The sequence below is a fragment of the Micromonospora deserti genome (assembly GCF_003236335.1).
In the GTDB taxonomy this organism is placed as follows: Bacteria; Actinomycetota; Actinomycetes; order Mycobacteriales; family Micromonosporaceae; genus Micromonospora; species Micromonospora deserti.
This window is the reverse complement of the sequence record NZ_POUB01000003.1, coordinates 1-56317: the sequence shown is the minus strand read 5'-3', so window position 1 is coordinate 56317 and position 56317 is coordinate 1. Positions and strand designations below refer to the sequence as shown.

Annotated in this window: 53 protein-coding genes and 3 pseudogenes (1 of these 56 cut by a window edge); 33 read left to right on the top strand and 23 right to left on the bottom strand. The window is 69.5% G+C overall.

Going from position 1 to position 56317, the window contains the following annotated elements:
* The 4 genes in view from C1I99_RS00795 to C1I99_RS00780 are tightly spaced (each overlapping or abutting the next) and all read left to right on the top strand, a layout consistent with a single transcriptional unit that may run on beyond the window.
* A protein-coding gene (locus tag C1I99_RS00795) for a PD-(D/E)XK nuclease family protein (protein WP_146603852.1) crosses the window boundary here: on the top strand, window positions 1-684 show its final stretch. 1041 nt of this gene lie to the left of the window's left edge; only the last 684 of its 1725 coding nucleotides appear in the window; the start codon falls outside the window, past its left edge; it ends in the stop codon at window positions 682-684.
* Entirely contained in the window at window positions 684-1886 is a 1203-nt protein-coding gene (locus C1I99_RS00790; RefSeq protein ID WP_111132218.1) for a pPIWI_RE_Y domain-containing protein, read from the top strand. The genes C1I99_RS00795 and C1I99_RS00790 overlap by 1 nt, the downstream gene beginning before the upstream one ends.
* Entirely contained in the window at window positions 1879-5610 is a 3732-nt protein-coding gene (locus C1I99_RS00785) for a pPIWI_RE_Z domain-containing protein (RefSeq protein WP_111132217.1), read from the top strand. The genes C1I99_RS00790 and C1I99_RS00785 overlap by 8 nt, the downstream gene beginning before the upstream one ends.
* The gene (locus C1I99_RS00780) at window positions 5594-8749 is read left to right on the top strand and encodes a pPIWI_RE module domain-containing protein (RefSeq protein ID WP_111132216.1); all 3156 of its coding nucleotides are present in this window, start codon (window positions 5594-5596) and stop codon (window positions 8747-8749) included. The genes C1I99_RS00785 and C1I99_RS00780 overlap by 17 nt, the downstream gene beginning before the upstream one ends.
* Before the next feature lie 415 nt (window positions 8750-9164).
* Here C1I99_RS00780 and C1I99_RS00775 read toward each other — a convergent pair whose 3' ends face one another.
* A complete protein-coding gene (locus C1I99_RS00775; RefSeq protein WP_158553883.1) occupies window positions 9165-11873 on the bottom strand; it encodes a phosphorylase family protein in 2709 nt (902 codons plus the stop codon).
* A gap of 163 nt (window positions 11874-12036) precedes the next feature.
* Between C1I99_RS00775 and C1I99_RS32510 the strand changes: the two genes are divergently transcribed.
* Together C1I99_RS32510 and C1I99_RS00770 are read left to right on the top strand one after the other, a co-directional pair.
* Window positions 12037-12366, top strand: coding sequence for a hypothetical protein (locus C1I99_RS32510; RefSeq protein ID WP_158553881.1), 330 nt, complete (start codon window positions 12037-12039; stop codon window positions 12364-12366).
* A gap of 1 nt (window position 12367) precedes the next feature.
* Window positions 12368-13033 (top strand): hypothetical protein, encoded by a 666-nt coding sequence (locus C1I99_RS00770; RefSeq protein WP_111132214.1) that lies wholly within the window; start codon window positions 12368-12370, stop codon window positions 13031-13033.
* 183 nt (window positions 13034-13216) lie between these two features.
* Here C1I99_RS00770 and C1I99_RS00765 read toward each other — a convergent pair whose 3' ends face one another.
* On the bottom strand, window positions 13217-13405 hold the full coding sequence (locus C1I99_RS00765; protein WP_111132213.1) for a hypothetical protein: 189 nt from the start codon (window positions 13403-13405) through the stop codon (window positions 13217-13219).
* A gap of 123 nt (window positions 13406-13528) precedes the next feature.
* Here C1I99_RS00765 and C1I99_RS00760 point away from each other — a divergent pair, with 123 nt between their 5' ends.
* The 4 genes from C1I99_RS00760 (at window position 13529) to C1I99_RS00745 (ending at window position 16966) form a co-directional block, all read left to right on the top strand.
* Window positions 13529-14914 carry a hypothetical protein gene (locus C1I99_RS00760; RefSeq protein WP_146603851.1) on the top strand — a complete coding sequence of 462 codons (1386 nt, stop codon included), beginning with the start codon at window positions 13529-13531 and terminating at the stop codon, window positions 14912-14914.
* 188 nt (window positions 14915-15102) lie between these two features.
* Entirely contained in the window at window positions 15103-16170 is a 1068-nt protein-coding gene (locus tag C1I99_RS00755) for a DUF4238 domain-containing protein (protein ID WP_111132211.1), read from the top strand.
* Between the two features lie 8 nt (window positions 16171-16178).
* Window positions 16179-16559 (top strand): hypothetical protein, encoded by a 381-nt coding sequence (locus tag C1I99_RS00750; RefSeq protein ID WP_146603850.1) that lies wholly within the window; start codon window positions 16179-16181, stop codon window positions 16557-16559.
* Window positions 16538-16966, top strand: a complete 429-nt coding sequence (locus tag C1I99_RS00745) for a hypothetical protein (protein ID WP_111132209.1) — start codon at window positions 16538-16540, stop codon at window positions 16964-16966. The genes C1I99_RS00750 and C1I99_RS00745 overlap by 22 nt, the downstream gene beginning before the upstream one ends.
* A gap of 276 nt (window positions 16967-17242) precedes the next feature.
* On the opposite strand, the gene C1I99_RS00740 is transcribed toward C1I99_RS00745, so the two are convergent.
* Window positions 17243-17620 (bottom strand): hypothetical protein, encoded by a 378-nt coding sequence (locus C1I99_RS00740; RefSeq protein WP_111132208.1) that lies wholly within the window; start codon window positions 17618-17620, stop codon window positions 17243-17245.
* Window positions 17621-18575: 955 nt separating this feature from the next.
* A complete protein-coding gene (locus tag C1I99_RS00735) occupies window positions 18576-19037 on the bottom strand; it encodes a tyrosine-type recombinase/integrase (RefSeq protein WP_438941374.1) in 462 nt (153 codons plus the stop codon).
* A gap of 84 nt (window positions 19038-19121) precedes the next feature.
* On the opposite strand from C1I99_RS00735, the pseudogene C1I99_RS00730 reads away from it, so the two are divergent.
* From C1I99_RS00730 to C1I99_RS00715, 4 genes and pseudogenes are all read left to right on the top strand, one after another.
* Window positions 19122-19394, top strand: a pseudogene (locus C1I99_RS00730) (integrase core domain-containing protein); the annotation flags it as partial.
* Between the two features lie 371 nt (window positions 19395-19765).
* Complete coding sequence (locus C1I99_RS00725) at window positions 19766-20386, top strand: RNA polymerase sigma factor (protein WP_111132240.1); 621 nt, start codon at window positions 19766-19768, stop codon at window positions 20384-20386.
* Window positions 20387-20389: 3 nt separating this feature from the next.
* Window positions 20390-21550, top strand: a complete 1161-nt coding sequence (locus C1I99_RS00720; protein WP_111132206.1) for a CU044_5270 family protein — start codon at window positions 20390-20392, stop codon at window positions 21548-21550.
* Window positions 21551-22206: 656 nt separating this feature from the next.
* Window positions 22207-23808 (top strand): LamG domain-containing protein, encoded by a 1602-nt coding sequence (locus C1I99_RS00715; RefSeq protein ID WP_158553880.1) that lies wholly within the window; start codon window positions 22207-22209, stop codon window positions 23806-23808.
* 345 nt (window positions 23809-24153) lie between these two features.
* Here the strand turns inward: C1I99_RS00715 and C1I99_RS32175 are convergent, their stop codons facing one another.
* Window positions 24154-24435, bottom strand: a complete 282-nt coding sequence (locus tag C1I99_RS32175) for a hypothetical protein (protein WP_146603848.1) — start codon at window positions 24433-24435, stop codon at window positions 24154-24156.
* A gap of 304 nt (window positions 24436-24739) precedes the next feature.
* Complete coding sequence (locus tag C1I99_RS00710; RefSeq protein ID WP_111132204.1) at window positions 24740-25369, bottom strand: TetR/AcrR family transcriptional regulator; 630 nt, start codon at window positions 25367-25369, stop codon at window positions 24740-24742.
* An 84-nt stretch (window positions 25370-25453) separates the two neighbouring features.
* Between C1I99_RS00710 and C1I99_RS00705 the strand changes: the two genes are divergently transcribed.
* A complete protein-coding gene (locus tag C1I99_RS00705; RefSeq protein WP_111132203.1) occupies window positions 25454-25915 on the top strand; it encodes a nuclear transport factor 2 family protein in 462 nt (153 codons plus the stop codon).
* Window positions 25912-26127: a heavy-metal-associated domain-containing protein gene (locus C1I99_RS00700; RefSeq protein ID WP_111132202.1), complete on the top strand. Its 216-nt coding sequence runs from the start codon at window positions 25912-25914 to the stop codon at window positions 26125-26127. The genes C1I99_RS00705 and C1I99_RS00700 overlap by 4 nt, the downstream gene beginning before the upstream one ends.
* A gap of 51 nt (window positions 26128-26178) precedes the next feature.
* On the opposite strand, the gene C1I99_RS00695 is transcribed toward C1I99_RS00700, so the two are convergent.
* Window positions 26179-26796, bottom strand: a complete 618-nt coding sequence (locus tag C1I99_RS00695) for a pyridoxamine 5'-phosphate oxidase family protein (RefSeq protein WP_111132201.1) — start codon at window positions 26794-26796, stop codon at window positions 26179-26181.
* Between the two features lie 182 nt (window positions 26797-26978).
* Here C1I99_RS00695 and C1I99_RS00690 point away from each other — a divergent pair, with 182 nt between their 5' ends.
* The 3 genes from C1I99_RS00690 to C1I99_RS00680 are packed head-to-tail and all read left to right on the top strand — an operon-like array spanning window position 26979 to window position 29179.
* Window positions 26979-27482 (top strand): DUF2231 domain-containing protein, encoded by a 504-nt coding sequence (locus tag C1I99_RS00690; protein WP_111132200.1) that lies wholly within the window; start codon window positions 26979-26981, stop codon window positions 27480-27482.
* Window positions 27482-28012 carry an Hsp20/alpha crystallin family protein gene (locus tag C1I99_RS00685; protein WP_111132199.1) on the top strand — a complete coding sequence of 177 codons (531 nt, stop codon included), beginning with the start codon at window positions 27482-27484 and terminating at the stop codon, window positions 28010-28012. The genes C1I99_RS00690 and C1I99_RS00685 overlap by 1 nt, the downstream gene beginning before the upstream one ends.
* 9 nt (window positions 28013-28021) lie before the next feature.
* On the top strand, window positions 28022-29179 hold the full coding sequence (locus tag C1I99_RS00680) for a glycosyltransferase family 9 protein (RefSeq protein WP_111132198.1): 1158 nt from the start codon (window positions 28022-28024) through the stop codon (window positions 29177-29179).
* 37 nt (window positions 29180-29216) lie between these two features.
* On the opposite strand, the gene C1I99_RS00675 is transcribed toward C1I99_RS00680, so the two are convergent.
* Window positions 29217-30095, bottom strand: a complete 879-nt coding sequence (locus C1I99_RS00675) for a glycosyltransferase family 2 protein (protein ID WP_111132197.1) — start codon at window positions 30093-30095, stop codon at window positions 29217-29219.
* Window positions 30092-31888, bottom strand: a complete 1797-nt coding sequence (gene rfaE2, locus C1I99_RS00670; protein WP_111132196.1) for a D-glycero-beta-D-manno-heptose 1-phosphate adenylyltransferase — start codon at window positions 31886-31888, stop codon at window positions 30092-30094. The genes C1I99_RS00675 and rfaE2 overlap by 4 nt, the downstream gene beginning before the upstream one ends.
* Before the next feature lie 280 nt (window positions 31889-32168).
* Between rfaE2 and C1I99_RS00665 the strand changes: the two genes are divergently transcribed.
* Window positions 32169-33848: an MDR family MFS transporter gene (locus C1I99_RS00665; protein ID WP_233512234.1), complete on the top strand. Its 1680-nt coding sequence runs from the start codon at window positions 32169-32171 to the stop codon at window positions 33846-33848.
* 29 nt (window positions 33849-33877) lie between these two features.
* Here C1I99_RS00665 and C1I99_RS00660 read toward each other — a convergent pair whose 3' ends face one another.
* The gene (locus C1I99_RS00660) at window positions 33878-34369 is read right to left on the bottom strand and encodes an NUDIX domain-containing protein (RefSeq protein WP_111132195.1); all 492 of its coding nucleotides are present in this window, start codon (window positions 34367-34369) and stop codon (window positions 33878-33880) included.
* A gap of 98 nt (window positions 34370-34467) precedes the next feature.
* Here C1I99_RS00660 and C1I99_RS00655 point away from each other — a divergent pair, with 98 nt between their 5' ends.
* Window positions 34468-36102 (top strand): fatty acid--CoA ligase, encoded by a 1635-nt coding sequence (locus tag C1I99_RS00655; protein WP_199561852.1) that lies wholly within the window; start codon window positions 34468-34470, stop codon window positions 36100-36102.
* Window positions 36103-36333: 231 nt separating this feature from the next.
* On the opposite strand, the gene C1I99_RS00650 is transcribed toward C1I99_RS00655, so the two are convergent.
* The 5 genes from C1I99_RS00650 to C1I99_RS00630 all read right to left on the bottom strand — a co-directional run bounded on the left by C1I99_RS00650 (window position 36334) and on the right by C1I99_RS00630 (window position 40911).
* Window positions 36334-37347: an NADPH:quinone reductase gene (locus C1I99_RS00650; RefSeq protein ID WP_111132238.1), complete on the bottom strand. Its 1014-nt coding sequence runs from the start codon at window positions 37345-37347 to the stop codon at window positions 36334-36336.
* Between the two features lie 438 nt (window positions 37348-37785).
* On the bottom strand, window positions 37786-38439 hold the full coding sequence (locus C1I99_RS00645; RefSeq protein ID WP_111132193.1) for an HAD family hydrolase: 654 nt from the start codon (window positions 38437-38439) through the stop codon (window positions 37786-37788).
* Window positions 38440-38470: 31 nt separating this feature from the next.
* Complete coding sequence (locus tag C1I99_RS00640) at window positions 38471-39295, bottom strand: SCO6745 family protein (protein ID WP_111132237.1); 825 nt, start codon at window positions 39293-39295, stop codon at window positions 38471-38473.
* A gap of 189 nt (window positions 39296-39484) precedes the next feature.
* The gene (locus C1I99_RS00635) at window positions 39485-40168 is read right to left on the bottom strand and encodes an FKBP-type peptidyl-prolyl cis-trans isomerase (protein ID WP_111132236.1); all 684 of its coding nucleotides are present in this window, start codon (window positions 40166-40168) and stop codon (window positions 39485-39487) included.
* 98 nt (window positions 40169-40266) lie between these two features.
* Window positions 40267-40911, bottom strand: a complete 645-nt coding sequence (locus tag C1I99_RS00630) for a DUF4241 domain-containing protein (RefSeq protein WP_111132192.1) — start codon at window positions 40909-40911, stop codon at window positions 40267-40269.
* Between the two features lie 262 nt (window positions 40912-41173).
* Here C1I99_RS00630 and C1I99_RS00625 point away from each other — a divergent pair, with 262 nt between their 5' ends.
* Window positions 41174-41566, top strand: a complete 393-nt coding sequence (locus C1I99_RS00625) for a PPOX class F420-dependent oxidoreductase (protein WP_111132191.1) — start codon at window positions 41174-41176, stop codon at window positions 41564-41566.
* A gap of 63 nt (window positions 41567-41629) precedes the next feature.
* Here the strand turns inward: C1I99_RS00625 and ku are convergent, their stop codons facing one another.
* Window positions 41630-42652: a non-homologous end joining protein Ku gene (ku, locus tag C1I99_RS00620; RefSeq protein WP_111132190.1), complete on the bottom strand. Its 1023-nt coding sequence runs from the start codon at window positions 42650-42652 to the stop codon at window positions 41630-41632.
* An 85-nt stretch (window positions 42653-42737) separates the two neighbouring features.
* Between ku and ligD (C1I99_RS00615) the strand changes: the two genes are divergently transcribed.
* The 6 genes from ligD (C1I99_RS00615) to C1I99_RS00590 all read left to right on the top strand — a co-directional run bounded on the left by ligD (C1I99_RS00615) (window position 42738) and on the right by C1I99_RS00590 (window position 48650).
* Entirely contained in the window at window positions 42738-43679 is a 942-nt protein-coding gene (gene ligD / locus C1I99_RS00615) for a non-homologous end-joining DNA ligase (protein ID WP_111132235.1), read from the top strand.
* A complete protein-coding gene (ligD, locus tag C1I99_RS00610) occupies window positions 43669-44583 on the top strand; it encodes a non-homologous end-joining DNA ligase (protein WP_111132189.1) in 915 nt (304 codons plus the stop codon). Before ligD (C1I99_RS00615) ends, ligD (C1I99_RS00610) begins: the two co-directional genes overlap by 11 nt.
* 189 nt (window positions 44584-44772) lie before the next feature.
* Window positions 44773-45657: a GNAT family N-acetyltransferase gene (locus tag C1I99_RS00605; RefSeq protein WP_111132188.1), complete on the top strand. Its 885-nt coding sequence runs from the start codon at window positions 44773-44775 to the stop codon at window positions 45655-45657.
* A 246-nt stretch (window positions 45658-45903) separates the two neighbouring features.
* Window positions 45904-47037: a S1 family peptidase gene (locus C1I99_RS00600; protein WP_111132187.1), complete on the top strand. Its 1134-nt coding sequence runs from the start codon at window positions 45904-45906 to the stop codon at window positions 47035-47037.
* Window positions 47038-47240: 203 nt separating this feature from the next.
* Complete coding sequence (locus tag C1I99_RS00595; RefSeq protein ID WP_233512233.1) at window positions 47241-47756, top strand: SigE family RNA polymerase sigma factor; 516 nt, start codon at window positions 47241-47243, stop codon at window positions 47754-47756.
* A 6-nt stretch (window positions 47757-47762) separates the two neighbouring features.
* On the top strand, window positions 47763-48650 hold the full coding sequence (locus tag C1I99_RS00590; RefSeq protein ID WP_111132186.1) for a hypothetical protein: 888 nt from the start codon (window positions 47763-47765) through the stop codon (window positions 48648-48650).
* 160 nt (window positions 48651-48810) lie between these two features.
* Here C1I99_RS00590 and C1I99_RS00585 read toward each other — a convergent pair whose 3' ends face one another.
* Window positions 48811-49038: a hypothetical protein gene (locus tag C1I99_RS00585; RefSeq protein ID WP_111132185.1), complete on the bottom strand. Its 228-nt coding sequence runs from the start codon at window positions 49036-49038 to the stop codon at window positions 48811-48813.
* A 306-nt stretch (window positions 49039-49344) separates the two neighbouring features.
* Here C1I99_RS00585 and C1I99_RS00580 point away from each other — a divergent pair, with 306 nt between their 5' ends.
* Window positions 49345-50304 carry a zinc metalloprotease gene (locus C1I99_RS00580; protein WP_111132184.1) on the top strand — a complete coding sequence of 320 codons (960 nt, stop codon included), beginning with the start codon at window positions 49345-49347 and terminating at the stop codon, window positions 50302-50304.
* A gap of 102 nt (window positions 50305-50406) precedes the next feature.
* Here the strand turns inward: C1I99_RS00580 and C1I99_RS00575 are convergent, their stop codons facing one another.
* Window positions 50407-50673 carry a hypothetical protein gene (locus tag C1I99_RS00575; protein ID WP_111132183.1) on the bottom strand — a complete coding sequence of 89 codons (267 nt, stop codon included), beginning with the start codon at window positions 50671-50673 and terminating at the stop codon, window positions 50407-50409.
* Window positions 50670-50906 carry a DivIVA domain-containing protein gene (locus C1I99_RS00570; RefSeq protein ID WP_111132182.1) on the bottom strand — a complete coding sequence of 79 codons (237 nt, stop codon included), beginning with the start codon at window positions 50904-50906 and terminating at the stop codon, window positions 50670-50672. Before C1I99_RS00570 ends, C1I99_RS00575 begins: the two co-directional genes overlap by 4 nt.
* A gap of 423 nt (window positions 50907-51329) precedes the next feature.
* On the opposite strand from C1I99_RS00570, the gene C1I99_RS00565 reads away from it, so the two are divergent.
* Window positions 51330-51539, top strand: a complete 210-nt coding sequence (locus tag C1I99_RS00565; RefSeq protein WP_111132181.1) for a winged helix-turn-helix domain-containing protein — start codon at window positions 51330-51332, stop codon at window positions 51537-51539.
* Between the two features lie 82 nt (window positions 51540-51621).
* Here the strand turns inward: C1I99_RS00565 and C1I99_RS00560 are convergent.
* Window positions 51622-52284: pseudogene (locus tag C1I99_RS00560) on the bottom strand (helicase-related protein); the annotation flags it as partial.
* A gap of 31 nt (window positions 52285-52315) precedes the next feature.
* Between C1I99_RS00560 and C1I99_RS00555 the strand changes: the two are divergent.
* Complete coding sequence (locus tag C1I99_RS00555) at window positions 52316-52561, top strand: toxin HicA (RefSeq protein WP_233512232.1); 246 nt, start codon at window positions 52316-52318, stop codon at window positions 52559-52561.
* Window positions 52561-52905: a type II toxin-antitoxin system HicB family antitoxin gene (locus C1I99_RS00550; protein ID WP_111132233.1), complete on the top strand. Its 345-nt coding sequence runs from the start codon at window positions 52561-52563 to the stop codon at window positions 52903-52905. The genes C1I99_RS00555 and C1I99_RS00550 overlap by 1 nt, the downstream gene beginning before the upstream one ends.
* Here the strand turns inward: C1I99_RS00550 and C1I99_RS00545 are convergent.
* The 3 genes and pseudogenes from C1I99_RS00545 to C1I99_RS00535 all read right to left on the bottom strand — a co-directional run.
* Window positions 52892-53149, bottom strand: a pseudogene (locus C1I99_RS00545) (hypothetical protein); the annotation flags it as partial. The gene C1I99_RS00550 and the pseudogene C1I99_RS00545 overlap by 14 nt on opposite strands.
* The gene (locus C1I99_RS00540; RefSeq protein WP_111132179.1) at window positions 53101-53544 is read right to left on the bottom strand and encodes a type II toxin-antitoxin system HicB family antitoxin; all 444 of its coding nucleotides are present in this window, start codon (window positions 53542-53544) and stop codon (window positions 53101-53103) included. The pseudogene C1I99_RS00545 and the gene C1I99_RS00540, both read right to left, overlap by 49 nt.
* Before the next feature lie 48 nt (window positions 53545-53592).
* Complete coding sequence (locus C1I99_RS00535; protein ID WP_111132178.1) at window positions 53593-55272, bottom strand: DNA repair helicase XPB; 1680 nt, start codon at window positions 55270-55272, stop codon at window positions 53593-53595.
* Window positions 55273-55442: 170 nt separating this feature from the next.
* On the opposite strand from C1I99_RS00535, the gene C1I99_RS00530 reads away from it, so the two are divergent.
* Window positions 55443-56315, top strand: coding sequence for a L,D-transpeptidase family protein (locus C1I99_RS00530; protein WP_111132177.1), 873 nt, complete (start codon window positions 55443-55445; stop codon window positions 56313-56315).
* Window positions 56316-56317 lie beyond the last annotated feature (2 nt).

The window sequence follows — 56317 nt, the reverse complement described above, 5'->3', positions numbered from 1 at the left end:
GCAATCCGCCGTGGCCGCGCCGTGGACGCATGGCTCAATGACCGACACCGCGACCGGCCAGCCGGCGGATGCCGAACGGCGTTGGAGATCATCGACCGGTCTGCCTGGATGACCGGAACCTTCTCATTGTCTGCCGACGAAGCTGACCAGGGCGCGAAGATGTTGGCGCACCACGAGGCGGTATGCCCGCTCGCCGGGCTAGGTGATCATGAACAGGTTCTTGTCCAGCATCGGGTCAGCTTCTTTGAGCCGGTCGCGAACCTGGTGTGGATCGCGACCCCGGATCTGCTGCATACCCGGGCTGGTGGCTGGACCTGGCGCGAGACCAAGACTTCCACTGGGCGGCTGTACGAAGGCCAACCGTTGCTTCGGCAGTATCCACAGCTCGCTCTTGCCGTGTTGATACTCCACGCCGGTGTGCTTGGTGGAGACGTGACGCGGTCACGGGTTGAGCTGGAACTGCTGAACGCCGACGACGTGACCCTGGAGGAGCTGGACCCTTCTCAGCCACGCGTCGTCCGGGAGGCGCATGACGTCCTTGAAGACCTACTGCGCCCATGGTTGCAGGACGGTTCGTTCGAACCCACCCCGGGAAGGCACTGTGCGGACTGTGAAGTCCGTGCATGGTGCCGCCCAGGCCAAGCGCACCTGACCGCTACCGCTGCCAAGCCAGAGGATCGCTGATGCCTCCAACCGCCACCGCGACCCGGTTCTCCGACTGGGCCGCGTATTCCGATGTTCTGCTGCTGCATACCATCGCTAGCGCAGTGATCCGGCTGGCCGACATACGGGGATTGGACGCCTTCACGTTGCCGTATCCGGCCGAGGCTCAACGGGCCGTGGACCGGCTGGTCCTGTCTTGCCTTTTGCGCCGCATTGACGAAATGCCTCGCAGCGTGCCGGACCTGCTCGCCTGGTGCCATACACGGCCGTTGGAGGACTGGCCACTGGACCTGCCGCCCGATGCCTTTGGACCCGACGACCTACTCGTCGATCCCGTGGCGCTCGTACCCACACAGCTGTGCCACGAGTGGTGGGTTCATTCCCGCGACAGCGCCGCCGCCCAGTTCGACCGAGACGTCGTCCGTTCGGCAATGCGGCTTTGCCAGCAAGTCTCCTCACCGGAGTCCTACACCGCTTTCCGTCGTCTGCTAGTCGAAAAACCGGTGCTGAGCAGCGCGGAGAAGTTCGAGATCAGCACAGACCTTTACCTCGACCCGGTGACTGAGCTGCTCGATCGGTGCTACGAACCAGCTCCGGTCAGCCATCGGCGCGACGGCGTTTACACCACGTGCGGACGCTGCCGGACCCTGCTCCTTCCGCTTCCCGGCGGGGACTGGTGGTGCGAGCGTGATGCATGCCGTCGACGGGGACCTGCGCCAACGGGTCGGGCGCTCACGGAGGAGGCCGATGCGGACGTCGTCTATCAGCTCGTGAGGCCCTTACGCCAGTTCGTGACCGGCCCCGGTCGGGCCGAGGTCGATCTAGAAGGGCGGCTGACCGCATTGCGAGCCGGCGCAAAGCGGCTCGACGTTGCTATGTGGCCTGGATTCGATGCGTACGACGTGCGAATCACGTTCCCTGACGGACTCGTTTGGGCTGTCGACGTCAAGGACTGGAAACACCCCGGGCTCCTCGCCAAGGCGGCGAAGGCTGTACCCGCGCAGCCGCCGTACGACGAGTCGTGCTGGGTCGTCCCACAAGAGCAGGTGGACGCCCATGGCGACTACCTCGCCACGTACTACCGCAACCTTGCCCCCGCAGCGCAGGATCTGCCGCTTCTGACCGACCGGCACCTCGTGGACCTCGTCCGGACACGGCTGCGCGGCAACACCGACGTCCACCTGGTCGCGGCCTACGGCGGGAAGAAAGGTCCTAATGCGTAATAGCAGTGATTGGTACCAGCCCTTGGCCAAGAACCTTGCGAAGGCGTGGCCCATCGAATACGCCGACGTGAAACCGGCCCTACTTTGTCAGGTTGAGCTGGGCCTGCGGCTACTCGAACGCCTGGACCCGTCAGCCAGCGCCAGCGGTGTTTACACGCTGCTCGGTGGCTATCCCTTCGCCGCCGCCGCGGGAATCGCTGCGACGGCGGACGAGCAGGTGATGCTCAACGCAGCGCGTCACCTGCTGTGGAAGTTGCGGCGCCGCCGGACCTGGCTCCAAAGCCTGGAAACGTACAACCTGCTACCTGAGCGGCTGCGTGGCTACCGAATCGCTGCTGAAGATGTTTCCGTTCGCAGAGTGGAGCCCACTATCGCGGGTGACCGGTATGCGCTTTTCGACCAGGCACTGTCGGCACTACCGGATTTTGATCGGCGGGCGCTGCCCCTGGCTGGGGCGGGACCGAGCCGCTTCGTCGAGCGACGCCGGCCGGCCGCGGTCACGATTCCCCAAGAGCTCTGCTTGGAGCCGGCACTCGGCCACGACCTCACGGCGGTACCCAGTACCGCCGGGATCCCACTGGACATACCACTGGAAGAACTCGCTAATACCGCGCAATGGATGGATCAGGTCGAGCGGGATCTCGACCTCCGGCCAGGTTCCTGGGCTAAGCGGTTGGGCGACCTGCGACTGGACACGCTGTCGCCCGATGGCCGCTCATTCCAGGCCGCAACTGTCCTTCGCCTGGATCGGCTGCTACACATGGTCGGCATGGTCGGTGCTGGCAAGAGCACCATCATGACCCTGATTGCAGTATGGGGCGCGCGTAGAGGTCTGCGCACCACACTGATCGTTGGCGATGTCGCCGAGCAGCTCGCCCTGACCAGCCTCTTCCGCTGCCTCGGCTTGACCGCGGTGCCGATCCTGGGCGGAACAACTCGGGAACGGCACGCGGCACGCCTGCACCGGCGGCTGGCCGCCCGGGGCCATGGTTCCCTGCTCGCTCACAATGATTCGGGCTTCGACGACCTCAGCACCGTCTGCGTCGTCGACGCGTTGCGTGGGATGGAGGCCACCGAACCGCTTCGCTACGCCGATGCCCCCTGCGTCAATCTGCGTCCCGTCAACAAGCCGGCCCCGCTCGAGATCAACCGGATACAACTGCCCGACCGATATCCAACCGGAGCCCAAGCGGACACGCAGTCCACGCCAAATGGTGACGACGAGACGGTACCCGCACATGGCTGCCCGATGTGGAGTATCTGCCCGCGGCACAGCGCGGACCGCGACATGGTCAACGCACTGATCTGGGTAGCCAACCCAGCCAGCCTTGTACAGAGCGCCGTCCCGCAGCACCTCAACGAGGAACGTCTGCGCCGCCTCGAACTTGCCTGTCTGCGCAGCGACATCATCGTCGTTGATGAGGCAGACCGCGTCCAGATGCAGTTGGACACCGCGTTCGCACCTGCCGCGACGCTCGTTATCCGGGGTCCGGAGTCCTGGTTGGACCGACTGCATACTCACAAGATCGATGAGCTAGCGCGCCAAGGGCGATTGCCGCTGTCCGAGCGTGACGTCGAACGGTGGGGCGCAGCCCTGGACGTGGTCAGTTCGGCCACGAATCGTCTCTACGCCATGCTGATCAGCAACGCTGACCTCCGGAACTGGGCTGACATCGAGTACTTCAGTGCATGGACACTCCAGGAGAAGCTCATCGCTGATTGGTACCCACAACCTGGCAGTGCCGCATCGACGCCAGAAGGGGTGCGTGCCGACACCGATGTGTACGACGATGAGGAGGCCCTCGATCCTGACGCTGGCAGACCCACTCCAGCCAACACTGGTGCTGAGCCGTGGGCCGAGCGTCGTCGCGCCGTAGTCTCGACCTTCGACGACTTCCGCGACGATCCGCTCGGCGACCGCGGTCCCCATGACGACGACACCAACGCGCTCGTCGCCGGAGCTCGCGACCTGTTGCACACACTCAACGAACGGGGCACCCGTGAGCGTGTCCACGCTATCCTGGACTTGCTGCTTGCCGGATCCCCGATCATTGATGGATCTGTCTGCCAACCGGAACCCACCGACGGAGCGCGCCGCGACGAGGTCGACACTTGGGGAACGCGACCATGGCGTGAGCGCACCGCCACCCGCCTGGAATTCACCCTCCTCCTCGCCACCCTGCACCATCGGCTGGATCGAGTGTCGTTCATGTGGCCGCAGGTCGAAGCCGCCATGCATCTCGACACCGCCGACAACGAGCTCTCCCGCCGTCCACCCCTCGACTACGCTCCCGTCGTGCCGGAAGCCCCCATGGGAAACGTTCTCGGCTTCCAATACCTACCCGACGAGCCTGGACCGGGGGGCGATGACCGGCGAAGTGGCACCCTGCGCTTCTTCCGCTGCGCCGGCGTTGGCCGAGAGTTGCTGCTGAACCTACCGTCATTGGGCGCTGACCCGGCGAACGGCCGGCCCGGCCCGCATGTACTGCTGATGTCCGGGACCAGTTGGGCAGGCACCTCCACCCGTGCTCACATTCTGGTACCAGTGAAAGCGGTACTCAAACCCGACGAGGCTGCGCTCCAGGCAATCCGGGGAACCACTTTCCGGACCCACTTCCTCTACGACAGCACAGGGCCTCTGACCCTGTCCGGTACCCGCCTTGACGCACGCGCCGGTGTGCTCCGTCAAATTGTGACGCGACTTGGAAAATCCATTGCAGGGCAGCCCAGCCCACTCGATCAGGAACTGCGCCAGATCCAGGACGAAGGCCGCCGACGTGCTCTCTTGTTGGTGGGCAGCTACCGGGAAGCCACCACAGCGGCCAACCTCCTCCAAGAGATCCCACGCTGGTCCGGCAGGGTGCGGGTGGTCGTCGCCGACGACGCCGAGCTGGAAACTTCCAGTTCTTCGGGCGCTACCAGCCACGATGAACTCGCCCAGGCCACCGCGGTGCGTCGAGGCGACCTCGCTGCCTTCGCTGAAGACCCTGATGCCGAGCTGCTTGTCGCCCCACTGTTGGCTATCGAACGGGGCCACAACATCCTCAACGCACAACGAACCGCGGCATTCGGCGTTGTCTTCTTCCTCGCCCGACCACACCCCCGCCCCGACGATCTTTCCTTGGCAGTCTTTGCTATCAATGACTGGGTCACCCGCTTCGTCCGTGATCAGCCCGGCCTACTCACCGGCACCTTCAGCAAACTCGTTAGCGAGGCCGGACAACTCGACGCGGCCGGCCTTGCCTTCCGGCATCTAGCTCGCCGAGAGTGGCGTCGGCTGCTTTCACGCCGCTACGCCTACTCACGACTCAGCCCTACCGAACAGACCTCCTTCGCTTGGGACCAGATGGTCACGATCTGGCAGGTCATCGGCCGCCTAGTACGTGGCGGCGTCCCCGCCAGGGTCGTATTCGTCGACGCCGCCTTCGCCCCGGCCCTCGCTGAAGCGCGCAGCCCGACGCCTGACCCAACCACCGAAACGGCTGGGCGCCGTCGTCGTCGGACCGACGAAGGGCTGCTGGCCAAGCTGCACCAGGTTCTTGCTCCGTACTTCGACCCAACCAACGACCCGGAAACCTTTCCGAATCCAGCAGATCCGGCTCTTGTTCGCACTCTCTACGAGCCGTTGTACGACGCGCTCACCCAGCTGCGGTCCACGGCGAACCCGCCATCCGAACCGGCAGCCATCCACGACGCGGAAGGTATCCATGGCCCCCAGGTATGACGACATCAGCCGCGCCGCGTACATCCTTGACCCGCAGTACCCCCCACTGACCGGGCAGTATCGCGCGCTGGCATTCCCCGAGACCTGGAATCCCAGCGTCCTAGCCCTTTGCAACCTCGGCCGAGGTCCCGACCAGGAGCCCTACCGTGCCGTGCCGACTCGCCGGATGGACGGCGTGCTTCAATGCCTGGCGCCTGACCTGGTTGTGCGTGGCCGACCAACCGACCCCATCCAACGCGCGCAAGACGCGTGGCTCTATGTACCGACCGACGCCCCTGACCCGCTGCCTTCGAACACCCTCGATCGGTTGCTTGGCGTCTGGCTACGTGACCTACGACCAGAGGAAGAGTATCTGCGGGAAGTCCAATCTACGCATACTGAATTGCTCGCCGATCCGCCGCAATGGCAAGAGGTCACCGTCGACCTGCTCGGCTGTCCAACCACCGACGGTGGTACCGCCGCCCCATTAGCTCGCCAATACCAACTGGCCACTGACGCCTTGGCGCGGCGTATCCTCGCGCTCGACCCCTACGACAGTGGAGCAGGAACGTTACGGTTCCGAGCCGTCCCCCGCGGCCCTCGCCAACAGGGCGCAGAACTGGTTTCTCAGCCCCTTTGGCACGATGTCAAAGGCCGGAACTGGTGGTTCTCAATCTACATCGCCGTGTCTCTGCACACGGTTCCATTCGATCCGCGACCACGTCTCCACCTGCATACCGGCGTTCGGCGCTGGGTGACTCACGTGGATTCTCGAACCGACAGAGTCCGGCTGCCCTACCGCACCGCGACGTCGGTCTACCTGAGACCCACCATCCCTTGGCTCAGCGGAACTCCCACCAGCGACCGCTTTGCGGTCGTCCGCCTCGCCTACGACCGAAGCAGCCGTGAATATGTGTGGGGCGGCAACGGACCCGCGCGGATTCTTCGCCGCCTCAGCCTCAGTCAACCGTTCCCCGACCCCGATAGGCTCCTCACTGCACCAGCTGACTGGATCGGCGATGGGCAAGGAGTACGCGCCGCGATCGTGCACAGTACCCGGATGGGCGCGCACGAAATCGGCTCCGGCCTGATGTCGCACCAACGCTCCCAGATCACCGAGTGGGCTGAACAGGCACTGCCCGAAGGACTACGCCGGGTACCCAAGCTGACCCGCAGCCATGCCGGCCCCAGCGCCCCCTCCAACCAACGGGTCACCCCGTCCACCGACGTGGGGAAGAAGGCCGAGCAAGCCAGGGCTGCGCACGCTCGCCGGATCGCCCTAGCCGTAGCGATGAAAGTGAACATAAATCCGGTCCCAGTCCTACCCGCAGAGCTCGCCTCGGATGCGATGCCACCGACGGTGAAGGCCCGACTCTTGTGGCAAACCTCCTCCCTCCGTGACGCGGCGATCGGTGCCATTGCCGAGATCCTCGGATTGGAAGGGGACGGCCGCTGGCCGGAACCGGCCTACACTCAGGCGGCGTTCGACCGCGCCAAACCCGGAAGCCCCGCGCTCCTGGTGTGGCGTACCCCGGAGCTAACGCTCGAACTGCGCTGCCTACGGCTGGTCAACGGACTCGCCGAGACCCTTGGTATAGATCCCAAGGCACGCCCAAAGGGCAAAGCCCTCGCCGACGCCATCGACGCCCGCCGCCAGATGATTCGGTCGTTCCTCGAAGCCGACGGCGCCCATGCCGACCACCCGGAACTCGCACTGGTCGAGATCGATCGGCGGCAAGACTATGCCCACAACCTGGACGATCCGAAGTACGCCCTCCGCTTAGGCTGCGCTGACGCCGGCGTGCTGACCCAGTTCGTGCTGGTCCCGAAGAAGGCCAAGTCCTACAACTCGGAAAAGAACGTTGACCACCGAGTCCGCTCAGGCTGGCAGGACGGGCTTCGCCAACTCGGCGTCCGGGTCCTGCCGGAACACGCGGTCGCGGGAACCCTGCCCAACAAACTGCGCTACGTTGCTACCTGGATGGTGAAGCGACGCAAGGACGGCCCGACTCGACTGCCGCGGCACACCCCCGTCGCGGTCATGGTCAGCCCTCTCGGGAGCGGGTCAGGGCTCGCGGCGGTTACTGGCTGGGACCCGAATTCCCTTCAGTGGATTTCCTACCCGAAATTCCTGCTGAGACTGGTCAAGATTGCAGAGATTCCTGATTTAGAGGTCGACGATGAGCAGGATCCGGGCTCGTTCGACCTGGCCGCAGTGCCGCCCGGTACCGTTCCCCAACAACGTGTAGCCGCCGACGGCAGCTCGACCGGTGCAATGAAACGGGTGACGTATCGGGTATGGAAGCAGGATATGGAGGAACAACGTAAGGAGACGGGTCGCTATTTGCAAAAAATGATCAGATCATTGCGCGGCCATCCCACCATGCTTCTAACGCACTCGCAGAACAGCCGAATGCACTGGCCCTGGCTTCAGGACGGCAACGCGGAGCCCGATCTGATCAAGACGGGCCACGCGCCGGCAGCCAGTGTGGACGCCGATCTGCGGCTCGTCCGCGTGCGTGACGCCGACGGGCGGGAAACTCCACAGTGGTGGGGCAATCCAACGACCGGCGGGATCCACGGCCTACCGCCGGGCATGTGGGCCGAGGCGGAGGGCACCGGGCGCACCTTCTACAGCACAACAGCGAAAGCCGGCACCTTCAAGAAGTCCGCGGTCGAAGCTGACAAGCTGGCCCCTCGTCCCTTGCGCCAAGGCGCGAACAAGGGGAAACCGACCATCGACACAGAGATCCCGGCGTGGAACCCCGCTTTGATCGAAATCACGGTATTGGCGTGTCACCCTCAACAGGGCGACGTGCCGGAGGCGTTGGCCTTGGCTGTCCACCATCTTCGTCAGGCCCCCGACTATCTGGATGCCCTGTCCATGCCGCTACCGCTACACCTAGCAAGCTTGGCGCAACATTATGTGCTGCCGACCGTAGCCGACGAAGGGGCCGACGGTGAAGCTGAGGTTCGGGACGGAGTCGACAGGGCGGAAGTGTTGGAGAATGCGCTTGGCATCATCATCGGAAATCCGGCAGGGGACGTTGTCGATCTGGACGCTGAATACTCGGATGTCCCAGGACTGGCGCAGGCTCCAGATGAATCGGATGAGATGGAGGAGACGACGCTACCGACCTCGTTGCTGCCGCGCGACTGAGGCTGATCGTCTCTCGATAGGCCGCGAGTAGCTTGAGACTGCCTGCTCGCCGCTCTCGTGCTTGCCGTTAGCGGTTTGCGTAGGCGGCCAGGACCGCGCCAGACGTCACGGCAGCAGCCAACGGTGCCCCCGTTTTACCCCCCGAAAACCCCTGCTGAACATCGACTGTCGGTGACAATCGATGCCCACTCCACGATCGCGTCTGTGCAGCTCAGTGGCAGTTCGTAGTGAACGTTGACAAGCCAGGAACCGTCAGATTCGGTAAGCGTAGGTTCTGACAACGAATGACAAGCGACGAAGGGATGCTCGACAAGAGGTTTTCGTCGGTTCAAATCTCGTCGTTCCCATGGAGTAACCGGCGGCCTTGACGGGAGGCCTCCTCCCCGCTGACCGCCTTGCTGAGCGCTCACTGCAGTTACTTGTCACTTGCGGATTTCGCGTACGGCAGGTAACGCTTGTCGACGCTGAGGCCGCGCAGCAGTGCTCCGACGAGTTGCTCGGTGAGGACGTCGGGTGTCCTGATCAGGTCTGCGGTACTTGCTGTCGCGGTCCTCTGGTAGGTGTCTGCGTCGTAGGGTTGCACCATGTCCGCGTCGCCGTTTTGCACGTACTCATAGGCAATCGCCGTCTTGACGCCGGTGAGGCGTAGGCCGATCACCCAACGGCCGTCGTACCCGGCGTAGCGGTTCGCGAGGTCGCCGGCCACACACAGCGCGCCGTGCACGAGTCCGAGGACCAGACTGGGAAAGATCACCCGGTGTTCGGCGGGTTCGGCGGCGGAGCCAAGAGGGCGCCATTGGGATCTCGCCATTGCGGTTGCACGACCGCAGAGCACACCAACAGTCCCGTTCTCCCGCACTTTAAGAACTAGCAGAGAGTCCTCCCGGACCGATCCGTCATCGCGAATGCCGTTCTCCTTGGCCATCCCGCTGCTACGGCGTCGCCACATACCGCTGTCAAGGTCAGGCGCAAAGGGCTGTCCTCCACGCGCGGCGACCGCCTGACGGATCAGGGCGTCCAGGTCTCCGCTCGCGGACATCGTGCTGACGCCAGCGAGAGCGTCAGCCGCAGCGTCCACCGGGTGAGCAACGAGGTAGAGGCGGCCGTTCGTGCGCGCGGAGTTGTCCGGCACAGGGTCGTCGGCGGCCAGCTCGTCGAGCAACGGCACGACATCCACCCGGGCCGGCTCTGTGACCCGCGCGCGGGACTCGTCTGCGCCTCCGCGGCGATACGCATTCGAGATCTCGGCTGTTCCGACCATCTCGGTGATGCGTTGCGTGACCGCTTCTGTCTTTGTCAGGAGGCGTTCCAACAAGGCGAACATGACCTGCGCGGAGGCGCGGGCGGCGAACTTCTTGTACCGGTCGTCCTTCCTGGTGTCGGCATGGTCCATTACGCCCTTGGCGACAAGCCAGGCAAGTTCCCGATCATGGGCGACGGTCGCGATAGTAGCGGATTCCATCTCGACAGCGGTGATCTTCCGCATGCCCATCGCCTTCAACCGGCCCCAGACGTCGGGATCGGCTACGACGGCGCTGCCGCTGGCCATGGGAGCGGCGAGCACGCGAAACGGAAGCCGCTGTGGCCCGTCGGCGTCGTCGTAGAGCCGTCGCTGCACGAGGTCGGACCCGTCGCTGGTCAGAACGGCCTCGCCGGTCGGCTCGCGCCGGATCAGACCTTGCTCCTCAAGCTGCGCCAAGCGCCGCTGCCACGTGCCTCTCGGGAAGTAGGCGTCGCGTGCAGGGTGGCTGCGTGGTTGCTGCCCCCGGTGTAGCTGTTCGAGAAACCAGAGCGAGGCCTCGCCCTCGCTGGCGTCGCCGTAGCTGGCCAAACGGGTGGGGTCGAAGTCCTGTGCGGCGCGTAGCCAGCGGGGCAGCAGCCGGAATTGCCGGTGATCACCCTCGAACCCGGAGGCCGACTGCTTGCCTTCGTCCCACTCGTATACGGGCTCACCGACCACGACGTCACCCAGCGCCGTGTCTGTGGCGTTACCGGCGCATACGCCACACATGGCCAGGGATGCCGGGCGCAGCCGATCGGCCAGCGACGCAGCGAATGGGCCTGTAGCGCGACCGCCCATCTGCGTCGGCCGGGCCAACGCCACCGTAAACCGAGGCTTCCCATCGACGTGGTACTCGCCCCACAAAAACGGCGGGACACCGTCCAGGTCGCGGTTCTCCCACCGAAGCACTCCTGGACCCGCCGGAGCGCTCGCCAGACCAGCCGCCTTGGCTGCATCGAACTCCTCCGGCAACGCCGCAATCACCAGCACATCAACGCGGTCCATGTCTCCCCCGTAGTGATTCAGTGCGCTGTCGCGGGCGGCGTGTGCAGCCGTACCCTGCTGCTCAGGCGCCGACCCATACTCTGCCACCGGCTCAAGGAACGCCATCGTCGGAGTGCTCGGTACCACGGAGCGCTTTGCTGCCGGCGCGGGTTTGTCCGGCACCCAATGCTTTGGGCGAAGTTTCCAGTAGGTGGCAATGTCAGGAGCGTGCCGGAACCGGCGAACCTCCCGTCCTACTCGCACCTCCCACACGTCGGTGCCCAGGCCACCGAAGCTGGTCCAACCCCACCGTTCTGTGTACAAGATTGCCCCGAGCCGCTTCAGCAACGCGGCGTCTTCGGGCAAGGTCAGCTCCAAAAGCGCCGCGACATCGGCCGAGACCAAACCTGGCTGCAGGTACGGCTGATCAGCTGGCGAATCGTAGTCGCGTTCCAACGCGACCGCGTGGTGTACGACGGTGAGAAACAGATCGAGTTCGCGCTCCGCGCGTCCGGTCGCGCCAGCACCTGCGGCCGTCAGCCCGATCGTCGTAGTTTGGGCGATCGGCATGATGCTGCCGGGATCGACGCCGTGAAGCAGACCTGGTGGCAACTCCGGTAGCAGACGGGCCGCGTCGAGGTCATAGACCCGGTAAAGATGTTGATCAAGTTCTTGGAAAGTCGGCCAGCGTCCGCCGCGCAGCAGCAAGTCCCAGATCGCGTTGAGGGCGGCCTGGTGGGTAGCGCCGACTGGCTCGGGCAACGTCACGGAGCGATTGTCCGCCAACCCGTCGCGCGCCGATCCACAGGGGAAGGACCCTTCGAGCACCAGACGCGCGGCCGGATTCAGCGTCTCCACGACAACCCCCATCGATTCGGTCGGTCCAGCGCTACCAACCCTGCGGCAGGTTCGAGTGGCGCGGACGAATCCAGACGACGCCGGACGAGACAGGATGACAGAGACCGAAATCGGACGGTATGCAATGCGCGTAGGCCGAGATTCAGCGTGCGAAGGAGGAAGGGTGGCTGGGCTCAAGCGTCCCGGCTCGCTGCCGGATGAGGCGCGGGCGCTCAACGACGCCTTGCACGACCTGCACGCCCGCGCCGGCCGTCCCTCGCTGACCACCATGGTCCGCTGGATCGGCGCCGGTGTCGCAAGCCGCAGCCGCATCCACGAGGCGTTCATCAGTGCCCGGGTGCCCGACTGGGGACTGCTGGACGTCCTAGTCGAGCAGCTTGCCAATAAGGTACCGGCGGGTCCGGATCCGGGCGACGAAGTGCGCCGCTTTTACCAGCTGTGGCTGGCTGCGACCGGACATCCCAGTTGTGGGCAGCGCGCAGCCAGGCCCTAGCATGCTCGACGCTTTGCTGGTCGTAGTGGAATGGGTGAACGCGCCACTGTTGCCGTTCCCGGCGACCCAGCGCATCCGGCAACTTGTCGATGCTGCCCTCACCGACTCGGCATCCGACACGCTTGTAGTCAACCGTCGGGACAGCACCGACGGCAGCCTGCTCGTCCTGCAGGGTGACGGTCGGTCGTATCCGGGGGTCCTCGCCCGGCTGATGGCAGCGTTTGACGACTTGCTCGCCTCCGAGCGGCGCGCCAACCATTACCGGCGGCGGCCGTACCCACAGCTGCGGCTCGTAACACATGCCGGCCAAGTCGAGTACGACGGCACGGAGTGCACCGGCGCCGTTTTGCTAACACTGCACGCGCACAACGAGTCGATGACCGTCCGGGACGCGCTGGTGGGGGACGACGACGTCGCCGTTATCGTCATAGCGTCCGATCAGGTTTTTGACTCCGACCTCGTCGGCGACGGTACGATCGCCGACACCAGGGACTGGTTTCCCGTCGTGAACGTCCCAGACGACACCACGCCACTGAGGCTGTGGATCCGCACACCTGCGCGCCGGAGCGCGGACCCAGCCACCGCCGGCAGCAGCTCAGGGCCGACACGGGGCGGCAGCATGCTGGCGGCTGGAGCGTCAGAGCACGGGCAGGTTCGTCCTCCGTAACACCGGAACAGCCGGCTGCGTACCGTCCCAGCCGCAGGTCCACCGCCTGTGACATGCCCCCGGCGGGAGCCGTCAAGCATGGGAACGGCTCGCGTCGGACGACGGGCCGGGTGTCATCACTGGTCTGGCAAATGGACAAGGCATGACCTGGCGGGGTGCTGGATTTTGGACAACTGGCACTGCTCAGTTCTCGAGTCTCGACCGGATCATATCCACGATCAGGCTGAGGACCTGGGTTGGAGCCTTGGGTAGCAGCTTCAGGATTGCCAGCGCTTTCTTGTCTCTGGGCGAATCCAGAAAGACGTACATTACGCCGAAGACAAGGAACAGCATGGTCGGTGCGAGCACGACAATCCACAGCAGGACTGTCATGGCTTCCTACCTGGCAGCAGTGTGGGCATACGGGCCGACGCACCGGGCGCTAAGGATCGCCAACCGGCCGACCAGGCGGTGATGGGAACGGAAACGTGCTTCACGCCCTCGTATACTGCCCCGGTGGGACATTGGTCCGAGAGCCTCGTGGATGATCTCGCCCGTCAGGTTGGCGGAGACGCGGACCCAGAGGAGCTGCGAAGGATCTTGCGAAAGTCCGCGCAGGAGATCGAGACCTTGTCGGGGCGCACCTTCGACCCCGTGCAGCGATCCACCGCCGTGTTTGAGACCAACGGGCTGCCATTCATCGAGGTCCCCAACATGCATCTGGGATCTATGGAAACCACGGACACTGTGTGGCAAGTACCCGATCCAGTGCGGCCGGAGTTCGCCGCGGTACTTCAGGTTCGAGCGTTGGCGTACCCCAGCCCTACTGCCATGTCCGTGGCTGACGGCCTCGGGTTCGCCGGTCAACTGGTCGCCCACGCAGCGCGCCAGGGCGCCCTGACGCGAGACTACGTCATCGAATGGTTAGGAACCTTCGTCGGCTATGAGGAGCGGAAGGATCTCTTCCGTCGCGTCATGGACTCCAACACCAGATTCAACGTGCCGGTCATTGGTGAAGCAATCGGCGGCTGGTGGATTCAGGTCACCCGTCGTCTGATGTGGATAACCCACGAGACACAGAACGACGGAAGGCTCGTCGAACCGCTGTTCGAGAGATCGGCCGACGACAGCTGGATTCCTCTTGCCGCCGCCGAGCCCACACTGATCGTGGCCCCGATGACCAAGCAGCCCGCAGACTGGGCCTTCACCGCGCGCATATGGCCAGAAGGCGCGCAGCTGCCCAAGGACCGACCTTGGCGCCGGTTAGCGTCGGCGATCCACGGCTCCGGTATCCCGACCATCACGGTCGACGACAAATCGACTCCGTACGAGCTCGCCTGCCAGGTGGTGTTGAAGGCATACTGGCATGGGTACCTGCGCGGTGACGAGCCGGCATTGAGGAACGTGGTCGCGCTGGCCTATCCGAAGCAGGTCGGGCTGATTCATCGCAAAACGGATGCACCGGACGCGGGCTCAGCTGCGGCGATGCTGCTGGAGCAGCTGATCCAGCCTGGATTCGACCCGGCGCAAGGTGCAGAACTCACTCGTCGATATGTCCGCCGCAAGGCCAGGATCGTCGTCATGGAGCACCACAAGCGGGAATCGCCGCAACGCTATCCGTGGACACAGCTCGGCATCAGCGAGCGGCGTTACTACAAGCTCCTGCCTCTGTTCGCGCAGAAAGTCAACGGCCATTACCAGGTCGACTACGACGACATCGTGACCAGGATGAGGGACTATCTTGACAGCAAGGACCAAAGTCAGGAGGTCCGGGCAGCCACCCTCGACCTCCTTCAACAGCGCGGGTTCAGCCATGCGGCCGCCCGCAAATGGATGCAACGACACCAGCCCGAAGAAGCCCTCGATGCGTGGCCCCGGGGCCTCCGACCTAAACCTCAGTAGACTCCTCCATCTGGAACCGCCGGGCCCGGTATTCGCTGACCAGCCCGGTGACGCGGTACGGCCGCGTGGACATCGCGCATAACTGTGAGCCGCACCGGCACGGAATTCGATCGCTGCCGCGCCCGCGCGGCAGTAACGTTTGCCGGGTGCCTCATGCTCACCCGAGCCACTCGGCTCTCCCGCCCGGCATGCAGACGCTGATCGCCCAGGCCGCCGCGTCGGAGGCCGGGCCGTCCCGGCAGCGCAAGCATCACCTAGTGCCGCGCTCGTACCTGGAACGGTGGGCTGACGGCGGCACCGTCCGGGTGACCCGGGCCGACGACAGATACAGCTACCACGCGACGCCCGCCAACGCGGCGCGGGAGACCGACTACTACCGCATCGAGTCCGACGACCTCGACCCGGCGGAGATCCCGCCGCTGATCTTCGAGACGATGCTCGGTAGCGCCGAAGGATACGGCAAGCGCGCGATCGATGAGCTGCTGGTGAAGCACCCGAGCCAGATCGACCCCGAGCTCATGATGGGCTTCGCCTGGTTCTTGGCGTTCCAGCTCACCCGAGGCGAGGCGTTTCGCCGCCAGCAGCGGCAGGCCGCCGCCGACTTCTTTCGCATGGACACGAAGGACCTGACCGACCAGCAGCTCGCCACACGGCTCGGACGCGACCTCGCCGAGGCCGACTTCGCCGAGATCAGGGAGTTTATCGGCCAGGTCCAGGCCGGAAAGATCGTCGCGCAGCCGCAGACCGCGATGATCCTCGGCAACGCGGCGACCACGGCTAGCGAGCTGTGCCGCCACATCCTGTTCCGCGAGTGGTACGTCGTGCGGACCCCGAACGTGCTGGTGACATGCGATGAACCCGTCGTCGTGCTGGGCGGCCCGGATCACGATCGCGCCGAACGCGCGGGTGTGGAGTCTGCCGCCGTCATTCTGTATCCGCTGGCCCCCAACGCGCTGCTGGCCCTGTTCCGCCAGGGTACGCAGGTCGAGCCGCCGCTCGAGCTAGACCATGCCGAGACCGCCGAGGTGAACCGGGAGATCATCGCCAACGCCAGCCGGTGGGCGTTCGAGCGCGGCTCGCGCCGCGCGACGCTCGCGCTGACCGTGCCGCCGCTGCCCGCTGCTGCCACCGTCATGGAAGGCCCGCTTACCGGCATCGGATCACCCGGTCAGACTGTTCATCGCGTATACCGTCCATCCCGGTGGGCCAACGCGGAGCGCGTTCCACCGCTGCCCGTCGCGCGCTGGTGGCAGTAGGGGGCGGGATGGTCACACCAAGGGTGGGCTTTCGGGGCGCGTTCTGCGGTGAGCCGGGCTGGGCGTCACGCGAACATGTGCTCGCCCAGTGGATGCGCGACGTCGTTGGCCCGCTGCCGATGGAGCGGACCACCTACGGGTCCGGCTTCGACACCATGGACGACGGGCGTGCGTACGCCAGCGTCGGCCAGACGATGAAGGTGTCGCGCAACTCGCTGCTGCACCAGGTAACCCGCACCGTGTGCACGGCGTGCAACAACGGGTGGATGAGCCGCCTGGAGACGTCGGCCAAGCCCTTCCTCAAGGATCTGTTCGCCGCCCGTCGGCGTAACGAGACGCGGGACTCTGTCGGTTGTAGAAGGCTACGGTGCTCGCCCGTTGGGCGGTGAAGACCTCGTGGACCTGGGAGCTGGCCGGGCTCGGTGACCAAAACTTGGAGCACGCCTGGATGCCTCAGGGTATGCGGCGATGCCTCGGCGAGGAGAACAAGCCGCCGGCCGCTTGCTGGGTGTGGCTCGCGTCCTGCCGGGACCTCGACCTGTGCCAGCAGCTTCAGGCCCACGTGACCTACGACCGCACGAGCCCGCCGACACCAGGTGAGGAGCCACGGCGCATCCTGGACAGCTGCCTGGTCGTCAACGGCGTCGCGCTGCTGGTCTACAGCTTCGACCGCCGTGCGCCGTTCCCGCCGCCGCTTCCCGCACCGCACGGGCTGCGGCTGTTGCCCAGCCCGTCCGACGTCGAGTTCCGGTTGACGAACGTTGTGCCTGCAGGGAAACCGGGGATGTCGCCGTAGGTGCGGTCGGCCATGGCGGCACTCTAGGACACCGGTACGACGCCGCGTCATCCTCATCCAGTGGCTCGCCGGGTGAGAGGTGTTGACGGGGAACAGTGTTCACCGGGGCAGCCACACAATCGGGGAGCGACTCGATGTTCGAGTAGGCGCGAACGACGCCCCGGCATCATGCCGGGGCGTCGTACAGACGCTCGTACAACGGTAAGCTGGCTTCCACGGTCAGCAGGTTGCCGTTCGTTCCTCGCGTCGGCGACGACGCCAATCCCATCCGCAAGTTCAGTCGGCGTCCAGGTCGCTCACCCTTGTCTTCGCCCGCTCCAGCCAGTTCGAGACCCACTTCCGGGCGTCGGCCTCCGCCGTGGCCGGATCGTCGCCTGTCACGTAGACCTCGCTGTCCTTGCGCCCAGTGTCGTGGTAGATCCCGGACGCGGTCAGGTACGCCGGACGGGCGTCCTCGCCGGCGTCGTCGCTCGTGCCGAGGCCGTAGACGCGCTCGGGTCGGCAGAAGTGGTCCAACCCGCTCTGCGCGCTTTCCAGCGTGTCTTGCCACTCCTCCTCAGTCTTGTTGGGGCCGCCGCCGAGGAGACTGCGCTCCATGCCGGTGCGGGCAACGTATAGCGGTTGCGCAACGCTCACCCAGATAAATTTAGTCATCTCTATCTCCTCACGGCGGCAGCGACGGTTCCGGGCCTCGACCGTGACTCTAAGCTGCCGGGTCTGGATCTCCGTGCGGCGACACTGTGGTACCGGTGTCGCCCCTCGTGGCCTGGAGGAGCCCGGGACGGTAGCGATCTTGCGGGGCCCGCCACCGGGACCGTCCATGCCAAGGCGCCGGGACAGGTTGTGAGGCATATCGGATCGGTAGGAACACCGATAGCGCCCGTCCGTCAAGCTTTCGGAGCCTTTGTGGTATCCGCAGGCTCCGATGCCATGTCTAGCGTAGATCCATGGCTTACAGGAACTACACCGCTGACGGTACGTATTGGACCGTGCGGAAGCGTGGCAAGGTCTTCTGGGTAGCTCGCATCGACAACACCGGCGGGAACTACCACTAAGCGGAGGTTTGGGGCGGGTATGAAAACGCGGGCTCGGCTGGGGGAGCTGCTGCGCACCTCGCCTACCTTCAGGCCAAGCGAGATGCCGCCACCCAGCTTCGAGGAACGTTGCACGATGCGCTCGAGCAGATTGGGCTAGGCCCGATGCCTACCCCTGCTCCCGTCAAACCGGATCCAATGCAGATCAATGCGGTGGATAACCCAGACGCCGACGACGAGTAGACCCGACGTGACCGCCGACGTGATGGCGAAGCCAGCTTCTGGGATCAGTGACCTGCCAGGCGCGCGCGACGTTGGCAGGGCGACTGGTGCCTGGAAAGGGTGCCTGGTGGGGCCGTGAACGTCCCGGCAACGGGTCAACGGTGCCCCCGTTTACCCCCCGAAAACCCCTGCTAAGGGTCGACTATCAGTGACGAGTGTTGACAAGCTGACGATTGCGTCTGTGCAGGTCAGTGATGGGTTCTGGCGGTCAATGACAAGCTCAGGGCCGTGACGTTCGGTAAGCGTAGGTCGACGGTTCGATTCCGTCAGGCGGCTCGGTACAGAAGCCCAGGTCAGCGACCTGGGCTTCGCCGTTTCCCAAGATCGACGACGCCGCCGGCGGCCGTCCCAGTCCGCAAATAGTCCGCATCCCGCGCCGCGACCGCCTCGTCCAGCCGGTTCGCGACGGCGTCCAGGTCGTCGCCGAACAGGCCCGCGTACACGTCGAGGGTCATCGACGCGGAGGCGTGCCCGAGCATCCGCTGCACTGCCTTGACGTTCGCGCCGGCCGCCACCGCCAGACTCGCCGCCGTGTGCCGCAGGTCGTGCGGCGTGAGCCCGGCCAGCCCGACCGATGCCGCCGCCGGCCCGAAGACCCGCGTCCGGAAGTTCGTGTTGCGCAGTGGTCCGCCGTTGGGTGCGGTGAACACCAGCTCGTCGCGGCGCTTTCCGGCGACGTGCGCGGCCAGCTCGTCGACGAGGAAGCGCGGGATCGGCGCCGACCGGCGCTGGTGGTTCTTCGGCGTGCCCTCCACCAGTTCCCCGCCAACCTCCGCGAACGCCACAGCCACCGTCACCCGCCGCAGCAGATCCAGCCGCGACACCCGCAGCGCCGACGCAAGTCCTACGCCTGGCTCGACGCCTGCCACCACCTCGGCATCCGGCCGAAGAAGACCCACCCCTACCGACCCCAAACCAACGGCAAGATCGAACGCTTCCACCGCACCATGACCGACGGTTGGTCACTACGACGTTTCTACAGCTCCGAACACGCCCGCCGAGCAGCCCTGCCCGCCTGGCTTCATCACTACAATCACCACCGGCCCCACACCGCCATAGGAGGCCGGCCCCCCATCACCAGGTTGACCAACCTCCCTGGGCAGTACACCTAGCCCACGTCTACCAAGGCACCGCCTACCTCCAAATCGGCGACCTTGACTCCGCCACCGCAGCCATCCGGCCAATCCTCGACCTACCAGCAGACCGCCAAATCTCTCGGATCAAGAAGCGCTCGGCCGCTTCGCCGCGACACTCCGCCGCGAGCCGTAACGAGGATCCAGCGCCGCAGACGACCTCTACGAAGAGATCCGCACCCCCGACGGTTAGGTTGCTAGCCCGCCGAAGCGGCAGCTACCCAAGCAGCGGTGCCGACACCCCGTAATAAAGAGCTCGGGTCGGGCCCTGCGGCGGGGTGCTGTGGCGGGGGTCACGCTGGCTGGGTGAACGCCGGGCTGGCTATCGGGCAACAACAGGTGTGTACGCGATGACTGACGACAGCGGGTTCGTCGCCGATGAGCCACCGGCCGGCGTCGACCGGCCCCGCTTGGACGGGCCGGAGCCGGCGAAGGTGTTCGGGGTGCTCTTTGACGCATACGCCCGGCCGTTGCACCGGTACCTGGCACGGCGGGTGGGTCAGGAGACCGCCAACGACCTGGTCTCGGAGACTTTCCTCGTCGCCCTGCGCGAGCGGTACCAGTACGAGCCGGCTCGCGCCACGGTGCGGTCTTGGCTGTACGGGATCGCGACGAACCTGCTGCGCCGACACGTGCGGCAGGAGGTCCGTGGACTCCACGCTGCCGCCCGTGCCGTGGGAACCGTCGAACGCCACGACCCGGGGGACCAGAGCCGCGTGGTCGAGCGGGTCGACGCTGCGGTAACCGCACGCCGACTCGCCGGTGCGCTGGCCGCGTTATTCGACGGCGACCGCGACGTGCTGCTGCTGGCCTCCTGGGCCGAGATGGACAGCGTCGAAATCGCCGAGGCACTCGGCATCCCGGTCGGCACCGTCCGCTCACGGCTGCACCGCGTACGCCGCCAACTCCAAGCCCAGCTATCCGCACCTGGCGGTCACAGCGAGCCTACCCAGGCACGGAAGGAGGACTGAGTAATGCCCGAACACGACAACCTGTACCGGATGTGGCCAGAAAACGAACTGGACGCCGCGCTGGCCGCGTTTCGCTCTGACGTGCCCACCGACGGACGTGCACTGGCCGCCGCACGCGCCGACCTGATGGCCGCCGTAGGAGCACCACATCACGAAAGGAAACCGATGACCGTCACCGAACAGTCCACCCCCACGATCACCGACCCACCGCGGACCCACCGTACCCAGGCCCGCCGCCGTACCCGGCGGTGGCTGGTCGCGGCCGCCGCGGCAGCCGCGGTCGCCACCGGTGCCCTCGTGGCACCGTCACTGCCCCTCGGTGGCCGAGCGCCGATCGACAGCGCCGCTGCCGCCGTCCTCACCGCGGCCGCGGCCAAGACCGGCACCGGCGACCCAGCGATTCAGCCTGGCCAGTACCGCTACATCGCCACCCACGGCTGGAGTGGGAGGGGCACCGCCGGCCCGGACGGCAAGCACATCGAGTACCTCAGTGAGGGGCTTCAGGAACTGTGGGTGCCCACCGTGTGGTCCCAGCAGTGGATGAAGCGAACCAGCACCACCGGAAACCGCACGTGGATCGCCGGGACCGAGCAGGACGCCAAGGCCGTCGGCCTGCCGCTTGAGGGGCCGCAGCAGGGCCCGGCCGAGGTCGCCCCGTGCGGCGACTTCAACGCCAAGGACGACGGCCGCGAACCTTGCGTCGGCATGCCCGCAGGGTGGCAGATGCCGACCGAGGAGTGGATGGCTGGCCTGCCCCGCGATCCGCACAAGCTGCTCGAGCGGCTGCGTGCCGACGCACCCGGTGCAGACGAGGGCAACGACCGCGGCGACGTCGAACTGCTCGTCTACGCCGCCGACGCGCTACGCACCGGCCTGCTGCCCGCCGACCTCCGCGCCGCTCTGTACCGCGCTCTCGCCCTCGTGCCCTCCCTCAAGGTCGTGGAGCACTCCGTCAACCTCGACGGCCGCACCGGCACCGCACTCGGCATGGACACCGACGGCGAACGACACGACATCCTCATCGACCCCGCTACCGGCGAATTCATCGGCGAACGCCAAGTCATCACCCGCACCGCCGGCGCCATCAAGCCCGGCACGACCATCGCCTACACCGCAGTCAGCACCAGCACCGTGAACAAGATCGGAACCACACCCCACAACTGATCCACCGCTCGTAGGTCCCACAGCGACCACCAAACACCCTCAGACCCACAGCACTGAGTGGTCTCGCCCGTGCTCGCGTTCCACGCGATGAGCGAGACCACTCACTGCTGCAGCTGGTGCGACTCTGGATTGCCGGGAGTGCCCCGAAGTGCCGGAGTGCCGAAGTGGAGTCCGAAGTCACTGCCGAATTGGCCTCTTTCAGGGATCAAGGCGGCCCGCAAGCGGGCCGCGCCGGCCCGGCCCCGGCCTGCTGGCGACCTCCGGCCGGCACCGGCCGGGCCGGCCGGCCACGCTTGGGGACGACCAAGACCCGAAGACCTCGGGGCTCCGCCCCGAACCCCGGCCCTCCTCAGAGATGCCGGGGCGGATCACCTCGCCGGGCACCACAAGGGCTACCAGCCTCCCCGGACGGGGCCAAGGTCGTTCGGCTGATGAGGCGCTCCACCTTGTCCCCGTCTGGGGAGGCCGGAAGGTCTACGACTGCCCGACGAGGAGATCCGCCTAGCCCGCTTTCGCTGCCCACCCGCTAGGGTCGCGCCTACAGCACCGATAGGGGGTAGCGGTCCGCCGGCCGTCTTGTGACACTGTCCCGGCGACTCGGCTAGATGATCGTCTTCCTAGCCGCTCCTCTCCACAATCTTCACGGGGAAGGTGCAATGACTAACCACATTTACTTCTTCGGCCCTGCCCGCAAGGCCGCACTGCGCCTGGCCGTGGCCTTCACCGCCGCGCTGCTACCCCTTGCCGCAGCCACCACGGCGGACGCAAAGCCCCGCGCCACCACCCTCGACCGGCCGTCCCCGGCGACGGCGATGTGGGGGTTGGAGGCATATCCGGGGATAACCCAGGCGCAGGGACTCGCCGACGGGCAGCCAGCGGTTGGCGGCGACACCCCGCTGACCGGCTCGGGCATCTCCTGGCAGGACGACGCCCGGTTTGTCGGTGGCCAGACGGTGGCCTTCGACGGCACCTCGTCGTCCCTGTCGGCGTCACCCTCGGCCCTGAACACCGCCGGGACCTTCTCTCTCGCTGCCTGGGTGCGGCTCACCGACACGTCCGTCAGCCGGGTCTTCGCCAGCAAGGCCAGCGCCGGCCAGGCCACCCTCTCCGTCGGCTATGACAAGACCAGCGACCGGTGGCAGGTCCAGATGCCGTCGAAGACCGGCAAGGGCGGCAAGGTGTCCATCGCTCGGTCGACGTCGGCACCCCAGATCGGGCTCTGGACGCACCTGGCGGTCGTGCACGATGTCACCGCACGGACGCTCACCCTCTGGGTGGACGGAGTGGCGGAGGCGACGGTGGGCAACGTGACCGCAGTCAACGACCCGTCCGGCGAGGTCCGGCTGGGCCGCGGCGACACCACCTGGTGGCAGGGCAACCTGGCCAACGTCCGGGCGTACGACCGAGTGCTGGTCGGCAAGGACTTTACCGGCTGGCTCGCCTCCGACCCGGACTCCGGAGGGTTCAACGAGCCGGGTCTGCTGCAGCCATGGCAGGTCGGGGGATGGAACTTCGAGGCGGCGACCCCGTGCTACGAGGAGAACCTCGACCCGACCCTCTGCTCCGCACCTGACTCCACCGCCTTCGGACGCCAGCTCGCCCTCACCCAGGGCGCTTTCATCGCGTCCGACGGCCACCGGGGCAGCAGCGCCCTCGCGCTCGACGGCACCCACTGGATCGACGATCCGTCTGACCCGCACTACGGCGAGGCGACCCGGGAGTACGCCCGCACCCAGACCAACCTGGGCGAGCCGCAGAACCCGGTGTGGCAGGACGGACCCGTGCTCCGCACCGACCAGTCGTTCACGGTCTCGACCTGGGTGCGCCTGGACCCGGCTCAGGGCGCGCAGACGGTCCTGTCGCAGGACGATGTGGACCGTAGCGCCTTCCGCGTCGCCTACGAACCGAACAACGGTGGCCAGTGGGTGTTCGCAGTGGCCGACGGGGCTGACGACCCCGCCACTACCTACGCGACCGCACCGGCGACTGCCGTCGACCAGTGGCACCACCTCGTGGCGGTCCTCGACGCCACTCACCGGCAGGCGCGGCTCTACGTGGACGGGACGGCGGCCGGGGCGGTCGGACTGAACGCCGCCTGGCAGCCCCGACAGGCGCCGGGTGCCCTCCTGGTCGGCCGGTCGACCACACCCGCAGGACCCGACGGATGGTTGTACGGACAGGTCGATGACCTCGGCGTGTACCAGGGCGTGCTGAACGAGGCGGACGTGCAGCGCCTCTTCACCGAGCAGGCTCTCTGAACCGACGCTTGACGACCCACGCTGGGCCTGGCGCGGAAGGCTCCCTCCGGGCCGCGTTCCGCGCCAGGCCGGCGGCGACCAGGGTCCCCAGGGGACAGGTTTGGGAGCCACAGGTGGGAGCCACCGGGGCGAACTGAGCCGGACGAGACCGGACCGATCGAGTTGCGGAAATCGCAAGGACCAGGGGGAGTCGAACCTTGCCGAACGGTTGTGGCCCGCTCTTGGGAATCTACGGATCATATGGCGGCATCGCACTGCGTCAGTCCTCATTTAGTCCTCAAGAGGCCGGACCGCGACCACCGACACTGTGAGATGCCGAGAGGGATTTCCGCAGGCCAGGCGGGGTTAGGGCAGGTAGACCGAGGTGGGCAACTTGATCTCGTAATGCGTAGGTCGACGGTTCGATTCCGTCAGGCGGCTCGGTAAAGAAGCCCAGGTCAGCGACCTGGGCTTCGCCGTTTCCGAGATCGACCACGGCGCCGCCAGCGATCCTCGAATGGTCCACACATCGCACGCGGCGACCACTTGACCCAGCCGATGCGTCACCGCGTTCGGGTCAGGACCGAGTAGGCCGACGTGCACGTCCGACGTCATCGACGCCGAGGCGTGTCCGAGCATCCGCTGCACGTGTTGATGTTGGCGCCCGCCATGACCAAACTCGCTGCCGTGCCGCAGGTCGTGTGGAATCACCCCGACCAGGCCGACTGACGCCGCCGGAACATCCGGGACCAGAAGGTGGTGTTCCGCAGGAACCCCCGCTGTCCCGCCACATGCTGGACGGATGCGTCGCACCTGATGCTGGAGAGTCGGCCCAGACACGTCCAGGGGTGAGGTGGGGCCGCGTCGGGTGAGGGGCAGGTCGGCTTGTCTGGCCCGCCTACCATCCCTGCCGCTGACGCCCCGTACCTCCCGACAGGTGAACGGCCCGCATCTAGTCGGCAAGAGGCCCGCGGACGGCGGGCGGAGGCGGCGTGGTGGCGGTCGCGCCGAACACGCGGAGCAGGCTGGTGTGCAGCGCGCTGGTCGCCTCGTCGGCGGACATGCGCCCGGTGTCGGCCTCCTCGCTCGCGGCGTGACCGAGTGCGATGGTGACCGCGATGAGCCAGTCGGTGGGGAGTTGGTCGTCGAACTCGCCGGAATCCTGGCCGCGCCGGATCACCCGCCGCAGGCGGTCGGCGACCGGTACGTGGCGTTCGTGGTCGGCCTGCGGGCTCACCGGAATCGAGTTGATCTGCTGGAGCAGTACCCGGTAGCGCCCGGCGGTGCGGGTGCCGGCGTCGAGCAGGCGCAGTAGTGCGTCCGCGGCCGAACCGGTGGCGGGGTCGGCGGTGTCCATCGCGGTGACGGTCTCCTCGGTGACCCGGTCGAGGGCGGCGGCCAGCAGGCGCTGCCGCGAGGGGAAGTGGGCGTAGACGGTCTGCCGGGTGACGCCGGCGGCGGTGGCGATGGCTTCGACGCTGGCGTCGGGGTGGGTGTTGAGGAGGTGGACCGCCGCGTCGAGGATGGCCGCCTGGCTGCGGCGGGCGTCGGCGCGCCGGTTCGGGGCTTGGGATGGAGTCATCTCTGACATCTTGCCAAAGTTGTCGACGACGAATATCTTACAGGCTGTAAGAGTTACCTGATCCGCGCCCATGACGGGAACGCCATGAGATCTCTAAACGCCTCCGATCCGAAGCAGTTCATCGCCGATTTCTTCACCTCCTACATGGGCGAGCTGTTGCGCAGCGACGGGGACCCCGCACTGATCGTCGACCGCTACCACACGCCGGACGTGGTCCAGATCGCCGACGGGCACCGGATGGACCGGGACAAGCTGATCGCGCACACCCGGCCGGTGCGCAAGAACCGGCCCAGCGGCCGGCTGGAGGTGCACGAGGCGCTGGCGGACGGGGACCGGATTGCCGCGCATTACACCCTCCACGTGCGGGACCGCAAGCGAGCCCTCGCCGTCGAGGTGTACTTCTTCGGGCAGTTCACGCCCGACGGCCGGATGCGGCGAGCGAAGATGCTCACCCGCACCATCCCCGCCGCCCGCGACGGCGTCGGCGTGGACGTCGCAGCCGAGAACGGGCGGCCGGCCCCCGACGGGCGAGAGGCGGGGGCATGACCGCGAAGACGTACGCCGTGAGCGGCATGGCCTGCGGGCACTGCGCCGGCTTCGTCACCGACGAGATCGAACGCCTCGCCGGCGTCACCGCCGTGGCGGTGGACGTCGAGGCGGGTACGGTGATCATCACCAGCGACCGGGACCTCGCCGTCGCCGAGGTGCGCGCCGCGGTCGAGGAGGCCGGCTACGACCTCGTCGGCCCGGGCAGGTAGTCGGTCGCCAGAGTGGACCGGCCTGACGGGAGATGCGTGCCGGGGCGACGGTCAGACGTAGATGTTCCTGGCGTAGTCCGGGCCGTAGTGGCGTTCCAGGTCGGCGAGGCTCTCGGCCGGCGCCTCCACCTCCTTGACCAGCCGGGCCCGGGTCGGCAGGACGTCCGGCTGCCAGGTCTCCGGCTGCCACAGCTCGGAGCGGAGGAACGCCTTGGCGCAGTGGTAGAAGACCTGCTCGATCTCCACGACGACGGCGAGCACCGGCCGGTGCCCCCGGACGACCATGTCATCGAACCAGGGGGCGTCCCGGACCAGCCGGGCGCGGCCGTTGATCCGCAGGGTGTCGGTGCGCCCGGGAATCAGGAAGATCAGCCCGACGTGCGGGTTGTCCAGGATGTTGCGGTAGCCGTCGGCGCGCCGGTTGCCCGGCCGCTCGGGGATGGCGATGGTCTGGTCGTCGAGCACCAGGGCGAAGCCGGGCGGGTCGCCCTTCGGCGACACGTCGCAGGTGCCGTCCGCGCCGGCGGTGGCGACCAGGCAGAACGGTGACGCGGCGAGCCACTGCCGGTCCCGCACGTGCAGCCGGGTGCGCTCCTTGTCGACGGCCCGTGCGGTGGGCGTGCCCAGCAACTCCCGCAACTCCTCGTGCGACGTGATCTCCACCGTCACGTGATCCTCCCCCGACCGTTGACCCCGATGGCGGCGAGCCGCGCCGCGGGCGGGGCGGCCCGACGGGCGAGCCGCCGCCCACCAGCCTAGGCGGGCGTCACCAGCGCGAGGTTTGCCCTCCCGAGCCGGGGGTACCGCCTCACCCGACGCGCCCGGAGCGACCGAGCAGTGGAGGCCCGGAGATGGAGAGCCGACTCAAGATACTGGGCCACCCTGTCCACCCCATGCTGGTGATGTTCCCGGTGGGCCTGCTGGTCACCGCGGTGCTCTTCGACATCGTCGACACCGTGGGCGGCCCGGACTTCCTCGGCGAGGTCGCGTACTGGAACATCACCGTCGGCCTGGTCGGCGGCCTGCTCGCCGCGGCGGCCGGGGCGTTCGACCTGCTGGCTATCCCGTCCGGCACCCGGGCGAAGCGGGTGGCGCTCACCCACGCCGCCGCCAACGTGGCCGTCGTCCTGCTCTTCGCCGCGGTCTGGGTGGTCCGGCTCAACGCCGATTCCCGGGCCGCCGGCGGCGCGCTGATCGCCATCGAGGTGGTCGCGCTGGCCATCCTCAGCGTCAGCGCCTGGCTGGGCGGGGAACTGGTCGACCGGCTCGGCGTCGGCGTCGACCGGGAGGCCGGCCTGGACGCGCCCAGCTCACTGCGGCCCCCGGCGGCCACCCAGCGGATCGGAGAGGTGTGATGAGCGAACTGAGCGGCGGGTTCGGCCGGGCCTGGCGCGGCCGGCAGCAGGGCTGGGACCCGATGGCTGAGCTGCAGTCGCTCCGTACCGAGCTGCGCCGGCTGGTCGGCGGGCGGTCCGGGCCGCCGGACGTCGAGCTGGCCGAGACCGCCGACGGCTGGGAGGCCGTCGTCCGGCTGCCCGGGGTGGCGCCGGAGGAGGTGGCTGTCGAGCTGGACGACCGCGAACTCTGCGTGCGGGCCCGCTCCGAGGCCGAGGTCAACGCCGACCACGGCATTCCCGGCGGCTTCGAGACCCGTGGCTTCGAGTACCGCGTGGACCTGCCGTCCCGGGTGGACCCGGACGCCATCGACGCGGTGATGGACCACGGCCTGCTCCGGGTCCGGCTGCCCCGCGCGGCCCGGCCCGCGCCGCGCACCATCACCGTCGGCCGCGCCGCCGGCCAGCCCGGGCGTGTGCCGATCGACCCGGCCGCGGACCGGGAACTGCACCATCCGGACACCGCCGCCGGCGGGATCGACCAGCCGTAGCGGGGGCCCGTGGTCATCCCGAGCCTGCTCGGCCCCACCGCCGAGCGCGTGCCTGACGTCGAGCGGATCGCCGTGCTGCGGGCCAATGCCCTCGGCGACTTCATCTTCGTCCTGCCGGCCCTGGACGCGCTGCGGGCCGCGTACCCCTCGGCGGAGATCGTGCTGCTCGGCGCGCCGTGGCACGCGAAGCTCTGGCGCGACCGGCCCGGCCCGGTGGACCGGGTGCTGGTGGTGCCGCCCGCGCCCGGGATCCGTCAACCGGAGTCCGGTGAGCCGCAGTCCGCGATGGAGGACTTCCTGGCCGCAGCCCGCAAGGAACGTTTCGATCTGGCGTTGCAGCTGCACGGGGGCGGGGCGAACTCCAACCCGGTGGTCGGCGGTCTCGGGGCGCGGATCACCGCCGGGCTGCGTACCGAGGAGGCGCCGCCGCTGGACCGCTGGATCCGGTACGTCTACTACCAGCACGAGGTGATCCGCTATCTGGAGGTGGCCGCGCTGGTCGGCGCCCCGGCCACCACCATCGTGCCGGCGCTGGCGGTCACCGACGCCGACCGGGCCGAGGCGGCCGAGGTGCTCGGCCCGCCGGAACGGCCCCGGGTGGCGCTGCACCCCGGCGCCACCGACACCCGGCGGCGCTGGCCCGCCGAACGCTTCGCCGAGGTGGCCCGCGAGCTGGCCGGCGACGGCTACGAGGTGCTGGTCACCGGCACCCCCGCGGAGCAGGAGGTGGTGGACCGGGTGGTCGCGGCGGCCGGCGTGCCGGTCCGGCCGCAGGTGGGCACGCTCAGCCTGGGCGGGCTGGCCGCCTGCTACGCCGGTTGCGACCTGGTGGTCTCCAACGACACCGGCCCGCTGCACCTGGCCGCCGCGGTGGGCACGGCGACCGTCGGCATCTACTGGGTGGGCAACCTGATCAACACGGGGAACCCGCTGCGCGGCCGGCACCGGCCGATCAGTTCCTGGGCCGTGCACTGCCCGGTCTGCGGCGTGGACTGCACCCCCGGCATCTACCCGCACCGGCCCGGGGACGGCGAGTGCCCGCACCGGGATTCGTTCGTCACGGACGTGCCGGTGGTGGAGGTGCTGGAGTCTGCCCGGGAGCTGCTGCACCCGCAGCCCGGGGCCCCTGAACCGCCGGGCGCCGGGGCGCGGTCGAGCGCCGGCTGAGCCGCCGGTCGCCGGGCCGCGGTGTGAGCGCCGGTCGTCAGGCGGGCTGGGCCGCGTCCTCCTCGGCGAGGACGACCTCCCACGCTTCCACGTCCCGGTCGGTGACGGTGGTCGGTGACTCCAGGTGGTACGCCCCGCTGGGCAGCACACCCGCGCCGCCGTGCCTCGCCAGCACCGCGAGCTGGGCGGCGACGTCCTCGCCCTGGTGCTTTTCCTGCACCCGCCGCCAGAAGTCGTAGCCACCCGAGTCGACCAGCTTGGCCCGGTCGTAGAGCACGCAGCCGCCGATCCAGGAGACCTTGTACGCCCGCCACGCCCCCGGCGGCAGGTCGAGCTTCTGCGTCACGTGCAGCAGGTTCGCCGCCGAGTGGATCGACGCCCGGTGCCACTCCGGCGTGCCCGGGCGGATCCGCTCCGGGGTGGGGCGGCCGGTCCACTCCTCGTAGTGCCGGTGCGTCTCCGGCCGGACGTCGTCGACGTAGGACAGCCCGTGCACCCCGTTGCCGACGAAGCCGCAGCCCAGTTCCTCGATCGCGGTGACCAGCCGGCGCACCGCGCCCGGCTCCAGCCAGACGTCGTCGTCGAGGCAGAGCACGTACCGGGCGGCGGAGGTGGCGAGCAGGTAGGCCCGGTGCTCGGCCAACCCGCGGCGGGGCAGCCGGCGGGTCAGCAGCACCGGGTGCTCCCGGTGGCGCAGCGCGCGGATCATGGTGGCCGCCGCCGGATCCAGGTATGCGGGCTCGCCGTCGGACTGGTCACTGATCACCACGCCGAAGCCGGGCACGCCCTCCTGGGCGGCCAGCCCGGAGAGGGTGACCGCCAACTCGGCGGGACGGTTGCGGGTCGGGATCAGCACGTCCAGCAGCCGCCCGGCACGGAACTGCTCGGGCGTGCCGAGGTCGAGTGGCCGGCTCACGACGGCGTGCTCGGGATGGAGGAACCCGTCTCCCGCTCCTGGCCGTGGGCCCGGATCCGGTCGATGATCGCCGAGGTGGAGCGGTCCGGCACGTACCCGAGGGTGCGCACCTGGCCACCGAGCCGGCGGACCAGCGGCGCCTCGGGCACCATCTCGGGCGGATAGTCGCCGCCCTTGACGTAGATATCGGGGCGGACCCGCTCGATCAGCCCCGCCGGGGAGTCGTCCTCGAAGACCACCACGTGGTCCACACAGGCCAGCGCGGCGAGCAGGGCGGCCCGGTCCTCGACCGGGTTCACCGGCCGGTCCGGCCCCTTCAACCGGCGGACGCTGCCGTCGGAGTTGACTGCCACCACCAGCAGGTCGCCGAGCCTCCGGGCCTGCTCCAGGTACCGGACGTGCCCGCGGTGCAGCACGTCGAAGCAGCCGTTGGTGAACACCACCGAGCGGTCGGCCCGCCGGTGGTCGGCCACGATGGCCGCCAGCTGGTCGGCGTCGATCAGTGCCGGCTGGTCGGCCCCGCCGACCGGGGCGTCCAGCGCGGCGAGCAGGTCCTCCCGGCGGCACACGCAGGTGCCGGTGTCCGAGACGGTGATCGTGGCGGCGAGCTGGGCCAGCTGAGCTGCGGTGGGCAGTGCCGCGTCGGCGGCCAGGGCCAGCGTCATCGCCGCCAGGTACGCGTCGCCCGCCCCGACCGCGTGGCTGGCCGGTACGGGCGTGCTGTGGCTGCGCCGGGGCTCACCGTCGGCGCCGGCGACCACCGCCCCGTCGGTGTCCAGGGTTACCGCCACCACGTCGGCGCCGGTGTGCGCGCGCAGCTCGGCCAGGCGGGACTCGGCCAGCACCGCCCGGTCCACCCCCTCGCCGGCGCTGGCGTTCACGGTCACCCCGGTGCCGGTCACGCTGAGCCCGTCGCCGGTCATCGCCACCCGGTCCTCGCTGGGCGTCGGCTCCCCGGTCGGGCCGGCGGCACCGGCCGTCGTGCCGTAGGGGCCGGTGCGGTCGGCGCCGCCCGGGGCGGCGCCGACGGTGAGCTCGGAGGGGCCGTCGGCCGGGTCGCCGTCGGGGTGGTCCAGGTGCAGCTCGCTGCGGCCGGCCGGCCGGGTGGCGGCCCGGGCGAGCAGCCGGGTGGCCTCGGCGAAGCTCGGGGTCACCACGGTCGGGGCGAGTCCCCGCCAGTCGGCCAGGTCGTGTGCGTCCAGCGCGACGGTGGCGTAGCGCTCCCGCCGGGCGACCAGCCAGGCGCGTACCGGTGCGGGCAGCGCCCCGAGGCCGTAGTCGCAGACCACCAGGGTCGGAGCCTCGCCACCGGCGGCGGCGCTCAGCTCCTCGGTGGCGCAGTCGAGTGCGGTGAGCAGCCGGGCCAGCCCGTCGTCGTCGAGCGTGTCGTCGGGGTCGCCGGAGTCCTCGCGCAGCAGGATCTGGTTGCCGGCCAGCATCCGCCGCTTCACCGGTGTCGGGCGGCCCGGCTGGTTGACCGTACGGTCCCAGACGCCGGCACGGTCCAGACAGTCGTGCAGTTCGTCGCCGGCCACGTCGGCGCCGACCGGGGCCACCAGCATGGCCCGGCCGCCGAGCGCCGCCACGTTCACCGCGGTGTTCGCCGCCCCGCCGGCCGCGGAGATCCGCCGGCGCAGGGTCAGGACCGGGGCGGGCGCCTCGCGGCAGAGCCGGTCGGACTCGGCGAACCGCCACTCGTCGAGCATGGCGTCGCCGACGACCAGGACGGGACGTTCCCGCCAGCTCTCCACGACGGTGGCGAGCCGGCGCTGTTCCGCTGCTGCTCCTGCCATGCCCTTCGGGGTCCCCCCGGTCCGCCGGGTCAAACCTGGCGCCGGGCGGCGGGGGTTGGGGCCGTCGGGGCGTGGCCGTCACGTCTCGGGCCCCTCGGCCGGAAGAGAACCGGACGTACCGCGCCGGAGATACCTCGACGGCGGCGACCACACGTCGGGCACGGGTTCCTGGCGCCGGCGGCGTGGGGGAGATCGAGTACGTCCAGCCGTCACCATCGCGCCGGAGGCGGGTTTTTCCGGTGTACGGGCATGTTCGGGGTCGGTGGGGAAAAGAGGCGAGGTGACCATCGAGGACAGCAATCCGCCCACGCTGACCGGCCGCCAGCTCCGGCTGCTGATGTTCGGGCTGATGACCGGCATGCTGTTGGCGGCGCTCGACCAGACCATCGTCGGCACCGCGCTGCCGACCATCGTCGGTGAGCTGGGCGGGATCAACCACTACTCCTGGGTGGTGACCGCGTACCTGCTCGCCTCGACCGCCTCGACCCCGCTGTACGGCAAGATGGCCGACCTGTACGGGCGCCGGCCGGTCTTCCTCTTTTCGATCGGCACCTTCCTGGTCGGCTCGCTGCTGGCCGGCCTGTCCCAGGACATGACCCAGCTGATCGTGACCCGAGGGATCCAGGGCCTGGGCGCGGGCGGCCTGCTGACCCTGGCGTTCACCATCATCTCGGACGTGGTGTCCCCCCGGGAACGCGGTCGCTACCAGGGCCTCTTCGGCGCGGTCTTCGGGCTCTCCTCGGTGGCCGGGCCGCTGGTGGGTGGCTACTTCGCGGAGACGAACTGGCGGTGGATCTTCTACATCAACGTGCCGTTGGCGATCCTCGCCCTCGTGGTCTGCTACCACGTGATGCGGCTGATCCCGTTCACCCGGCGCCGGCACGCCATCGACTGGCTCGGCGCGGCGTTGCTGGTGGCCGGGGTGAGCTGCCTGCTGCTGGCGCTCAGCTGGGGCGGCAACGAGTACGCCTGGGACTCCGGCGTGATCATCGGGCTCTTCGTCGCGGGCGCGGTGCTGGGCGTGCTCTTCGTGCTCCAGGAGGCCCGGGTCGCCGAGCCGATCCTGCCGCTGCGGCTGTTCCGCAGCCCGACCTTCGCGCTGGCCAACTCGGCCGGGTTCGTGCTCGGCCTGGTGATGTTCGGGTCGATCATCTTCATCCCGCTCTACCTGCAGATCGTCAAGGGGGCCTCGCCGACGCGCAGTGGTCTGCTGATGCTGCCGATGATGGCCGGCATCATCGTCACCTCCGTGCTCACCGGGCGGGCGATGAGCCGGATCGGCCGGTACAAGTGGTTCCCGGTGGCCGGCTCCGGGGTACTCGTGGTCGGGATGCTGTTGTTCAGCCGGCTGCAGGTGGACACCTCCCTGTGGGCGGCGTTCGGCTACATGGTGGTGATCGGCGTCGGGCTGGGGCTCTGCATGCAGTCGCTGATCCTCGCGGTGCAGAACGCCGTCTCGATGCGGGACCTGGGCGCCGGAACCTCCTCGGCGACGTTCTTCCGCTCGCTGGGCGGCTCGTTCGGCGTCGCCATCCTCGGCGCGGTGCTCTCCACCCGGCTCACCGCCGCGTTGGCCGACCGGCTGCCGGGGGCGATCGCGGCGCTGCCGCCGCAGCAGCAGGCCGAGGTGGTGGCGAGCGGGGGCGCGGACATCTCGGTCAACGACCCGGCCACCATCCTGGCCCTGCCCGGCCCGGTACGCGCTGCCGTGCAGGGCGCGTTCGTCGAGTCGCTGGACCGGGTCTTCGTGACGACCGGCCTGATCGCGATCGTGGCGGTGCTGGTCACCGTGGCCCTGCCCAACGAGAAGCTGCGCGGCGCCGGCCCGCGGGGCACCACCACCGGCGGCGCGGACGGGTTCGGCGGAGCAGCCCCGGCCCCGGGTGGCAAGCCGTTGACCCGGGAATCCAAGGAGGAGGCCGCCGCCGAGATGGAGGCCAAGTCCCAGACGATGCTCTGACCCGCCGCGCCCGGCCGGCCTCGGTGGGGTTACTTGAGGATCAGGCGGTTGGTCTGTTCGAAGACGTCGAGGTCGGCGAGGGTCTCGGGGACGCTCGCGGAGAGCGGGGCCGGCAGTTGCCCGCGGTGGAAGAAGCCGGCGTCCACGGTCTCGTCGGTCATCCTGGCCAGCTCGCCGTCCCACTCCTCGACGCGGAAGGCGGTGGTGAAGATCTGGTAGGTGTGGCCGTACATGTTGGTGTGGGTACGGTCCGGGCCGGTGTAGAGGGCGAAGGCGCTGACCCGCAGCGCGCGCAGCCCGGTCTCCTCGCGTACCTCGCGGACGGCGCAGTCGGCGATCGACTCGCCGAGTTCCATCGCCCCGGCGGGCATGGCCCACTGGCCGTTGTCCGACCGCTGGATCAGCAGGACCCGCCCGGCGTTGTCGCGGACCACCGCGCGGGCGCCGACGAACATCAGCGTCCGGTCACCGGCGAGGGCGCGCAGCTGCCCCACGTACGAGTCGGCCCAGGAGATGCTCACCCGGACAATTTACGAGGGTTCGCCGGGCCGGACCGGATTTCCGGGGTTCCCAAGCTGTGACCGCCGACACTAGCTTGTTACTCATGCGTAGCACGATGATGGACGCCTCCCTCCAGGTCTCCCGGATCCTCGATCACGGCTCCACCGTGCACGGCACGGCCGAGGTGGTCACGTGGACCGGCGCCGAGCCCCGCCGGACGACGTACGCCGAGGTCGGCCGGCTGGCCGCCCGACTCGCCCACGCGTTGCGGGACGAGTGTGGCGTCACCGGCGACGAGCGGGTCGCCACCTTCATGTGGAACAACACCGAGCACCTGGTGGCGTACTTCGCGGTGCCGAGCATGGGCGCGGTGCTGCACACGCTCAACATCCGGCTCTTCCCCGACCAGGTCGCCTACATTGCCAACCACGCCGAGGACCGGGTGGTGCTGGTCGACTCGACGCTGATTCCGCTGCTGGCCAAGGTGATCGGCGAGATGGCCACGGTGCGGCACGTGGTGGTGATCGGCGGCGGCGACCCGGCCCCGCTGGTGGCGGCGACCGGCGACCGGATCGCGGTGCACCACTGGGACGCGCTGCTGGCCGGCCGGCCGGACGGCTACGACTGGCCGGAGGTGGACGAGCGCGACGCCGCCGCCCTGTGCTACACCTCCGGGACCACCGGCAACCCCAAGGGCGTGGCGTACTCGCACCGTTCGATCTACCTGCACTCGCTCCAGGTCTGTATGCCGGAGGGGTTCGCCCTCGGGCCGACCGACCGGGAGTTGGCCATCGTGCCGATGTTCCACGCCATGTCCTGGGGCCTGCCGTACGCCGCATTCCTCTCCGGCGCGTCGCTGATCATGCCGGACCGGTTCCTCCAGGCCGCGCCGATCGCCGAGATGATCGCCGCCGAACGGCCCACCCTGGCCGGCGCGGTGCCGACCATCTGGAACGACCTGCTGGGCCACCTGGACAGCCACGACGTGGACACCTCCTCGCTGAGGGAGGTGATCGTCGGCGGCTCGGCGTGCCCGCCGGCGTTGATGCACGCGTTCGCCGAGCGGCACGGCATCGAGGTCATCCACGCCTGGGGGATGACCGAGATGTCCCCGCTGGGGTCGGTCTCCCGGCCGCCGGCGGGCGTGAGCGGCGAACAGGCGTGGCGCTACCGCTACACGCAGGGGCGGGTGCCGGCGGGGGTCGAGGCGCGGATCGTCGGCCCGCTGGGCGAGCCGCTGCCCGCGGACGGGACCTCCGTGGGCGAGCTGGAGGTCCGGGGGCCGTGGGTGACCGCCCGGTACGTCGGGGACGAGGCCCCGGACGAGGAGAAGTTCCGCGACGGCTGGCTGCGCACCGGTGACGTCGGCAGGCTCTCGCCGGACGGCTACATCACCCTCACCGACCGGGCCAAGGACGTCATCAAGTCCGGCGGTGAGTGGATCTCCTCGGTGGAGCTGGAGAACGCCCTGATGGCCCACCCGGACGTGCTGGAGGCGTGCGTGGTCGGGGTGCCCGACGAGCGCTGGGGCGAGCGGCCGCTGGCCACCGTGGTGCTCCGCGAGGGGGCGCCGGTCGGCGCGGAGGAGCTGCAGGAGTTCCTGTCCGGCTCGGTGGCCCGCTGGCAGGTGCCCGAGCGGTGGGCGGTCATCGACGCGGTGCCGAAGACCAGCGTCGGCAAGTTCGACAAGAAGGTGGTCCGGTCCCGGTACGCCCAGGGCGAGCTGACTGTCCGGGAGCTGACAGCCTCGTAACGTTTTCCACCGCACTGTCGCCGTTAGGGGTAGGGACACACTCCTGAGACATCCCTCCCCAGGGGCGGCCCCGGCGTTCGCACCGCGCCGGGGCCGCCCGTTCCTTTGCGGGGCGACCCGCACTGCCATTCTTGCGAAAGTTGTTCGCCTCCGTCCCGAGTACGGGCAAATCTGCCCAGCTCGGGCCGTTTTCGGGGTTGTCGGCGGCGATTCGTGTGATCGACGGCAGACTCACTGCCCGCTAGTGGTGATCAGCACCTTGCCGACCACCGAGTCCTCCACCGCCCGGTGGGCTGCCACGGCCGCCGACATCGGGTAGTGGTGCAGCGGCAGGCCGGCCTCCTCGCCGACCCGGATGCCGCCCTGGGCGGCCGCCGCCGCGACGTCGGCCACCCCCTGCGCTTTGGCCGCCGTCGGCTCGGTGTAGACGAGCACGAACTGCCAGCGCGCGTTCGGCACCATCAGTGGCCGGATCGGCAGGGTCACCTCGGCACCGCCGTCGTCGGCGTAGACGCAGACCGCGCCCCCGTCGCGGAGCAGTTGGACGTCGGTGGCGGCGTTGCGCGCGGCCGAGACCTCGACGATCGTGTGCACCCCGCCGGGAGCAATCTTGCGGATCTCCGCCACCACGTCCTCCTCCCGATAGTTGATCACGAAGGAGGCACCGGCCGCCGCCGCCAGCTGCCCCTTCTCGGGGCTGCTGACCGTGGTGATGACGCAGGCGTCCGCCCACCGGGCGAGCTGGATCGCGGCGTTGCCGACCGCGCCCGCACCGCCCTGCACCAGGACCGTGTGGTCGCTGAGCGCCCCGGCGTGCAGCTTGTCCGGCATGTACTCCCCGGCGGTCAGGCAGCGGTGCGCGGTGAGGAACGGGATGCCCAGGCAGGCGCCGAGGTCGAAGGAGGCGTCGCCGAGGCGTACCGCCTGGCGGACCGGCACCAGCGTGTACTCGGCGGCGGTACCCCACGGCCGTTGCCAGGCGGCCTCCCAGAGCCAGACCCGCTCGCCGATCAGGTTCCGGTCCACGCCCGCGCCGACCGCTTCGACCACCCCGGCGCCGTCCTGCCCCGGCGTCTGCCACCCGGCCGGCAACGGCGACTGCCGGCGGGCCTTCCAGTCCGTCGGGTTGACCCCGGAGACGGCCACCCGCACCAGCACCTCACCCGGTCCCGGCTCCGGCTCCGGCCGGTCGACCAATTGCAGCACCGAGGGATCGCCGGTGCGCTCGTACACGATCGCCTTCATCGCCGTCTCCTCACCCTCGCCACACCCGGCCGGCCGGCCGTCGGGTCCGGTACCCGACCGATCCGCGCTCATGCCGATCCCGGCGGCCCCGGAAACCGTACAACCGGGTAGCCGGCGGAAGGGAGCGGTCATGCGGGACACCGTGGCGGTCGACGGGGAGCCTCCGTGCACCGGGTGGGAGCCCGGCGGAGCGGCGGCGTGCGAGGCGGCCGGGACCAGGTTGGCACGATCGGGGGCGGACGGCGACGGCGACCGGCCGGAGCCGGGCACCGCCGACGGGCCGGCCGGCACCGGTCTCCGGCCACCACCGGCGCGGCGAGACGCCAGCGCCGGTTTCGGGGCGCCACCAGAGCGGCCAGACGCCGGCGCCGGTTGGCGCCGGCTGCCCAGATCGAGCCGGAGCCGGGCGATCTGACCGGCCCGAGCCAGGGCCAGCCGCTATCCGAGCCGCTCCACGGCCTCCGGCGTGAGCTCGCCGACCGAGCCGAGCACCACGGCCGCCAGCCGCTCCGCGTCCGGGTCCAGCGGGTACGCGCCGTGCGGCACGGCCACCACCCGCATCCCGGCCGCCGCCGCCGAGCGGACGCCGTTGGAGGAGTCCTCCACCGCGACGCAGCGGGCGGGCGCGACGCCGAGACGCTCCGCCACGGCAAGGTAGACGTCGGGCGCCGGCTTGCCCCGGGCGGTCTCCTCCGTCGACAGCGTCGCGCCGAACGCGTCGGTCAGGCCCGTCGCGGCCAGCGCCGCCGCGATCAGCCGGGTCGGCGACGAACTGGCCAGCCCCATCGGCCACCGCGCCGCCAGCCGGCGCACCACCTGGTCCGCCCCGTCGATCAGCGGTACGCGGGCCGCGTACCGGCGGGTCATCTCCTCAACCACCTCGGTGGCGACCTGCTCGGGGCCCCGGTCGACGCGCAGCTCGCCGCTGAGGTAGCGGGACCACTCGCCGGTGCTCATGCCCATCAGCCGGTGCTGGGTGTCGGCCTGCCACGTCCCACCGTGCGCCGCCACGTACGCCCGCCGCACCTCCTCCCAGACCGGCTCCGAATCCACGATCACGCCGTCCAGGTCGAAGACCACCGCATCCGCCACGTGCCCATCCTGCCCGACGGGACGGGGGCGGTCAGCCCTGCAACGAGGGCAGGCCGATCGGGCTGCCCGCCGGGATGACCGTGTGCCCGGCCCGGGCGATCGGCTCCAGCAGCTCCCGCAGCCGCTCAATGGGCTCGCCGCCGAGCGCCCGCCACGGCCGCGCGGCCGCGGCGTCGGTGGCGTCCTCGACGGCCCGGAACCCGGCTCGCCCGTGCCCGGTCGGCTCGCCCTGCGGGGTGAGCCAGCCCCGCTCGACCAGCCGGCCGCGCGCCGCCGCCCACTGCTCCTCGGACCAGCCCCGGCCCAGCAGGTTCTGCGGGGACATGTCGACCGCGACCCGCCAGGCCAGCGTCTCCACCGGGTCGAGGTCGGCGGCGACCAGGGCCGCCACGTGCCCGTCGCCGCGGTGCTCGCGCAGCGTGGTGGCGGCCTGCCAGAGCCGGGCCAGCGGGTACTCGCCGCGGGGCAGGGCTGCGTTGGCCGCCCCGAGCACCCGCCCGGCGGGCTCCACCGTGTCGGCCGCGGCCTCCAGCAGTTCGGCGGCCTCGGCCAGGTGCGACTCCGGCAGCTCGTAGGTGAGCTCGGCCAGCGCCTGCACGGCGCCGGTGAGGCGGGCCCGCAGCGCCTCCTCGGGGGTGGCCAGCCGCCACACGGCGGGCAGCGCCCGGGCCACCATGTGCGGGGCGAAGCTGAAGAACGCCGCGATCACCGGGGCGGCGTCGGTGGGCCCCAGCGGGGCGGCCCGGCCGGCGAAGTAGCCCCGCCAGTAGCCGCGCAGCCCGACCGCCTCGTAGGCGGCGCGGGAGCGGGGGTGGAAGTAGGTGACGGCGTGCACCGGCTCGAAGTGCGTCCACATCAGCCGGGCGGTCCGCCCCGGGTCGTCCAGCGCCGTCACGTGCACCTCCGCGTCCACTCCGGTGGTCACTCCGGGCGGTGGGCCGCCCCGAGTGCCCCCGAACCTACTGCCGCTGGGTGACGGGCCGGAAGCCCGCTGTGGGCTACCGCACCGGCTGCCGGTGACATCCGGGGCGAACCGGGCCGGCTGTCACTGGGCGGCCAGCACGTCGACGACGAAGCGCAGCGGGCCGGTCGGACGCCCGCCGGACGGGTCGTCGCCGTACGCCAGCTCGGCCGGGATGTCGAGCTGCACCCGGCTGCCCACGGTCACCCCGACCAGGCCCTGGTCCCAGCCGGGGATGACCTGGCCGACCCCGATCGCGAAGGAGGCCGGCTGGCCGGCGCTCCACGAGGAGTCGAACTCCTTGCCGTCCTTGTAGAACACACCCACGTAGTTCGTGGTGATCGTCTGGCCGGTCTGCACCGCCGGGCCCGTCCCCCTGATCAGCGGGGTCACGGTGAGCTTGGTCAGTTCACCCTTGCCGGCCTCGACCGTCGGCTTGCTGCCCAGCGCCGGGTCCGCGTTCGCCGGGAGCTGCCCGGCGGGGGCCTCGCCGGCCGGGGCGGTGGCGGAGGCGCCCGCCGAGGGGCTACCGGCCGTCGGCTCGGTCGAGTCGTCGTCGCCCGGGCCGACCAGCACGAAGACGGTGATCAGCACCGCCACCACGGCGAGCCCGGCGAGGCCGCCGGCCCACGCCTGCCGGCGCCGCTTCGCCTCGGCCGCCTTCCGCGCGGCCAACTGGGCGGCCAGCCGCCGCTCCGACTTCTGGGACCGGTTCTGCGTACGCTCGCTCACGGCGTCGACTCCCTGCTGCGAAGGTGTGGCCGGCATCGGTGCCGGGACGGGAAGGCAGACGCACACGGTACCCGGCCGGCCGCCCACCGTGCCGCCTCGGCCGTTCGCCCCGTCGGCCCAATCGACGGCAGAGATCACGCAGGCTCCGGCACCACCATGAAGTCGGTCACGAACGAGGTGACCCGGCCGTCCGCGGTACGCCCGATCCAGGTGCCGTAGCAGCCGTCACCCCAGCCGGACGAGACGGTGACCACGTTGGCGCCCGTCGCCTCGTCCAGCACCGCCGTGATCAGCCCCGGCACCGGCGCCTCGGGCAGTTGGGCCGGGATGAAGACGTCCTCGACCTGCTCGTAGTCCCACGACTCGAGGGCCGACAGCGCGACCGGGTCGGCCAGGGTGCCGGTGCCGGCGTCGACCCCGTAGCCGAAGTAGCCGTCGGCCTCCAGGGTGCTGACGTCCTGGCCGCCCACCAACGCCATCTCCCAGCCGGTCGCCTGCCCGTCGTGGACCATCAGCTCCAGGGCGGCCACCCGCCGGTCCGCCTCCGCGCCGTCGCGGAGCACCACCGCCACCCAGGCCCGCGCCGGGTAGCGGCCGGGGGGCAGCTCGACCGTGAACGGTTCGGCGTCGGGGCAGACCAGCGGATCGCAGCCCGCCACGCGGCCGGTCGGCAGCACGATCTCGCCCACCGGGTGCGCCTCCATGACGTACGCGCCGTGCTCGTCGGTGAAGCGGGCGCCGGGCGTCAGCAACCGGTCCAGGTCCGGGGTGTACGGCATGGGTCTCCTCTCGCGGCGGGCCGCCGGAGCGTACCCGGAGCGGCCGACGCTCGGCGCCGGCCGTCGCCGGCGGGCGGTGTGTCAGCCGGCCGGTGAGGCAACATTCACCGGGACCCGGTGAATGTTGGTGGAGACGCACCAGACCTTGCCCTCGACGTCAAGGCAAGCCGCGACCAGCCGGGCGGGACCGCGTGCTCGGCTGCTGGGTGTGGCGCGCGGGAGAAGGGCCCCGGTCCCGCCCGCGCGCCGGTAGATTCCGGCCATGGCGATCCTCACCGATGACGACCTTGCCCTGTTGAGCGAGCCGCAGCTGGCCCACGTGGCCACCGTCGAGGCCGACGGCAGCCCACACGTCACCCCGGTCTGGGTGGACACCGACGGCCAGCACATCCTGTTCAACACCGCCAAGGGGCGGGTGAAGTACGAGAACATCCGCCGCAACCCCGGCGTCGCGGTGTCCGTGGTGGACAAGGCGAACGACTTCCGCACGCTCTGGGTGAAGGGCACCGCCGAGCTGATCGACGAAGGCGCCGACGAGCACATCGACCGGATGGCGAAGAAGTACCTCGGGCAGGACACCTACCCGTTCCGGCAGGCCGGCGAGGAACGGGTGATCGTCCGGATCACCCCCACCCACAGGCTCGGCCGCGGCTGACGGCGGGGGCTCCAGCGAGGCGTACGTCAGCGGTCTCCGCGGGCCCGCGGAGACCCGGAACGGTCAGGCGGTCTTGCGGGCCGCCTTCTTCGGGGCGGCCTTCTTGGCCCCGGTCTTCTTCTCCGCCGCGGCGGCCTTCTTCGGGGCCGCCTTCTTCGCGGCCTCCGCCTTCTTCGGCGCCGCCTTCTTCGCGGCGGCCTTCTTGGCCGGAGCCTTCGCCGCCTTCTTCTCCGCCGCCTTCTTCTGCGCCGACCGGGCCGCCGAGATCGGGGTCGGCTCGGCGCCGCGACCGCCCTCGGGCTGCTCGCCGCGGGCGGTCCGGGCCCGCTCCACGGACGCTTTCAGCGCCGCCATCAGGTCGACCGCCGCGGCCGGGGCCTCCTCGACCTCCTCCGGCTGGACCACCTCGCGGCCCTCCACCTTGGCGTCGATGACCTCCTGCAACGCGGCCCGGTAGTCGTCGGTGAAGGCGTCCGGCTCGAAGTCGCCGGCCATCGAGTCGATCAGCGAGCTGGCCATCGCCAGCTCCGGCGGCCGGACCTTCAGGTCCTCGTCGAGGAAGCCGAAGTCGGGGGTACGGATCTCGTCCGGCCAGAGCATCGTGTTCAGCAGCAGCACGCCCCCACGGACCCGCAGCGTGGCGAGCTGTTCCCGCTGGCGCAGCGCCACCTTGACGATCGCCACCCGCTCCGAATCGGTCAGCGCGTCGCGCAGCAGCACGTACGGCTTGGTCGCCGCGCCGTCCGGCTCGAGGAAGTACGCCTTGTTGTAGAGGATCGGGTCGACCTGCTCGGCGGGGACGAACTCCAGCACGTCGATGGCGTGCGAGGTGGACAGCGGTAGCTCGGCGAAATCCTGGTCGGTCAGGATCACCATCTCGCCGCCGCCGATGTCGTAGCCCTTGGCGATGTCGTCGTAGCTGACCTCTTCGCCGCAGACCTGGCAGGTGCGCTTGTAGCGGATCCGGCCGCCGTCGTCCCGGTGCACCTGGTGGAAACGGATGTCCTTCTCCTCGGTGGCGGAGTAGAGCTTCACCGCGATCGAGACCAGCCCGAACGAGACCGCTCCCTTCCAGATGGCCCGCATCCCGTGCTCCTCTCCCCGGTACAGCCCAGGATCCCAAATGATCGAAGGCCGCGCGAGCGCTTCCGTGCGCAAGTACAGTCAGGAGGTGCCCGGCGCGCCGCTCAAGCCGATGCTCGCGATGACCGGGCAGCTCCCGCCGGACGACGGCTGGGCGTACGAGTTCAAGTGGGACGGCGTCCGCGCGCTCGCCGACATCTCCGGCGGCCGGCAGCACCTCTACGCCCGGTCCGGGGTCGAGATCACCGTCGCCTACCCCGAGCTGGCCACCCTGCACCGGCAGGTGGACGACGCGCTGCTCGACGGCGAGGTGGTGCTGCTCGGCGAGACCGGGCAACCGTCGTTCACCGCGCTGGCCGAGCGGATGCACGTCCGGGACCGGAACAAGGCGGCCCGGCTGGCGGCGGTCATGCCGGTGACGTACATGATCTTCGACCTGCTCCGGCTCGACGGGGCGGACCTGACCGGCTGGGCGTACACCCGGCGGCGGGAGGCCCTGGACGCCCTGGCCCTCGGCGGCGCGCGGTGGGCGGTGTCGCCGGTCTTCCCTGACGGCCGGGCCACCTACGAGACCGCCGGCGAACACGGCCTGGAAGGGGTGATGGCCAAGCGGGTCGACTCGGTCTACCGTCCCGGTGTGCGCTCGCCCGACTGGGTGAAGGTCAAGCTGGAGGTCACCGGCGACTTCGTGGTCGGCGGCTGGCGGCCCGGGGCGCGGCGGATCGGCGGCCTGCTGGTCGGGGTCCCCCGCCCTGACGGCCGGCTGACCTACCGCGGCCGGGTCGGCGGCGGGATCGGCGCCGCCATCGAGCGGGAACTGCTGCGCGAGCTGGAGCCGCTGCGGGTCGCCGGGTCGCCATTCGCCGGAGACGTGCCCCGCGAGGATGCCCGAGGCGCGACCTGGGTGGCCCCCCGGGTCGTGGTGGAGGTGAAGTACGGCCAGCGCACCCCGGACGGGCGGCTGCGGTTCCCGCGGGTGCTCCGGCTGCGCCCGGACAAACCCGTCGAGGAGGTCGAGGATGCCGGCTGAGCGGTTCCGGGTCGACGTCGAGGGGCGCTCCCTGGAGCTGTCCAACCTGGACAAGGTGCTCTACCCGGCGGCCGGGTTCACCAAGGGTGAGGTGATCGACTACTACACCCGGGTCGCCCCGGTGCTCCTGCCGCACCTGCGGGACCGGGCGGTCACCCGCATCCGGTTCCCCAACGGCGTCGACGGCGGCTCCTTCTTCGAGAAGAACGCCCCGGCCGCCACCCCCGGCTGGGTACGCACCGAGACACTGCCCGCGCCCGGATCGAGCAAGGGGCGGGAGACCATCGACTACGTCGTTGCCGACGACCTGCCCACCCTGGTCTGGCTGGCGAATCTCGCCGCGCTGGAGCTGCACACGCCGCAGTGGAAGATCGGCGAGCACCCGGACATGATGGTCGTCGACCTTGACCCGGGCGTGCCGGCGGCGCTACGGCAGTGCTGCGAGGTGGCGCTGCTGATGCGGGACCGGCTCGCCGAGGACGGCATCGACAGCTACCCGAAGACGTCCGGCAAGAAGGGTATGCAGCTCTGCTGCCCGGTCGCCGGCACCCAGTCCTCTGACGAGGTGTCGGCGTACGCGAAGCGGATCGCCCAGGAGTTGGAGCGGGCGCACCCGAAGTCGATCGTGTCGAAGATGGCGAAGAACCTGCGGCCGGGGAAGGTCTTCATCGACTGGAGCCAGAACAATGCGGCGAAGACCACGGTGGCGCCGTACTCGCTGCGAGCCCAGTCGGTGCCGTCGGTGTCCACCCCGCTGACCTGGGACGAGGTCGAGGCGGGCGCGGCGGGCAAGCGCCCGTCGAGCAAGCCGTACACGGCGGGTGAGGTGCTCAAGCGCGTGGAGAAGCAGGGCGACCTGCTGGCCCCCCTGCTGGAGGGCGGGCCCGAACTGCCCGGCTCCTGAGCGGGGCCCGGGCAGTTCGGGGCCTGCTCTGACATCGCGGGGATTGGGTGTGCCCACAGGGCGAACAGCAGCGTCCGCCCGCTGACCGGCCAGCCTGCCGTCAGGATCTTGGACACCTGGTTGAATCCGCTTGACGTTGCCAGCGCTGGAGCGGCCTACTGGGCCACCGGACAAGTGCGACGAAGGATCATGGTGGACCGGACAGACGTGGGCGTGGACGACCTCACCTGGAAAGAGTTCGGCGAGGACCACCTTGCGGCGCTGACCGAGCTGGCCGAGGCGTGTCTGGCCGCCGACGGTGGGTTGCCGCTGTTTGCCCGTCCGCCGCTGCTGCGGGCGCGGCTGCTCCAGAACCGTACGCTCGGTGCCTGGCACGGGGGCGGCCTGGTTGCGGCCGTCAGCGTCGGCGCCGGTCGCGTACCGGCCACCGGCACCGGCCTGGTGCATCCGGACTGGCGCGGGCGGGGTCTGGGCAGCCGGCTGTTGAGCTGGGCGGGCGAGCAAGCCGGCGACGCCGACCTGCTGATGACGACCGAGTCCTGGAGCCTCGGCGGCGAGAAGCTGTTCACGGCACGCGGCTTCGCACGGATCTTCCTGGAGTGGGTGCTGCGGCACGACCTGGACGCGCTCCCCGACGCGGCCCAACCGGACGGGATCCGCACCGCACCGGTGACCTGGGCGGCGGGTCCCGAGCTGTTCGCCACGTACCGGGCGTCCTTCGCGGACCGGCCCGGCTTCGTGGAACCGGCGGCCGAGGAGTGGTTGGCCGAGTTGCGGGACGACGACGGGTACCGGCCGGAGCTGTCCCTGATCGCCCGCGCGACGGACGGCGTCCCCGTCGGCTTCCTCAACGTCATCGACAACTGGGTCGACCAGGTGGGCGTTGTGCCCGACTGGCGGGGTCGGCGGGTCGGGGCGTACCTGGTGGCCACGGCGCTGCGGTCGCTGTCCGCCGACGGCGCCCGGGAGGCGTGGCTCTGCGTGAACGACGACAACCCGGCCGCCGGGCTGTACCGGCGACTCGGCTTCCGCGACGCCGGCCGCCGCGCCCGCTACCTGCGCCGCCGCTCGTGAGCGTCGCCGACGGTGGCCTGATAGAGCGGCGGGCTTGACTCGGCCCCGAGCGTGCCGAGGGCGTGTCCCGAGGAGTCGGCCCAGCATTCGATCCCAAGTGATGCATGTACAAGGATTGATGTCCTATAACAGGGGACATAGAGTGATTGCACTGCGTCATCCCCCGAACGACCAGGTCTCAATCCGCCAACCAGCTGCTGAGCGATCGAGCGCATCCCCCGCGCCGGCAAATCAGAGGGAGAGCAGATGACAAAGACCCGAGCGCTTCGCTTGTCCGGCGTGGCCCTACTCATCGTTGGCGCGTCCATGGTTGTCGGGCCGCCCGCCTCGGCCGACATCCCCTTCAACGTCGCGGTGGAGCGCGACCTTGGCCTCAGCCCGCGACAGGCGGAGGCCCGGTTCGCCCAGCAGGACCACGCCTCGGCCATCGAGAGCAGGCTGCGTGACACACTCGGCGCGGCATTTGGCGGCGCGCACTTCGATCCGTCGACCGGCAAGCTGGTGGTGGGCGTCACCGATCCGGCCATGACGGCTGTGGTGCGGGCTGCCGGCGCGGAAGCCACCGAAGCGCGCTACTCCCAGCGAGAGCTGGACGGGATCAAGTCCATGTTGGACGAAACCGACGCGCCTGCCGGCGTGACCGGCTGGTACGTCGACGTCTACCGCAACCGGGTCGTGGTGGAGGTGAACCGGGCAGCGGCGACCCGGGAGACCAGCGCGTACCTCGACCGGCTGCGGGCGCTGGGTCCGGCTGTGCGGGTCGCCGAGGTGACCTCCTCACCGAGGGCGTTGTACAACGTACGCGGCGGTGATGCCTGGACCACCCTGGCCTGGCGATGCTCGGTCGGGTTCAGCGCGACTGGCAGCGGTGGCAGTAGGCACTTCGTCACCGCCGGGCACTGCACGCAGGGGGCCGGCCCGGCCTACGGCTACAACGACGAGCAGATGGGCAGCCTCGGCGGCAGCACGTTCAGCCTGTTCGGTGACTATGGAAAGGTCGACGTGACCAGTGCGGCGTGGACCCTGGCCGGCACGGTGAACAGGTACGGCGGTGGCGACATCGCGGTCAAGGGATCCACCGAGGCGCCGATCGGGGCGTCGGTGTGCCGGTCCGGGTCGACCACGGGTTGGCACTGCGGCACCATCAAGGCCAAGAACCGGACCGTCATCTACATCAACGGCGGCGCGGTAGGCGGGCTCACGCAGACCGACGCGTGCGCCGAGCCCGGTGACTCCGGCGGCTCGTTCATCACCGGCACCGGGCAGGCCCAGGGCATGACCTCCGGCGGCTCCGGTGACTGCACCGACGGCGGCGAGACGTACTTCCAGCCGGTCAACGAGGCGCTCACCGCGTACGGCCTGCGGATCGTCACCAGCTGAGGCCCGCCCAGCTCAACCTGCGGGCCGGCGACCGGCCCCTGGTCTACGCGGCCGAGCGTGAGCAGCCACTTCAGCGGCTGCTCGCGCTCGGCCGCCGGCGCGTCTGCTGATCCGCGCCAACCTGGGCCGGACCTCCCAGGGAGCGAATCCGGTGATCCCGCGATCCCAGACAACCTTCTGCGCCACGGGCACGTGTTAGGGGCGTGACCGACAAAACGCAGCCACTGTCCGCGGCGGACCGGTCGTACGTCGCGTTCGTCGAGGTGGCCTGGCAGCGACATATCCGGCTGGCCATGCTGCTGACCGGCGACCGGTGGCGGGCCGAGGAACTGCTCCAGGACAGCCTGGTCAAGGTGTACGAGCGGTGGCGGCGGCTGTCGCGGCTGGACGACCCGCACGCCTACCTTCGTCGCGCCCTGGTCAACAACCACACGTCCGGCTGGCGACGGCGTCGCCGCGAGAGTCTCGTCGCGGACGTCCCCGACCGGGCCGCCCCGGGCGACGTCGGCCCGGACGCCGTCGTCCTGCGCCGGGCGCTGATGTCGCTACCGGCGAAGCAGCGTGCGGTCGTGGTGCTCCGCCACTACGAGGACCTGACCGAGCGCGAGGTCGCCCAGGTGCTGGGCTGTTCGCTGGGCACGGTCAAGAGCCAGAACGCCCGGGCACTGGACAAGCTTCGCCACCTTCTCGATGAACCCTCCTACGCGGTAAGCAGGTGACCAGTCATGAACATGCTTGATGAGCAGCTCGCCCACCGGCTGCACGACATCGTCGACGGCGAACCGGAGTCCGTACCCCCGGTGAATGCGCTGCTGGATCGTGGTCGGCGGGCACGCCGGCGCCGGACGACCACGCTGGTCAGTGCGACGTGCGCGCTGCTGGCGCTGGGCGTCGCCTCGGCGGCGACCGTGGCGACGACGCCGACGTCGGGCCGTCCGGGCGTCACCGCCGAGGGGCCGTCGCAGCCGGGGACGGTCTCGCCGGCGATGGAGCTGGTCTCGGCCGTCACCGCCAGCGAGAACATCAGTTACCGGATGCGGCTGACCTACTCGGGGCCGGGCGGCCTGACGTACGAGGGTGCGTTCGACCCGAAGACCGCCACCGGGTACGTCCGCGCGCCGCAGGACGATTCGGTCATGACCGAGCTCCTGATCAACGGCATCAGGTACGTCGGCGGGGAGCCGCCGCTGGGCAAGCTGCCGGCCGACAAGGGCCCGGGCGAGACGTACGGCCGCTACGGTCAATACCCGGGCAAGTACGATCGGCTGTCCCTCCACGACGACGGCAGCGGAGTCCTGGGTGCCGCCGCACCCGACCCGGCGGCCCTGTTCAAGGCGTTGAAGAGCGCGAACGCGACCATCACCGAGAATCCGGACGGCACGCTGCACTTCACGTACACCACGGAGCAGGAGAAGGGGTCGAGCACGACGATCGGTGACGTCACGCTCGACCGCGACGGCCGGATCGCGGAGGTGGCGCTCACCGTCAGGTGGCAGACGACGGCGAAGGGCCGGCTCGACAAGGGGACCATCACCTCGAAGCTCGAACTCTTCGACTACGGCGTCACGGTGACGGTGAAGCGCCCGATCGACGTTGTCATGGTCAAGAAGTAGTCCCGTACCAGGGACGACCCCTGACCGGTTGGTGGTTTCCCGTACGGCGACGAGGTGCCCGCGGCCCGACGGTCGCGGGCACCTCCGGTCAGAGGTCTCCCGTCGGTGCCGGTGCAGGCGGCGAACCCGGACGAGTCGGTGAAGCGGTCCGTCAGCACACTCACCTCCCGCCAGCGACGGTTCGTCCACGGCGCCACTTGGCGGCGTACGGCAGCGCGAACAGGTACAGGCCGGTGAACAGGAGCAGGGCGAGCGGGAGCAGCGGCACGTAGGACACCCAGACGACAGGGTTCTCCTGTGCCAAGGCGATAAAAGTGACGATGACGGTCACCGTGAAGGCAATGGCCAGCCAGCGGTGGATCTGCCGAACCCACTTGTTCGCGTTCAACGCGACCTCCTCATACGACGAGCAACCCCAGGCCCCGGCGACCTGCCGGGTGGGATGTCCATGGCGGCCACGCTAGGTGCGGCCCGGTGCCGGGTGCTTCTCGATTCCTGACCGGTCCGGCCACGTGCTCGGCGACGGACCCGGGCGGGCGCAGGGCGACACGTGACCCGCTGGCAGCGCACAATCCCCAGGTCTGTTGTCGGCGTCACCGACGTGGTCTCATACCGGGAAGACGACGCCCTGACCTGGTCATGGCAAACCCCGCGTCGTTTCCGCACCGGCATCCATCCCCTGAAAGGTGCACCGATGCACAGGAGACCGACCTTCCGACTGGCATTCCTCACCGCCACCGCCGCGACGTTCCTGGCGTCCGGTGGCGCCTACGGCGCGGTAGCGGCAGCACCCGTGACCGTCTCCCCGGGTGTCGAGGCGTGTGAGCCGGGTGCCGACGAGCACAGCGTGGCCCGGGTGGCGGAGGGCGCCACCGCCAAAGAGCCGGAGTTGTACTCGAAGAACGAGGCGAACGCCTACGGCGTGATCAAGGATGCGCCGCGCCTGGCCAACGGCAGCGTCACCGTGCCGACGGTCTTCCACATGATCTCCGACCACCCGCTCACCGCGGCCGAGACGGCCAGGTGGAACACCATGATCGCGGACCAGATGGAGGTGCTCAACGACTCCTTCGCGGGCCGCACCGCGCCGGACGCCTCCGACACGCCGTTCCGGTTCGAGCTCGTCGACACCACGTGGACGACGAACAGCGACTGGTACACCGTCGTGCCGGGGAAGAACGAGCGGGACATGAAGAAGGCGCTGTACACCGGCGACGCCCGCACCCTGAACGTGTACGCGGCGAACATCGGCGGAGGTCTGCTCGGCTGGGCGTACTTCCCGAAGGGTTACAACAACGGTCGGGACTACATCGACGGCGTGGTGATCCTCGACGAGTCGATGCCGGGCGGAACGGCGGGCAAGTACGCCCTCGGTGACACGCTGACGCACGAGGTCGGGCACTGGCTGATGCTGGAGCACACGTTCGCGCACGGGTGTTCCGCTTCCGGCGACTTCGTCGCGGACACTCCGCGGGAGGCGGCGCCGCAGTTCAACTGCCCGGTGGGCGCGGACACCTGCACCGCACCCGGGCTGGACCCGATCCACAACTTCATGGACTACACGCAGGACTCCTGCATGAACATGTTCACCGCCGGACAGGCGGACCGGATGAGCGACGCCTGGGTGGCGTTCCGCGCCGGTGGCGTCAAGTAACCAAGCCTTGCTGGGGTTGACGGGTCGCGGTGAGCGGCCCGTCACCCCCTTTCCTTTGTGGGCCGGGCGTGCCTGGCAGGACATCCGCCAACCCGCCCGTCCTCATCGGCGGTCGAGCCAGGGCGCGCGCCGCGAGCAGGGCGCGGTGTCGTCGGACGGCAGGGCACACCGCGCGCCGCCGGGCAGCGGCCGGTCGCAGAAGACCCAGTGGCGTACGCCCTGCTGGTCCTCGGCCGAGACGGTCACCCCGCCCGGCTCGACCCGGGTGCTGAGCCGGGCCAGCAACCGCGCGGCGGTCCGGGCGAAGATCTGCGCGCGGTGCAGGTCGGGCGCGGTGACCGGCAGGTGGATCACCCAGCGGTCGGTCACCGGTAGCGGTGGTTCGCCGACTGGGCGCTCTGCCACGCGCGCAGGGCGTTCTTGATCCGTACGTTCTCTTCCCGCACCGAGGCCAGGGCGGTCTGCGCGACGGTGAGTTCGTCGGCCACCTGATGCAGGAAGGCGCGGATCTCGACCGGGTCGAGGCCGCGACGGCGGACGTTGAAGCACCGGTCGCGGATCTGCCAGGGCCGGATCCCTTGTGGCGGGCGGACATCTCTCATCGGACGTCGTTCCTCGTGTCGGCCCCTCAGCCGACGGATCAGGTTGCGCACGGTGACCGCCCTTCGTCGGATCGCGTCGAAATGGAGGGGGCGGCCTCCGCCGGTTGCGGTCGGCGGAGGCCACCCCGCCCTGCCACCGCAGCCTCGATCGGCGGTACGGCAGCAGGGCCGCGCCGGGGGAGCGCGGAGGGTGAGGTCTCGGCGGCGATGCGAAACCGGTACGAGAGGCGCCAACCGACCGCAGCGGCACCGCATCACCGAGAGCGACGCTATTGCCATCGAGTCACCTATGTCAAGCATGTCTCCGAGTCATCTACCCACCTATGTCACCCGTGCTACGTGCGTTGCCTGTTCCGCAGCAGTTGATCGATACTGGGCGGGCCAACCGACTGCAAGGGGCCTGACGTGCCTATTCCGCCCACAATGGACGAGCTGCTCGACGATCTCCTAGGAAAGATCAAGAACGGGACGTATCCGCCCGGTTCTCAGCTGCCATCCGGGCGGGCGCTGGCAGATGAGTACGACGTCTCGCAGTCCACGATCAGTCGGGCGGTGGCGAGGCTACGGCAGCAGGGTGTGCTGGTCGGCCGGCCAGGCCGCGGCGTATTCGTCGCGGAGGCCGGCCGGCGCTGACCCGCGCTGGCCGCCGGCCGCCACCCGAATGATCAGCTTCCTGCCCTAGAGGCGTGCAACTTGTAAGCGCGTGCCCGCACCATGCCGGGCGCTTCGGCCCGAAGATGTCGTTGGCGTCCACGATGATGTACGCGTACCCCTGCTCAGCCAAGAACCGCTGCCGGTGCGCCGCGTACTCGGTATCGATCGTGCCCCGGAGACCACCGTGTAGAAGTGCGCCTGCCGCCCGTCGGCCTTCGGCCGCAGCACCCGCCCGAGCCGCTGCGCCTCCTCCTGCCGCGACCCGAACGTTCCCGACACCTGAATCGCCACCGCCGCCTCGGGCAGGTCGATGGAGAAGTTGCCGACCTTGGAGATGACGAGGGTGCGCAGCTCGCCGGAGCGGAACGCGTCGATCAGCCGCCTTTCGTGGTGGAGCCCTGCATGATCGGGGCGTTCAGGTATTCGCCGATTGTTCGCCCGGGTGCCGGTCGACCAGGGCCTTGACCACCGGGAGCTTGGTGCGGGCGGTCGCCGCCATCCGGTAGCGCTCCTCCGCCTCCGCCGTCGCGTACGCCATCCGCTCCGCGTCGGTCAGTGTCACCCGGACCTCGGTGCACTCGGCCGGGGCGATCCAGCCCTGCGACTCGATGTCCTTCCACGGCGCGTCGTACCGCTTCGGGCCGATCAGGCTGAACACGTCGCCCTCCCGGCCGTCCTCGCGGACCAGCGTCGCGGTCAGCCCGAGCCGGGTGAAGCGTTGCAGCTATGGTACTGCCGGCAGTACCATTAGCCGTGTGCCCTCCATAGACAAGCTCGTTGCAGCGATGCGGAAGAACCAACAGAACATCGCCTACAACGATCTCTACGGAGTGTGCGAGCACTACTTCGGGAAGCCGCGGCAAGCCGGCACCTCCCATGCGGTGTTCAAGATGCCCTGGGCGGGCGACCCACGCGTCAACATCCAGAACGACAAGGGCAAGGCCAAGGCATACCAGGTGCGGCAAGTGCTCAAGGCGATCGACAAGAAGGAGGCCATGTGATGCAGACCGATCCCCATCCTGAGGTGTCCCACTACACCTACCGCGTTACGTGGTCCGCCCAGGACAACGAGTTCGTCGCCACCTGCGCCGAGTTCCCGTCTCTCTCGTGGCTGGCGTCCTCTCAGATCGAGGCTCTGCAAGGGCTCCAGGACCTGCTGCGTGAAGTGATCGCGGACATGGAGGAGCAGGGCGAGCCCGTGCCGCAGCCGTTCGCTGAGCGCAGCTACTCCGGCAAGTTCAACCTCCGCGTCGGAGAGAGCCTGCATCGCGAGCTCGCCATCCAGGCCGCCGAGGATGGCATGAGCCTCAACCAGTACGTCCTGCGAAAGCTCAGGGCTGCCTGACCAACGCGGGTCGGTCGACGCTCGGGAGCTTCGGGCCGAGGACGTCGTCGGCGTCGACGATGGTGTACGCGTACCCCTGCTCGGCGAGGAAGCGCTGCCGGTGGGCGGCGTGCTCGGTGTCGATGGTGTCCCGGGAGACGACCGTGTAGAAGTGCGCCTGCCGGGCAGGGCGTTTCGGTGCCGGAGATCGTCGCATCAAGCGGCGACGGTCCCGTGGTCCTGCTTGAGCCTGGCCTTTCCGCCCTTCCTGATCTTGCGGGCATCACCGGCTGCGGCCTTCTGCGGTGCAAGCTGCGACACGCGCTGCGGGGAGATGCCAAGGAGCGCGCCCGCATCGCGGACCGTGTAGCCCTTTGCGAGTAGTGCGCGTGCGGCGGTGACAGTCGCCTCCTCGGCGGACTCTTCGGCCTTGCGCAGGGCGCTGCGGGCCTTGCGGGCGCGGGTCACCTCTTGCGGCAGGTCAGGCTGTACGTCGACGTCGAAGCTGTGCGGGTCGACGTCGAGCATGAGGGCGATAGCTTCACGTGCCATCTCTTCGACCTGGTCGAGACGACGAGCCTGGGAGAACACGCCCTTGATCTCCGGCACGCTGATCGCCCACCAGTCGCCCGAGCGTACGCATCTGGCGGTGTACTTCATCAACGACGCCCCCCTTTCACCTCAAGCCCAGGAGCCGAGGGGCCCCATTCAATCGATCGTCGGGAGCTTCGGGCCGAGGACGTCGTCGGCGTCGACGATGGTGTACGCGTACCCCTGCTCCGCGAGGAAGCGCTGCCGGTGGGCGGCGTACTCGGTGTCGATGGTGTCCCGGGAGACGACCGTGTAGAAGTGCGCCTGCCGGCCGTCGGCCTTCGGGCGGAGCACCCGGCCGAGCCGCTGCGCCTCCTCCTGCCGGGAGCCGAACGTGCCGGAGACCTGGATCGCCACAGCTGCTTCGGGCAGGTCGATGGAGAAGTTGCCGACCTTCGAGATGACCAGGGTGCGCACCTCGCCGGAGCGGAACGCGTCGAACAGCCGCTCCCGCTCCTTGTTGGTGGTCGAGCCCTGCACGATCGGCGCGTCCAGGTATTCGCCGAGCTGGTGCAGCTGGTCGATGTACCCGCCGATCACCAGGATCTGCTCGCCCGGGTGGCGGTCGACCAGCGCCTTGACCACGGGCAGCTTGGTGCGGGCGGTCGCCGCCATCCGGTAGCGCTCCTCCGCCTCCGCCGTCGCGTACGCCATCCGCTCCGCGTCGGTCAGTGTCACCCGGACCTCGGTGCACTCGGCCGGGGCGATCCAGCCCTGCGACTCGATGTCCTTCCACGGCGCGTCGTACCGCTTCGGGCCGATCAGGCTGAACACGTCGCCCTCCCGGCCGTCCTCGCGGACCAGGGTGGCGGTCAGGCCGAGCCGGCGGCGGGCCTGGAGGTCCGCGGTGAACCGGAAGATCGGCGCGGGCAGCAGGTGCACCTCGTCGTAGACGACCAGACCCCAGTCGCGGGCGCCGAACAGGTCCAGGTGGGTGAAGGCGCCCTTACGGCGCGAGGTGAGCACCTGGTACGTGGCGATGGTGACCGGGCGGATCTCCTTGCGCTCGCCGGAGTACTCGCCGATCTCCTCCTCGGTCAGCGAGGTGCGGGCGATCAGCTCCCGCTTCCACTGCCGGCCGGCCACCGTGTTGGTGACCAGGATCAGCGTGGTCGCCTTCGCCTCCGCCATCGCCGCCGCGCCCACGAGGGTCTTACCGGCGCCGCACGGGAGCACCACCACACCCGACCCGCCGGCCCAGAACGCCTCGACCGCCTCCCGCTGGTACGACCGCAGCGTCCACGGCTTCCCGCCGTCCTTGCCGGCCTCGGCCAGCTCGATCGGGTGCGCCTCGCCGTCGACGTACCCGGCCAGGTCCTCGGCCGGCCAGCCGAGCTTCAGCAGCGCCTGCTTGAGCCGGCCCCGCTCGGACGGGTGCACCGCGACGGTGTCGTCGTCGATCTTCGCGCCGAGCATCCCGGCGAGCTTCTTGCTCTTGGCGACCTCGACCAGCACCACCCGGTCCAGCGCGCGCAGCACCAGCCCGTGCGCCGGGTCGTTGGCGAGCTGGAGCCGGCCGTACCGGTCCATCGTCTCGGCCACGTCGACCAGCAGCGCGTGCGGCACCGGGTAGCGGGAGTACGTGATCAGTGCGTCGACGACGCCCTCCGCGTCGTGCCCGGCGGCCCGGGCGTTCCACAGCCCCAGCGGGGTCAGCCGGTAGGTGTGCACGTGCTCGGGCGAACGCTCCAGCTCGGCGAAGGGCGCGATGGCCATCCGGCAGGCCTGCGCGTCGGGGTGGTCGATCTCCAGCAGCAGGGTCTTGTCCGACTGCACGATCAGGGGTCCACCGCTCACGCCAGCGCCTCTCCTCCGCCTCGGGGATGCCGGCCCGCAGCTCAACCGCCGCCTGGCCGACCATCCAGTGTTGCACGCATGTCGCGCAGACGGAGAAAAGTGCCGACGGGATGCAACCGTGGCGCCGTCTGGGACGTCTAGCAGAAGAGCGGCCTGCCAGGGGAGGTCTCATGATGCATGTCCGGTTCGGGGTCCGCATCGTCGCCCTGGCGCTGGTCACGTTGGTCGGTGCCGGCGCGTGCGCGTTCGACCGGGGGGCCGATGGAGGTGGCGGCGGGGGAGCCGTCCCGGTCGGTGCCGCGGAGCAGGTAACGGGGGCGAGCGGTACGCCCGGGCCGGACCAGCGGGTCCGGCCCACCGGGCCACCGTCCACCCCGGCCGCGAAGCCCACCCGGAGCACGCTGAAGCCGACCCGCCCCGCGGCGAAGCCGAGCAGCTCGGCCCCCGCCGCGGGCTGCCCGCAGGGGGAGCGCCAGCGCGAGGTGGAGGCGTACCTGGCCCGGCTGGGCGGGTTCGGCACGATCAGCGTGGACGGCCGCCAGTCCGCCGCCGACTGCGCCGCGATCAAGAAGTTCCAGAAGCGGTACGACATCCGCCCGGCCCACGGCCGGGCCGGCCCCACCACGTACGACGTGGCGAAGCGTCTGGCCACCACCGACACCAGCCGGTGCGGGGCCGGCGCCGGCACCACCTTCTGCATCGACCTGACCCGGCAGACCACCTGGGTGATGCGCAACGGGGAGGTGCTCGTCAAGCCGACGGTGACCCGGACGGGAATGCCCGGCTACCGCACGCCGGCCGGCACCTTCACCATCAACTACCGCAACATCAAGGAATGGTCCGACCCGTACGAGGTCTGGCTGCCGTACTGGCAGCACTTCACCCGGGGGATGGGCTTCCACGAGACCACCACGTACCTCCACAACAAGGCCATCGGCTCGCACGGCTGCGTGAACCTGCTGCACGCCGACGCGGTCCGCTACTGGAAGCTGGGCAAGGTGGGGTCCCGGGTGGTGTTGATCGGCCGGCGCCCCGGCACCTGACC

Bases quoted from the DNA above. Each gene is read 5' to 3' on its own strand.
- C1I99_RS00720 (WP_111132206.1), top strand. From the start codon at position 20,390: ATGCCCGAACACGACAACCTGTACCGGATGTGGCCAGAAAACGAACTG.
- C1I99_RS00700 (WP_111132202.1), top strand. From the start codon at position 25,912: ATGACCGCGAAGACGTACGCCGTGAGCGGCATGGCCTGCGGGCACTGC.
- C1I99_RS00765 (WP_111132213.1), bottom strand. From the start codon at position 13,405: ATGACAGTCCTGCTGTGGATTGTCGTGCTCGCACCGACCATGCTGTTC.
- C1I99_RS00635 (WP_111132236.1), bottom strand. From the start codon at position 40,168: ATGCCGGCCACACCTTCGCAGCAGGGAGTCGACGCCGTGAGCGAGCGT.
- C1I99_RS00640 (WP_111132237.1), bottom strand. From the start codon at position 39,295: ATGTGGACGCACTTCGAGCCGGTGCACGCCGTCACCTACTTCCACCCC.
- C1I99_RS00580 (WP_111132184.1), top strand. From the start codon at position 49,345: ATGCACAGGAGACCGACCTTCCGACTGGCATTCCTCACCGCCACCGCC.
- C1I99_RS00655 (WP_199561852.1), top strand. From the start codon at position 34,468: ATGGACGCCTCCCTCCAGGTCTCCCGGATCCTCGATCACGGCTCCACC.
- C1I99_RS00540 (WP_111132179.1), bottom strand. From the start codon at position 53,544: ATGAAGTACACCGCCAGATGCGTACGCTCGGGCGACTGGTGGGCGATC.
- ku (WP_111132190.1), bottom strand. From the start codon at position 42,652: ATGCGGGCCATCTGGAAGGGAGCGGTCTCGTTCGGGCTGGTCTCGATC.
- ligD (WP_111132189.1), top strand. From the start codon at position 43,669: ATGCCGGCTGAGCGGTTCCGGGTCGACGTCGAGGGGCGCTCCCTGGAG.
- C1I99_RS00550 (WP_111132233.1), top strand. From the start codon at position 52,561: ATGCAGACCGATCCCCATCCTGAGGTGTCCCACTACACCTACCGCGTT.
- C1I99_RS00600 (WP_111132187.1), top strand. From the start codon at position 45,904: ATGACAAAGACCCGAGCGCTTCGCTTGTCCGGCGTGGCCCTACTCATC.
- C1I99_RS00690 (WP_111132200.1), top strand. From the start codon at position 26,979: ATGGAGAGCCGACTCAAGATACTGGGCCACCCTGTCCACCCCATGCTG.
- C1I99_RS00685 (WP_111132199.1), top strand. From the start codon at position 27,482: ATGAGCGAACTGAGCGGCGGGTTCGGCCGGGCCTGGCGCGGCCGGCAG.
- C1I99_RS00790 (WP_111132218.1), top strand. From the start codon at position 684: ATGCCTCCAACCGCCACCGCGACCCGGTTCTCCGACTGGGCCGCGTAT.
- C1I99_RS00630 (WP_111132192.1), bottom strand. From the start codon at position 40,911: ATGCCGTACACCCCGGACCTGGACCGGTTGCTGACGCCCGGCGCCCGC.
- C1I99_RS00770 (WP_111132214.1), top strand. From the start codon at position 12,368: ATGCTCGACGCTTTGCTGGTCGTAGTGGAATGGGTGAACGCGCCACTG.
- C1I99_RS00725 (WP_111132240.1), top strand. From the start codon at position 19,766: ATGACTGACGACAGCGGGTTCGTCGCCGATGAGCCACCGGCCGGCGTC.
- C1I99_RS00705 (WP_111132203.1), top strand. From the start codon at position 25,454: ATGAGATCTCTAAACGCCTCCGATCCGAAGCAGTTCATCGCCGATTTC.
- C1I99_RS00750 (WP_146603850.1), top strand. From the start codon at position 16,179: ATGGTCACACCAAGGGTGGGCTTTCGGGGCGCGTTCTGCGGTGAGCCG.
- C1I99_RS00590 (WP_111132186.1), top strand. From the start codon at position 47,763: ATGAACATGCTTGATGAGCAGCTCGCCCACCGGCTGCACGACATCGTC.
- C1I99_RS00785 (WP_111132217.1), top strand. From the start codon at position 1,879: ATGCGTAATAGCAGTGATTGGTACCAGCCCTTGGCCAAGAACCTTGCG.
- C1I99_RS00530 (WP_111132177.1), top strand. From the start codon at position 55,443: ATGATGCATGTCCGGTTCGGGGTCCGCATCGTCGCCCTGGCGCTGGTC.
- C1I99_RS00780 (WP_111132216.1), top strand. From the start codon at position 5,594: ATGGCCCCCAGGTATGACGACATCAGCCGCGCCGCGTACATCCTTGAC.
- C1I99_RS00650 (WP_111132238.1), bottom strand. From the start codon at position 37,347: ATGAAGGCGATCGTGTACGAGCGCACCGGCGATCCCTCGGTGCTGCAA.
- C1I99_RS00625 (WP_111132191.1), top strand. From the start codon at position 41,174: ATGGCGATCCTCACCGATGACGACCTTGCCCTGTTGAGCGAGCCGCAG.
- C1I99_RS00755 (WP_111132211.1), top strand. From the start codon at position 15,103: ATGCAGACGCTGATCGCCCAGGCCGCCGCGTCGGAGGCCGGGCCGTCC.
- C1I99_RS00715 (WP_158553880.1), top strand. From the start codon at position 22,207: ATGACTAACCACATTTACTTCTTCGGCCCTGCCCGCAAGGCCGCACTG.
- C1I99_RS00605 (WP_111132188.1), top strand. From the start codon at position 44,773: ATGGTGGACCGGACAGACGTGGGCGTGGACGACCTCACCTGGAAAGAG.
- C1I99_RS00570 (WP_111132182.1), bottom strand. From the start codon at position 50,906: ATGAGAGATGTCCGCCCGCCACAAGGGATCCGGCCCTGGCAGATCCGC.
- C1I99_RS00565 (WP_111132181.1), top strand. From the start codon at position 51,330: ATGGACGAGCTGCTCGACGATCTCCTAGGAAAGATCAAGAACGGGACG.
- rfaE2 (WP_111132196.1), bottom strand. From the start codon at position 31,888: ATGGCAGGAGCAGCAGCGGAACAGCGCCGGCTCGCCACCGTCGTGGAG.
- C1I99_RS00740 (WP_111132208.1), bottom strand. From the start codon at position 17,620: ATGACTAAATTTATCTGGGTGAGCGTTGCGCAACCGCTATACGTTGCC.
- C1I99_RS00710 (WP_111132204.1), bottom strand. From the start codon at position 25,369: ATGACTCCATCCCAAGCCCCGAACCGGCGCGCCGACGCCCGCCGCAGC.